The organism is Bradyrhizobium sp. ISRA442 (assembly GCF_038085055.1).
Taxonomy (GTDB): Bacteria; Pseudomonadota; Alphaproteobacteria; order Rhizobiales; family Xanthobacteraceae; genus Bradyrhizobium.
In genome coordinates this window covers 378,263-435,183 of sequence record NZ_JALGCN010000003.1, presented here as the reverse complement: position 1 = coordinate 435,183, position 56,921 = coordinate 378,263, and the positions used below count along the sequence as shown (strand labels likewise).

General features: G+C 64.3%; 51 protein-coding genes, 1 tRNA gene and 1 pseudogene (2 of these 53 running past the window's edge). 28 read left to right on the top strand and 25 right to left on the bottom strand.

The features are described from left to right. Positions 1-1,153: the 3' portion of an indolepyruvate ferredoxin oxidoreductase family protein gene (locus MTR72_RS08320; RefSeq protein WP_280968348.1), read on the top strand. 2,279 nt of this gene lie to the left of the window's left edge; only the last 1,153 of its 3,432 coding nucleotides appear in the window; the start codon falls outside the window, past its left edge; the stop codon is at positions 1,151-1,153. 180 nt (positions 1,154-1,333) lie between these two features. Continuing rightward, on the top strand, positions 1,334-2,761 hold the full coding sequence (iaaH, locus tag MTR72_RS08315) for an indoleacetamide hydrolase (protein ID WP_280970840.1): 1,428 nt from the start codon (positions 1,334-1,336) through the stop codon (positions 2,759-2,761). A 293-nt stretch (positions 2,762-3,054) separates the two neighbouring features. On the opposite strand, the gene MTR72_RS08310 is transcribed toward iaaH, so the two are convergent. Continuing rightward, positions 3,055-3,966, bottom strand: coding sequence for a LysR family transcriptional regulator (locus MTR72_RS08310; RefSeq protein ID WP_280968347.1), 912 nt, complete (start codon positions 3,964-3,966; stop codon positions 3,055-3,057). Positions 3,967-4,107: 141 nt separating this feature from the next. Here MTR72_RS08310 and MTR72_RS08305 point away from each other — a divergent pair, with 141 nt between their 5' ends. The 3 genes from MTR72_RS08305 (at position 4,108) to MTR72_RS08295 (ending at position 7,489) form a co-directional block, all read left to right on the top strand. Continuing rightward, the gene (locus MTR72_RS08305; protein ID WP_280968346.1) at positions 4,108-5,259 is read left to right on the top strand and encodes an HlyD family secretion protein; all 1,152 of its coding nucleotides are present in this window, start codon (positions 4,108-4,110) and stop codon (positions 5,257-5,259) included. Positions 5,260-5,381: 122 nt separating this feature from the next. Next, positions 5,382-6,998, top strand: a complete 1,617-nt coding sequence (locus MTR72_RS08300; RefSeq protein ID WP_280968345.1) for an MDR family MFS transporter — start codon at positions 5,382-5,384, stop codon at positions 6,996-6,998. A gap of 29 nt (positions 6,999-7,027) precedes the next feature. After that, on the top strand, positions 7,028-7,489 hold the full coding sequence (locus MTR72_RS08295) for a carboxymuconolactone decarboxylase family protein (protein ID WP_280968344.1): 462 nt from the start codon (positions 7,028-7,030) through the stop codon (positions 7,487-7,489). A gap of 175 nt (positions 7,490-7,664) precedes the next feature. On the opposite strand, the gene MTR72_RS08290 is transcribed toward MTR72_RS08295, so the two are convergent. The 6 genes from MTR72_RS08290 to MTR72_RS08265 all read right to left on the bottom strand — a co-directional run bounded on the left by MTR72_RS08290 (position 7,665) and on the right by MTR72_RS08265 (position 13,695). After that, positions 7,665-8,525: a D-amino-acid transaminase gene (locus MTR72_RS08290; RefSeq protein WP_280968343.1), complete on the bottom strand. Its 861-nt coding sequence runs from the start codon at positions 8,523-8,525 to the stop codon at positions 7,665-7,667. A gap of 246 nt (positions 8,526-8,771) precedes the next feature. Beyond that, positions 8,772-9,503: an amino acid ABC transporter ATP-binding protein gene (locus MTR72_RS08285; protein WP_280968342.1), complete on the bottom strand. Its 732-nt coding sequence runs from the start codon at positions 9,501-9,503 to the stop codon at positions 8,772-8,774. 8 nt (positions 9,504-9,511) lie between these two features. Then, a complete protein-coding gene (locus tag MTR72_RS08280) occupies positions 9,512-10,204 on the bottom strand; it encodes an amino acid ABC transporter permease (protein WP_280968341.1) in 693 nt (230 codons plus the stop codon). Positions 10,205-10,206: 2 nt separating this feature from the next. Further along, positions 10,207-10,938: an amino acid ABC transporter permease gene (locus tag MTR72_RS08275; protein WP_280968340.1), complete on the bottom strand. Its 732-nt coding sequence runs from the start codon at positions 10,936-10,938 to the stop codon at positions 10,207-10,209. 374 nt (positions 10,939-11,312) lie between these two features. After that, a complete protein-coding gene (locus MTR72_RS08270) occupies positions 11,313-12,224 on the bottom strand; it encodes an amino acid ABC transporter substrate-binding protein (protein WP_280968339.1) in 912 nt (303 codons plus the stop codon). An 85-nt stretch (positions 12,225-12,309) separates the two neighbouring features. Further along, a complete protein-coding gene (locus MTR72_RS08265; protein ID WP_280968338.1) occupies positions 12,310-13,695 on the bottom strand; it encodes a M20 family metallopeptidase in 1,386 nt (461 codons plus the stop codon). A 235-nt stretch (positions 13,696-13,930) separates the two neighbouring features. On the opposite strand from MTR72_RS08265, the gene MTR72_RS08260 reads away from it, so the two are divergent. Continuing rightward, positions 13,931-15,310, top strand: a complete 1,380-nt coding sequence (locus MTR72_RS08260) for an LLM class flavin-dependent oxidoreductase (RefSeq protein WP_280968337.1) — start codon at positions 13,931-13,933, stop codon at positions 15,308-15,310. A 252-nt stretch (positions 15,311-15,562) separates the two neighbouring features. Here the strand turns inward: MTR72_RS08260 and MTR72_RS08255 are convergent, their stop codons facing one another. The 4 genes from MTR72_RS08255 to MTR72_RS08240 all read right to left on the bottom strand — a co-directional run bounded on the left by MTR72_RS08255 (position 15,563) and on the right by MTR72_RS08240 (position 20,819). After that, positions 15,563-17,224: a thiamine pyrophosphate-binding protein gene (locus MTR72_RS08255; RefSeq protein ID WP_280968336.1), complete on the bottom strand. Its 1,662-nt coding sequence runs from the start codon at positions 17,222-17,224 to the stop codon at positions 15,563-15,565. A gap of 120 nt (positions 17,225-17,344) precedes the next feature. Beyond that, entirely contained in the window at positions 17,345-17,848 is a 504-nt protein-coding gene (locus tag MTR72_RS08250) for a GFA family protein (protein WP_280968335.1), read from the bottom strand. Between the two features lie 228 nt (positions 17,849-18,076). Further along, on the bottom strand, positions 18,077-19,204 hold the full coding sequence (locus tag MTR72_RS08245) for an alkene reductase (RefSeq protein WP_280968334.1): 1,128 nt from the start codon (positions 19,202-19,204) through the stop codon (positions 18,077-18,079). Positions 19,205-19,322: 118 nt separating this feature from the next. Then, entirely contained in the window at positions 19,323-20,819 is a 1,497-nt protein-coding gene (locus tag MTR72_RS08240) for an aldehyde dehydrogenase family protein (RefSeq protein WP_341510293.1), read from the bottom strand. 191 nt (positions 20,820-21,010) lie between these two features. Here MTR72_RS08240 and MTR72_RS08235 point away from each other — a divergent pair, with 191 nt between their 5' ends. Continuing rightward, complete coding sequence (locus tag MTR72_RS08235; protein ID WP_280968332.1) at positions 21,011-21,856, top strand: SDR family NAD(P)-dependent oxidoreductase; 846 nt, start codon at positions 21,011-21,013, stop codon at positions 21,854-21,856. Positions 21,857-22,030: 174 nt separating this feature from the next. Here MTR72_RS08235 and MTR72_RS08230 read toward each other — a convergent pair whose 3' ends face one another. Then, on the bottom strand, positions 22,031-22,237 hold the full coding sequence (locus tag MTR72_RS08230) for a hypothetical protein (RefSeq protein WP_027552016.1): 207 nt from the start codon (positions 22,235-22,237) through the stop codon (positions 22,031-22,033). Positions 22,238-22,531: 294 nt separating this feature from the next. Next, on the bottom strand, positions 22,532-23,830 hold the full coding sequence (locus MTR72_RS08225) for a glycoside hydrolase family 3 N-terminal domain-containing protein (RefSeq protein WP_341510292.1): 1,299 nt from the start codon (positions 23,828-23,830) through the stop codon (positions 22,532-22,534). 190 nt (positions 23,831-24,020) lie between these two features. Here MTR72_RS08225 and MTR72_RS08220 point away from each other — a divergent pair, with 190 nt between their 5' ends. The 3 genes from MTR72_RS08220 to MTR72_RS08210 are packed head-to-tail and all read left to right on the top strand — an operon-like array spanning position 24,021 to position 27,818. Continuing rightward, complete coding sequence (locus MTR72_RS08220) at positions 24,021-25,511, top strand: DUF4153 domain-containing protein (protein ID WP_341510291.1); 1,491 nt, start codon at positions 24,021-24,023, stop codon at positions 25,509-25,511. A gap of 19 nt (positions 25,512-25,530) precedes the next feature. Continuing rightward, complete coding sequence (locus MTR72_RS08215; RefSeq protein ID WP_280968330.1) at positions 25,531-26,235, top strand: response regulator transcription factor; 705 nt, start codon at positions 25,531-25,533, stop codon at positions 26,233-26,235. Continuing rightward, the gene (locus tag MTR72_RS08210; protein WP_341510290.1) at positions 26,232-27,818 is read left to right on the top strand and encodes an ATP-binding protein; all 1,587 of its coding nucleotides are present in this window, start codon (positions 26,232-26,234) and stop codon (positions 27,816-27,818) included. The genes MTR72_RS08215 and MTR72_RS08210 overlap by 4 nt, the downstream gene beginning before the upstream one ends. On the opposite strand, the gene MTR72_RS08205 is transcribed toward MTR72_RS08210, so the two are convergent. Further along, positions 27,815-27,961: a hypothetical protein gene (locus MTR72_RS08205; RefSeq protein WP_280968329.1), complete on the bottom strand. Its 147-nt coding sequence runs from the start codon at positions 27,959-27,961 to the stop codon at positions 27,815-27,817. The genes MTR72_RS08210 and MTR72_RS08205 overlap by 4 nt on opposite strands. A 471-nt stretch (positions 27,962-28,432) precedes the next feature. Here MTR72_RS08205 and MTR72_RS08200 point away from each other — a divergent pair, with 471 nt between their 5' ends. From MTR72_RS08200 to MTR72_RS08190, 3 genes are all read left to right on the top strand, one after another. Further along, positions 28,433-29,362, top strand: coding sequence for an alpha/beta hydrolase (locus MTR72_RS08200; RefSeq protein WP_341510289.1), 930 nt, complete (start codon positions 28,433-28,435; stop codon positions 29,360-29,362). Positions 29,363-29,809: 447 nt separating this feature from the next. Next, positions 29,810-31,033, top strand: coding sequence for an ABC transporter substrate-binding protein (locus MTR72_RS08195; RefSeq protein WP_280970839.1), 1,224 nt, complete (start codon positions 29,810-29,812; stop codon positions 31,031-31,033). 171 nt (positions 31,034-31,204) lie between these two features. Beyond that, entirely contained in the window at positions 31,205-32,296 is a 1,092-nt protein-coding gene (locus MTR72_RS08190) for an enolase C-terminal domain-like protein (RefSeq protein WP_280968327.1), read from the top strand. Positions 32,297-32,496: 200 nt separating this feature from the next. Here MTR72_RS08190 and MTR72_RS08185 read toward each other — a convergent pair whose 3' ends face one another. After that, positions 32,497-33,924: a sulfatase family protein gene (locus tag MTR72_RS08185; protein WP_341510288.1), complete on the bottom strand. Its 1,428-nt coding sequence runs from the start codon at positions 33,922-33,924 to the stop codon at positions 32,497-32,499. 158 nt (positions 33,925-34,082) lie between these two features. Here MTR72_RS08185 and MTR72_RS08180 point away from each other — a divergent pair, with 158 nt between their 5' ends. Genes MTR72_RS08180 through MTR72_RS08160 form a run of 5 tightly spaced genes read left to right on the top strand, consistent with a single transcriptional unit; the run spans position 34,083 to position 38,762 of the window. Continuing rightward, positions 34,083-34,847, top strand: a complete 765-nt coding sequence (locus MTR72_RS08180; RefSeq protein ID WP_280968325.1) for a FadR/GntR family transcriptional regulator — start codon at positions 34,083-34,085, stop codon at positions 34,845-34,847. Positions 34,848-34,875: 28 nt separating this feature from the next. Beyond that, positions 34,876-36,234 carry an ABC transporter substrate-binding protein gene (locus MTR72_RS08175; protein ID WP_341510287.1) on the top strand — a complete coding sequence of 453 codons (1,359 nt, stop codon included), beginning with the start codon at positions 34,876-34,878 and terminating at the stop codon, positions 36,232-36,234. Beyond that, positions 36,231-37,127, top strand: coding sequence for a carbohydrate ABC transporter permease (locus tag MTR72_RS08170; RefSeq protein ID WP_280968323.1), 897 nt, complete (start codon positions 36,231-36,233; stop codon positions 37,125-37,127). Before MTR72_RS08175 ends, MTR72_RS08170 begins: the two co-directional genes overlap by 4 nt. After that, complete coding sequence (locus tag MTR72_RS08165; RefSeq protein WP_280968322.1) at positions 37,124-37,951, top strand: carbohydrate ABC transporter permease; 828 nt, start codon at positions 37,124-37,126, stop codon at positions 37,949-37,951. The genes MTR72_RS08170 and MTR72_RS08165 overlap by 4 nt, the downstream gene beginning before the upstream one ends. Before the next feature lie 4 nt (positions 37,952-37,955). After that, complete coding sequence (locus tag MTR72_RS08160) at positions 37,956-38,762, top strand: shikimate dehydrogenase family protein (RefSeq protein ID WP_280968321.1); 807 nt, start codon at positions 37,956-37,958, stop codon at positions 38,760-38,762. A gap of 178 nt (positions 38,763-38,940) precedes the next feature. On the opposite strand, the gene MTR72_RS08155 is transcribed toward MTR72_RS08160, so the two are convergent. Beyond that, positions 38,941-40,473 (bottom strand): FAD-dependent monooxygenase, encoded by a 1,533-nt coding sequence (locus MTR72_RS08155; protein WP_280968320.1) that lies wholly within the window; start codon positions 40,471-40,473, stop codon positions 38,941-38,943. Between the two features lie 197 nt (positions 40,474-40,670). Next, positions 40,671-41,672 carry a formylglycine-generating enzyme family protein gene (locus tag MTR72_RS08150; RefSeq protein ID WP_280968319.1) on the bottom strand — a complete coding sequence of 334 codons (1,002 nt, stop codon included), beginning with the start codon at positions 41,670-41,672 and terminating at the stop codon, positions 40,671-40,673. A gap of 393 nt (positions 41,673-42,065) precedes the next feature. Here MTR72_RS08150 and MTR72_RS08145 point away from each other — a divergent pair, with 393 nt between their 5' ends. Beyond that, positions 42,066-43,052, top strand: coding sequence for a helix-turn-helix domain-containing protein (locus MTR72_RS08145; RefSeq protein ID WP_280968318.1), 987 nt, complete (start codon positions 42,066-42,068; stop codon positions 43,050-43,052). A gap of 57 nt (positions 43,053-43,109) precedes the next feature. Here MTR72_RS08145 and MTR72_RS08140 read toward each other — a convergent pair whose 3' ends face one another. The 5 genes from MTR72_RS08140 to MTR72_RS08120 form a co-directional block, all read right to left on the bottom strand. Next, positions 43,110-43,352, bottom strand: coding sequence for a hypothetical protein (locus tag MTR72_RS08140; RefSeq protein ID WP_280968317.1), 243 nt, complete (start codon positions 43,350-43,352; stop codon positions 43,110-43,112). A 14-nt stretch (positions 43,353-43,366) separates the two neighbouring features. Further along, positions 43,367-43,840 (bottom strand): L-2-amino-thiazoline-4-carboxylic acid hydrolase, encoded by a 474-nt coding sequence (locus MTR72_RS08135; RefSeq protein WP_341510286.1) that lies wholly within the window; start codon positions 43,838-43,840, stop codon positions 43,367-43,369. A gap of 49 nt (positions 43,841-43,889) precedes the next feature. Further along, complete coding sequence (locus MTR72_RS08130) at positions 43,890-44,435, bottom strand: DUF488 domain-containing protein (RefSeq protein ID WP_280968316.1); 546 nt, start codon at positions 44,433-44,435, stop codon at positions 43,890-43,892. A gap of 34 nt (positions 44,436-44,469) precedes the next feature. Then, positions 44,470-44,697, bottom strand: coding sequence for a hypervirulence associated TUDOR domain-containing protein (locus MTR72_RS08125; RefSeq protein WP_280968315.1), 228 nt, complete (start codon positions 44,695-44,697; stop codon positions 44,470-44,472). 66 nt (positions 44,698-44,763) lie between these two features. Then, entirely contained in the window at positions 44,764-45,450 is a 687-nt protein-coding gene (locus MTR72_RS08120) for a GntR family transcriptional regulator (RefSeq protein WP_280968314.1), read from the bottom strand. 122 nt (positions 45,451-45,572) lie between these two features. Here MTR72_RS08120 and dctP point away from each other — a divergent pair, with 122 nt between their 5' ends. From dctP to MTR72_RS08095, 5 genes are read left to right on the top strand one after another with little or no spacing between them, the layout of a single operon-like run. After that, the gene (dctP, locus tag MTR72_RS08115) at positions 45,573-46,592 is read left to right on the top strand and encodes a TRAP transporter substrate-binding protein DctP (RefSeq protein ID WP_280968313.1); all 1,020 of its coding nucleotides are present in this window, start codon (positions 45,573-45,575) and stop codon (positions 46,590-46,592) included. After that, positions 46,589-47,149: a TRAP transporter small permease gene (locus MTR72_RS08110; RefSeq protein WP_280968312.1), complete on the top strand. Its 561-nt coding sequence runs from the start codon at positions 46,589-46,591 to the stop codon at positions 47,147-47,149. Before dctP ends, MTR72_RS08110 begins: the two co-directional genes overlap by 4 nt. Beyond that, complete coding sequence (locus MTR72_RS08105) at positions 47,146-48,501, top strand: TRAP transporter large permease (protein ID WP_280968311.1); 1,356 nt, start codon at positions 47,146-47,148, stop codon at positions 48,499-48,501. The genes MTR72_RS08110 and MTR72_RS08105 overlap by 4 nt, the downstream gene beginning before the upstream one ends. A gap of 17 nt (positions 48,502-48,518) precedes the next feature. Continuing rightward, a complete protein-coding gene (locus MTR72_RS08100) occupies positions 48,519-49,928 on the top strand; it encodes a malonyl-CoA decarboxylase (RefSeq protein ID WP_341510285.1) in 1,410 nt (469 codons plus the stop codon). Beyond that, positions 49,925-51,442: a malonate--CoA ligase gene (locus MTR72_RS08095; RefSeq protein ID WP_280968309.1), complete on the top strand. Its 1,518-nt coding sequence runs from the start codon at positions 49,925-49,927 to the stop codon at positions 51,440-51,442. Before MTR72_RS08100 ends, MTR72_RS08095 begins: the two co-directional genes overlap by 4 nt. A gap of 184 nt (positions 51,443-51,626) precedes the next feature. On the opposite strand, the gene MTR72_RS08090 is transcribed toward MTR72_RS08095, so the two are convergent. Further along, positions 51,627-51,701: transfer RNA gene (locus tag MTR72_RS08090), tRNA-Val, on the bottom strand. A 74-nt stretch (positions 51,702-51,775) separates the two neighbouring features. Next, entirely contained in the window at positions 51,776-52,135 is a 360-nt protein-coding gene (gene cpdR / locus MTR72_RS08085) for a cell cycle two-component system response regulator CpdR (RefSeq protein ID WP_007597092.1), read from the bottom strand. 323 nt (positions 52,136-52,458) lie between these two features. On the opposite strand from cpdR, the gene MTR72_RS08080 reads away from it, so the two are divergent. The 3 genes and pseudogenes from MTR72_RS08080 to MTR72_RS08070 all read left to right on the top strand — a co-directional run bounded on the left by MTR72_RS08080 (position 52,459) and on the right by MTR72_RS08070 (position 55,642). Next, positions 52,459-53,349 (top strand): N-formylglutamate amidohydrolase, encoded by an 891-nt coding sequence (locus tag MTR72_RS08080; RefSeq protein ID WP_280968308.1) that lies wholly within the window; start codon positions 52,459-52,461, stop codon positions 53,347-53,349. A gap of 526 nt (positions 53,350-53,875) precedes the next feature. Further along, entirely contained in the window at positions 53,876-54,658 is a 783-nt protein-coding gene (hisN, locus tag MTR72_RS08075) for a histidinol-phosphatase (protein ID WP_341510284.1), read from the top strand. A 17-nt stretch (positions 54,659-54,675) separates the two neighbouring features. Beyond that, positions 54,676-55,642, top strand: a pseudogene (locus MTR72_RS08070) (Bug family tripartite tricarboxylate transporter substrate binding protein). Positions 55,643-55,738: 96 nt separating this feature from the next. Here MTR72_RS08070 and MTR72_RS08065 read toward each other — a convergent pair. Further along, positions 55,739-56,629 carry a LysR substrate-binding domain-containing protein gene (locus MTR72_RS08065; protein WP_280968306.1) on the bottom strand — a complete coding sequence of 297 codons (891 nt, stop codon included), beginning with the start codon at positions 56,627-56,629 and terminating at the stop codon, positions 55,739-55,741. A 96-nt stretch (positions 56,630-56,725) separates the two neighbouring features. Between MTR72_RS08065 and MTR72_RS08060 the strand changes: the two genes are divergently transcribed. Further along, positions 56,726-56,921, top strand: partial view of a sulfite exporter TauE/SafE family protein gene (locus MTR72_RS08060; protein WP_280968305.1) — the beginning only. The gene runs 557 nt beyond the window's last position; only the first 196 of its 753 coding nucleotides appear in the window; its start codon is at positions 56,726-56,728; its stop codon lies off the right edge, out of view.

Below are 56,921 nucleotides of genomic sequence, written 5' to 3'. Positions count from 1 at the left end.
CGGCCCCGTGCTGAGCTACATCCGCCTGGCCGCGTCCCCCCAGGCGTTGCATCAGGTCCGCATCGATCAGGGTGCAGCCGATGCGCTGATCGGCTGCGATCTCGTGGTGAGCTCCTCGCCCAAGGCGTCCGGCACCTATCGCCACGGCACGCGCGCAGCGATCAACACCGCGGAAATGCCGACCGGCGACGTCGTGCGCTTCCGCGACGCCGATCTCGCCTCGCCTGCCCGCCTGCGCGCCATCGGTCGGGTCATTGGCGAGGGCAATCTCGACACGATCAACGCCAACGCGCTGGCCGAAAGCCAGCTCGGCGATGCCGTCTATGCCAACATCATCATGCTTGGCTTTGCCTGGCAGCGCGGGCTGGTGCCGCTCTCGCTGCAAGCGCTGCTGCGCGCGATCGAGCTCAACGGCGTCGCGGTCGAGCGCAACAAGCAGGCCTTTGCCTGGGGCCGGATCGCCGCCGCCGATCCGGAGTTTCTCACCAAACCCGAAGATGATCCCGTGGCCGAGACACTCGATCAGGTGATCGATCGTCGCGCCGAATTCCTGACCGGCTATCAGCATGCGGCCTATGCCGCGCACTATCGTGGGGCGATCGCGAAGGTGCGCCGTGCCGAGTCCAGGCTCGGCAGCGAGGCGCTGACCGATGCGGTTGCGCGCTCCTTGTTCAAGCTGATGGCCTACAAGGACGAATACGAAGTGGCGCGCCTGCACATGCAGACGGGCTTCCTCGACACGCTGAACCGCGAGTTCGACGGCGATTTCAAGATCAAATACCATCTCGCGCCCCCCTTCCTCGCCTCAAAGCGCGACGCACGTGGTCGGCCGCGCAAGCGCGCCTTCGGCCAGTGGATCCAGACGCCGCTGGCAATCTTGGCTCGCCTCAAGCTGCTGCGCGGCACGCCGTTCGATCCGTTCGGCTACACGGCCGAGCGGCGCGCCGAGCGCGAGCTGATCGGCTGGTATGAAGGCTTGATCGAGACGATGCTCGCCCGGCTTGATGCGACCAGCCTATCCGACATGGTCGTGATCGCCAGGGCGCCGATGGAAATCCGCGGCTACGGCCCGGTGAAGGACGCCGCCATCGCGAAAGTGAAAGCCGAGGTCGCGTCCTTGCTGGACCGGCCCGCCGCCGCCAAGGCAGCCTGAGGAGCGTGCTTCCTCCTCAAAAATGGGACACGCGTCGCCATGGCGGCGAGGTAAGCTGCCCCGTCACTTTCATCGATGGGGAGCCTCATGCAACGCAGACCATTTCCGCTGAATTCAGCCATCGCAAGCTTCATCCTTGTCGCCGGCGCGCTACCTGCATCCGTCCTCGCCCAACCGGTGATCGATCTCGACCAGTTGACCATGACCCAGGCCGCGGCCGATCTCTGTGCCGGCAAGATCACCAGCAAGGCGCTGACCTCGGCAGTGCTGGCGCGCGCCAAGGCCAACCCCAACCTTAACGCCTTCATCACGCTGGACGAGGCCGGCGCTACAAAGGCCGCCGAGGCCTTCGACGCGCGGCGCAGGAAGGGCGCGTGCCGGCCGCTCGGCGGCGTACCGGTTGTGATCAAGGACAATATCGAGGTCGCGGGGCTGCCCTCCAGCGCCGGCACGCCGGCCCTCAAGAACTTCGTGCCGAAGAAGGATGCTCCTGTCGCGGCGAAGCTGCGCGCGGCCGGTGCGATCATCATCGGCAAGACCAACATGCACGAGCTCGCCTTCGGCATCTCCGGCTACAATGCCGGCTTCAAGACCGGTGGCGAGCCCGGCGTGCGCAACGTCTATGACACCAGCAAGATCGCCGGCGGCTCATCGTCCGGAACGGCCGCCGCGATCGGCGCGCGGATCGTCACCGCGGGCCTCGGCACGGACACCGGCGGGTCGGTCCGGATTCCCTGCGCACTCAATGGCTGCGCGTCGCTGCGGCCGACCGTCGGCCGCTACCCGCAAGCGGGCATCGCGCCGATCTCTCATACCCGCGATACCGCCGGCCCGATGGCCGCAACGATGACGGATGTGGCGGCGCTCGACCGTATCATCGTCGGCGGCGGCGCGATCGCACCGGCCGATCTGAAGCAGGTGCGCATCGGCGTGGTGAAGACCATGCTCACCAATCTCGACGACGATACCGATGCCGCTTTCAAAGGAGCGATCGACAAGCTGAGGGCGCAAGGCGCGAGCGTGGTCGATGTCGAGATGCCGGAGCTCGCCGAGCTCAACGGCAAGGTGAGCTTCCCCGTGGCGATCTTCGAGGCCAACGACGACATGGTCGCCTATCTCAGGCACACCGGTACCGGGCTCACCATCGCGGCACTCGCGAAGGAGATCGCGAGCCCTGACGTGAAGGGCACCTATGACGGCCTCGTCATCCCACGCAAATTGCCTGGTCCCGACAACACGGTCGTTGACGCCAAGCCGGCCTATGATGCGGCCATGAAGGCCGGGCGGCCGGCGCTCCGGGCGCTCTATCGGGACACATTCGCCAAGAACCGGCTCGATGCCATCGCCTTCCCGACCACACCGAAAGTCGCGATCGCCGCAAACCCCGATTCCAGCAGCCTGCCGAATTTCCTGCTCTTCATCCAGAACACCGACCCCGGCAGCAATGCCGGCATTCCCGGCATCCAGATTCCGGTTGCGCTGGGCGCGTCGAGCAAATTGCCGGTCGGACTCGAGCTCGATGGGCCCGCTGGAAGCGACAGGAGGCTGCTGGCGATCGGAATGGCAATGGAGAAGGTGTTCGGGCGGCTGCCGCCGCCGGCGCGCTAGAGCATGGTGAGATCAAGTCTGGTTGCGAACCGCGGCGGAGGGGGCGCTCCCTCCCCTGCATGCAGGAGGGGCAGGCGGCCTCCTCCTTGCGGCCCAGCCTTCGAGACGCCCGCCTGTCGCGGGCTCCTCAGGATGAGGTCTTGTTTCGCGGCGAAATCCCAGACCGTCATGGTGAGGAGCGCCGCCTTACGGCGCTTTTCGAACCATGAGGCCAGGCACGTTCGCACCACGAACGTGCGGGGAAGGCTGGCCCCACAATGGACACCTGCCGTGTTGGAAAAGGATCCGGCGCATCAAGAATAAGGATTGATCAGCTTCTGCTGCTCCGCACTGTGCTGCACCAGCATGTCGATGAAGGTCCTGACCTTCGCGGACAGATGATGCCGGTGCGGGTAGACCGCATTCATTGACATCTCGACCGGCCGGTATTCGGGCAACAGCCGAACCAGATGGCCGGCTTCGAGATCGTCGCGAACGAGGAAGCCGGCCATCAGGCAGACGGCGCCGCCTTCCAGCGCCACTTTCCGCAACGCCTCGCCGCTGTTGGTGACGAAGCTGCCGGAGATGCGCACCGATGTCGGCGTTCCCTTGCGATCGAAGAAGCGCCAGTCGTCGCCAAAGGGGTAATTCAGATGACGACCGCAATTATGCGCGGTGAGCTCATCGAGCTTCTGCACGCGACCATGCTTCTCGATATAGTCGTGCGAGCAGCACAGCACGTGACGCCAGGTGGCGAGGCTGCGGACGATCAGGCTCGAATCCGGCGGCGAGGTCATGCGCAGGGCAACGTCGTAGCCGTCCTCGATCAGATCGACCTCGGCCTCGCCCATGCGCAGATCGACCTTGATCTCCGGATAGGTGGACAGGAGCTTTGCCACCACCGGCGCGACGAACGGCACCATATGCGTGGCCGAGTGGATGCGCAGCGTGCCCCGTGGCACCGATTGCAACTCGCTCGCGATGTCGTCCGCCTGTTCAAGATCGGCGAGGATCTGCGTGGAGCGGTCGTAATAGGCCTTGCCGATTTCGGTCAGGCTCACCTTGCGCGTGGTGCGGTTGAGCAGCCTCACCCCGAGCCGATCCTCCAGTGCCTGCACATGGTTGCTCACCATGGTCGTCGACATGTTGAGCCGGCGGGCGGCGGCGGAAAAGCCGCCATTCTCGACCACCCGGACGAAGGCCGTGAGGCTGGTGAAGCGGTCCATCTCGTGAGGCTCCGATTATCCGCTATTGCTGGATAATGCTTCCAATCCTTCCGGGATTATCACAAGCACTAGGACAGCGCATCTTCACGCTCGACAGCAGCGCCCCTTCGGAACGGGACGTCTGGCGATCCGGAGGATGTCATGTCGAACGCTTCTTACGTTACTGAAACAAAAGACAAAATCAGCCTCCGCCCATCACGGCAAGCAATCAAGCGAGCAGCCCTCGCCTTGGCGCTGGTGCTTGGCGTCGCCGCGGCCGGCGACTTTGGCTACAGCTACCTGACCACCGGTCGCTACCTGGAATCCACCGATGACGCCTATGTGAAGGCCGATTCCACGATCATCGCGCCGAAAGTCTCGGGCTACATCGCCCAGGTCCTGGTCGGCGACAACGAGAAGGTCAGGGCGGGCCAGGTGCTGGCGAAGATCGACGACCGCGACTTCAAGGCCGCGCTCGAGCAGGCCCGCGCCGACGTCGCCGCCGCGGAAGCCTCCGTGCGCAACATCGATGCCCAGCTCGAATTGCAGCAGCCGATCATCGAGCAAAGCACGGCCGACGTTGGCGCCGCGGAAGCCAATCTGAAATTCGCGCAGGAGGAGCGCGCCCGCTATGACGACCTGATGAAGTCGGGCTCCGGCACGATCCAGCGCGCACAGCAGACCGATGCGGCGCTGCGCGCCAGCAACGCGCAATTGCAGCACGCGAAATCGGGCCTCTTGGCCGCACAGCGCAAGGTCGACGTGCTCACCACGCAGCGCGCCCAGGCCGCTGCCCAGCTCGACCGTGCCCGTGCAGTCGCCGAGCAGGCCTCGCTGAACCTGTCCTATACCGAGATCACCGCGCCGGTCGACGGCACGGTCGGCGCCCGATCGTTGCGCGTCGGCCAGTATGTGCAGGCCGGCACGCAGTTGATGGCGGTGGTGCCGCTCGATGCGGTCTACGTGGTCGCGAATTTCAAGGAGACGCAGCTCACCCATATGCGCCCGGGCCAGCCGGTCGAGCTGCACATCGACAGCTTCCGCAGCGAGGCTTTGCGCGGCCATGTCGACAGCCTGTCGCCGGCGAGCGGGCTCGAATTCGCGCTGCTGCCGCCCGACAATGCCACTGGCAATTTCACCAAGATCGTTCAGCGCGTGCCGGTGAAGATCGTACTCGATGACCACCGCCTGACAGGCCTGTTGCGGCCCGGCATGTCGGCGGTGCCGACGGTCAACACCAAGGCGACGGTGCTGGCCGAGCGCGACAGGGCCAAGCGCCTCGCTGACAACGCCGCACGCCCGAACGGAAGCTGAGGTCGTCCATAGCTTGCGGCAGGATTATCAAGTCCTGCCGGACGATCCTTCCAAGGCTTCCCCGATTATCGAAACGATCCGCCTAATGCATCCTGCCTCAGAGAAACCGAGACGAGGCTTCCATGAGCACGCTCCAACCCGCCCTCAACGCCGCATCGGCCGCCAGCATTCCCGCCTCGACCGCGCTCGCGACGCCCGCAGTCTCCGCAAAAACCTGGATCGCGGTGGTCGGCGCCACGCTCGGCGCCTTCATGGCGGTGCTGAACATCCAAATCGTCAACGCCTCGCTCGCCGACATCCAGGGCGCGATCGGCGCCGGCATCGACGATGGCGGCTGGATCTCGACCTCCTATTTGATCGCCGAGATCGTGGTGATCCCGCTCTCCGGCTGGCTCGCGCAAGTGTTCTCGATCCGCATCTATCTGCTGACCAACGCGGTCCTGTTCCTGACTCTGTCCGCGGCCTGCGCGCTGGCGCAGGACCTGCCGCAGATGATCGTGCTGCGCGCGGTGCAAGGTTTTACCGGCGGCGTGCTGATCCCGATGGCATTCACCCTGATCATCACGCTGTTGCCACGCGCCAAGCAGCCGGTCGGACTTGCGCTGTTCGCGCTCTCGGCGACATTCGCCCCCGCAATCGGCCCGACCATCGGCGGCTATCTCACCGAGAATTTCGGTTGGGAGTACATCTTCTACGTCAACCTCGTTCCCGGTGCGGTCATGGTCGGCATGCTCTGGTACGCCCTGGAAGCCAAGCCCATGAAGCTGTCACTCCTGCGCGACGGCGACTGGGCGGGCATCATCACCATGGCGATCGGGCTGTCCGCACTTCAGACCGTGCTCGAGGAAGGCAACAAGGACGACTGGTTCGGTTCGCCCTTCATCGTCAAGCTGTCCGTAATCGCGGCAGTCGCACTGACTGCTTTCCTGATCATCGAGCTCACGGTGAAGAAGCCGCTTTTGAACCTGCGCCTCCTGGTTCGCCGCAATTTCGGCTTCGGCATGCTCGCGAATTTCCTGCTCGGCATCGCGCTCTACGGCTCGGTCTTCATCCTGCCGCAATACCTGTCCCGCATTCAGGGCTACAATGCCGAGCAGATCGGCATGGTGCTGGCCTGGACCGGCCTGCCGCAGCTCGTGCTGATCCCGCTGGTGCCGCGTCTCATGCAGAGATTCGATGCGCGGATCATCATCGGCGTCGGCTTCGTGCTGTTCGCAGGCTCCAACTTCATGAACATCTACATGACCAGCGACTACGCGGCCGACCAGCTCCTGTGGCCCAACATCGTCCGTGCGATCGGTCAGGCGCTGGTGATGGCACCGCTGTCGGCGGTCGCGACCGCCGGCATCGAGCCGGAAAATGCCGGCTCAGCCTCCGGCCTGTTCAACATGATGCGCAATCTCGGCGGCGCCGTCGGCATCGCGCTGCTGCAGACCGTGCTGACCAAACGCGAACAGTATCACTCCAACGTGCTGATGCAGTCGGTCTCGGTGTTCGAGCAGGCGACCCGGACGCGGCTCGAGCAGCTCACGCAATATTTCGTCAATCACGGCGTCCTCGACCGCGCCGACGCGTCACATCGCGCCTTTGTCGCGATCGGTCATATCGTGCAGAAGCAGGCCTATATCCTCGCCTTCAGCGACACCTTCTATCTGCTCGGCATGGCATTGATCGTGGCCCTGGTCGCCGCCCTCTTCCTGAAGAAGCCCGGCCATATCTCGGCCGGGGAAGCCCACTAAGATCAACCCGAGAAGCAAGGAGAACGACTATGAAACCCCGCATGAATTTCTACCAGGCCGCACCCGATACGCTCAAGGCGCTGACGGCGCTGGAACAGCAGATCCAGTCGACCGGCCTCGAGAAATCGCTGATCGAGCTCGTCAAGATCCGAGCCTCGCAAATCAACGGCTGCGCGTTCTGCATCAACATGCACACCGAGGATGCGCGCAAGCGCGGCGAGACCGAGCAGCGCATTTATCTGCTCAACGCCTGGCGCGAATCCCCGCTCTATACCGATCGTGAGCGCGCCGCATTGGCCTGGACCGAGTCCGTGACGATGATCTCGGAAACGCACGCTCCCGACGACGTCTACGAGCAGGTACGCGCGCAATTCTCGGACGAGGAGACGGTCAACCTGACCATGCTGATCGCGACGATCAACGCCTGGAACAGGCTCGCGATCGCATTCCGCTCGGTGCATCCGGTGAAGGTGAAGGCGTCCGTGGCGTGACGATGCCACTGCCACACTCTCGACTGTCATACCCCGCGAAAGCGGGGCATCCAGTATTCCAGAGACGCCTGACGTCTCATGCACGGCCGCGGCGTACTGGATCGCCCGCCTTCGCGGGCGATGACAGCGGAGTGTGTGGCTGCGGCGACCGTCATCGCCGGTTAGCGACGCCCTCTTACACCGCCGTCGCCTTGGCGAACTCCACGTAGATCTCACGCAGTCGCGTCGCGATCGGGCCGGGCTTGCCGTCGCCGACCTTCTTGCCGTCGATCGCGACCACCGGCTGCACGAACAGCGAGGCCGAGGTGATGAAAGCCTCCTTGGCGGCGAGCGCTTCGGCGACCGTGAAGGCGCGCTCCTCGACGCGGAGCTGACGTTCTTCGGCGAGCGCGACCACGGCCTTGCGGGTGCAGCCCGGCAGGATCGCGTTGGAGTTCTGGCGGGTCACGATGACGTCGTCCTGGGTCAGGATGAACGCCGACGACGAGCCGCCCTCGGTGACGAAACCGTCTTCGAGCATCCAGGCTTCGCCGGCACCGGCTTCCGCCGCGGCCTGCTTCGCCAGCACCTGCGCGAGCAGCGCCACGCTCTTGATGTCGCGCCGCTCCCAGCGGATGTCGGGCACCGTGATCACGTTGATTCCAGTCTTGGCCGAGGACGCGCCGACGATGTCCTTCTCCGAGGTGAACATCACCAGGCTCGACTCCACGTCGCCCTTGGGGAACGCGAAGTCGCGGCCCTTGTCGGCGCCGCGCGTGACCTGGAGGTAGACGAGGCCGTTGGCAACCTTGTTGCGCGCCACGAGCTCTTTCTGGATCTCGGTGATGCGCTCGACCGTCACCGGCATCTTCAGCTTGATCTCGCCGACCGAACGCTCCAGCCGCGCCAGGTGCGAGGCATTGTCGACCAGCTTGCCGTCGAGCACGGCCGCGACCTCATAGATGCCGTCGGCAAAGAGGAAGCCGCGGTCGAGGATCGAGATCTTGGCGTCCGAAAGCGGGACGAATGAGCCGTTGACGTAGGCGATCGAGTCCAAGGCAGGTCTCCTGGCGGGAAATGGGGATTTCGCAGCTTCTATACGAGATTTGCTGATGCCACGAAACCCTCAACCCGTCATTCCACATTGCGCAATCGCGCAATGGGGCGACGCGAAGCGGCAAGCTCTGATGCGCAATTGCGCATCTGAGAATCCATAACCACCGCTCGGGGGTATGGATTCCGGGCCTGGCCCTTTCGGGCCATCCCCATTGCGCAAGCGCGCAATGTGGAATGACGATGGGAGTTAATGCGACAAAATCTTCGACAAGAACTTCTGCGCGCGGTCGCTGCGCGGCTTGCCGAAGAAGTCGTCCTTCGGCGCGTCCTCGACGATCTCGCCGCGGTCCATGAAGATCACGCGGTTGGCGACCTTGCGCGCAAAGCCCATCTCGTGGGTGACCACCATCATGGTCATGCCCTCGCGGGCGAGGTCGACCATGACGTCGAGCACCTCGCTGATCATCTCGGGATCGAGCGCCGAGGTCGGCTCGTCGAACAGCATGGCGATGGGATCCATCGCCAGCGCGCGTGCGATGGCGACGCGCTGCTGCTGGCCGCCGGAGAGCTGCGCCGGGAATTTCTGCGCATGCTCCTTCAAGCCGACGCGCTCCAGCAGCATCATGCCCTTGGTAACCGCCTTGTCATGCGCGCGGCCCAGCACCTTCTCCTGGGCGAGGCAGAGATTGTCGATGATCTTCAGGTGCGGGAACAGCTCGAAGTGCTGGAACACCATGCCGACGCGGGCGCGCAGCTTCGGCAGATCGGTCTTGGGGTCGTTGACCTTGGTGCCGTCAACGATGATGTCGCCCTTCTGGAACGGCTCTAGCGCGTTGACGCATTTGATCAGCGTGGACTTGCCCGAGCCCGAGGGGCCGCAGACCACCACCACCTCGCCCTTGGCGACGTGGGTTGTGCAATCCTTCAGCACCTGAAATGCGGCGCTGTACCATTTGTCGACGTGGCTGATCTGGATCATGACGGGCTCTAGCGGATGATGGCGATGCGCGATTGCAGGCGGCGGACGCCGAACGAGGCAACGCAGGAGATGGTGAAATAGACCAAGGCCGCGAACAGATACATCTCGACCAGACGGCCGTCACGCTGCGCGACCTTGCTGGCAGCACCGAGGAAATCCGGGATCGAGAGCACGTAGACCAGCGAGGTGTCCTGGAACAGCACGATGGTCTGGGTCAGGAGCACCGGCAGCATGTTGCGGAAGGCCTGCGGCAGCACGACGTAGCGCATGGTCTGAGCATAGGTCAGGCCGAGAGCGTTTGCCGCTGCCGGCTGGCCGCGCGAGATCGACTGGATGCCGGCACGCATGATCTCGGAGAAATACGCCGCCTCGAACATGATGAAGGTGATGAGAGAGGATGCGAACGCGCCTACGCTGATCGGGCGCGAGGCTCCGGTCAGCCACTGCCCGATATAAGGCACCAGGAAGTAGAACCAGAAGATGACCAGCACCAGCGGCAGCGAGCGCATGAAGTCGACATAGAGGCCGGCGATGCGTCCCAGGAGCTTGTAGCCGGACAGCCGCATCAGGGCGATCGCGGTACCAAAGATCAGGCCGCCGAGCGCGGAGAGCGCCGTCAGCGTCAGCGTGAACGTCATGCCCTCGTAGAACAGGTAGGGCAGTGAGCGGCGGATGACGTCGAAATCGAAACTGCCGAGCATCGCTATTTCCCCGTGATGTAGCCGGGGATCGCGACATAGCGCTCGAGGATGCGCATGGCGGTCACGACGACGGCGTTGACGAGGAGGTAGAGCATGGTCGCGGCGGTGAAGGCCTCGAATACCTGGAATGAGAACTCCTGCATCGAGCGCGCCTGTCCGGTCAGCTCGAGCAGGCCGATCGTGATCGCCACTGCGGTGTTCTTGATGGTGTTGAGGAACTCGGAGGTCAGCGGCGGCAGGATGATGCGGAACGCCATCGGCAGCAGCACATAGCGATAGCCCTGCACGGTGGTGAGACCCAAGGCGGTGGCCGCCTGCCGCTGCCCGCGCGGCAGCGAGCCGATGCCGGCCTGCAACTGCACGGCCACGCGCGCCGACATGAACAGGCCGACGCCGATCGAGGCGGTCCAGAACGGCGCGTTCGGCAATTGCTTCAGCCACAGACCGGCGGCCCTCGGCAGGATTTCCGGCAGCACGAAGAACCACAGGAAGAGCTGCACCAGCAGCGGCATGTTGCGGAAGAATTCGACGTAGGCAAAGCCGAACCAGTAGGCGCCCTTTGAGGGCAGCGTGCGCATCACGCCGACGATCGAGCCGGTGATCAGCGCGATGATCCAGGCCAGCACCGCGGTCTCGAGGGTCAGCACCAGTCCCGACAACAGCAAATCGAGATAAGTGCCGGTCCCCATCGGGTTCGGCTGGAAAAAGATTCCCCAGTTCCAGTTGTAGTTCACGTGTCCCCCGCGCGAGCGCGTCGATGATACGAACTGTTCAGGTCTTCGACCATTCTCCTCCAGAATGATCGAAGCTGATCCTCATCCTGAGGAGCGGCGTCGTCGCCGCGTCTCGAAGGATGAAGGCCACGGCTCGGGCCTCATGGTTCTCCAGGCGATGCGGAGCATCGTCCGCGAGACGCCGCTTCGCGGCTCCTCACCATGAGGGTTTCAGTCCCGTCGGGACATCTCCGCCGCCGAGCCGCTGCGGAGTCCCTCACCCGGATCGCATCTTACAACACGATCCGGCCTCTCCCCGCGAGCGGGGAGAGGCGAAAGTTGCGGCGCCGCTCATGCAATGATCGGGCCATTGCTCGGCGGCGGGCGAGCAATGCTTACTTATAGTCGTCCGGGTTCGGCGAGTCCGAGGGCTTTGCGAACTCGTGCTTCAGCTCGTCCGAAATCGGCGTGTTGAGGTTCAGGCCCTTCGGCGGGATCTTCTGCGTGAACCACTTGTCGTAGATCTTCTGGCCTTCGCCTGAGGTGTAGAGCGCCGCGGTCGCCGCATCGACCACCTTCTTGAAGGCCGTGTCGTCCTTGCGCAGCATGATGCCATAGGGCTCGGGCTTGGAGAACGCGTCCTTGGAGATCACGTAGTCGGATGGATTCTTCGAGCCGGCGACGAGGCTCGCGAGCAGGATGTCGTCCATCACGAAAGCGACGGCGCGGTCGGTCTCGACCATCAGGAAGGCTTCGGCGTGGTCCTTGGCCGGGATGATGTTGGCGCCGAGACTACGGGCGACATTGGCTTCGGTGAGCTGCTTGATGTTGGTGGTACCGGCGGTCGAGACCACCGTCTTGCCCTTGAGGTCGTCGATCGACTTCAGGCCGCTCGACTTCTTGAACACGTAGCGGCTGGCGGTGAGGAAATGGGTGTTGGTGAACCACACCTGCTTCTGGCGCTCGGCATTGTTGGTGGTGGAGCCGCATTCGAGGTCGATGGTGCCGTTGGCCATCAGCGGGATACGGGTCGCGGAGGTCACCGGGTTGAGCTTGACCTCGAGCTTGTCGAGCTTGAGCTCCTTCTTCACCGCGTCGACGATCTTGTAGCAGATGTCCATCGCAAACCCGATGGGCTTCTGGTTGTCGTCGAGATAGGAGAACGGGATCGAGGAGTCGCGGAAGCCGAGCGTGATGGCGCCGGTGTCCTTGATGTTCTTCAGCGTGCCGGTCAGCTCCTGGGCACTGGCCTGGCTGACGGCGAAGGTCGCGGCGAGGGCGAGGCCGATGCTACGGAAATGTCTCACTTTTCTTCCCCTTTCAGGATGATGCGGGCGGATGCAAGCACAAATCGGGCCGAAATAGAATGTAACTTTCGACTGGACCAGCGGCTCAGGTTAACGGCCGCGGCAATTCGCCGAGATCCCAGAACAGGCCGGCCATCACCGTCAAGGCCTCTTCGGTCAGCGGAAGCAGGATGTGCTCGTTGGGCGCATGCTGGGAGCAGCCGGGATAGGAGTGCGGCACCCAGATCGTCGGCAGGCCAAGTATCTCGGAAAACACGTCATTGGGCAACGACCCGCCAAAGTTCGGCAGTACGGCCGGCGCCTTGCCGGTGGTCTTCTCAACCGAGTCCGCCGCCCATTTGATCCAGGGGCTGTCGAAATCGGTGCGCGAGGCGGCAAAGCTCTGTGCCGCCCGCACCTCGACCATCGGAAAGCCCTTGGCGACCAGGTGGGCGCGGATGGCTTCGACCAGCCCATCGACCTTGGTGCCGACCACGAAACGCAGTTGCAGCACGGCGTTGGCATGGCCGGGGATGGCGTTCGCCGGCTTCTCGATATTGCCTGACGACATCGCCAGCACTTCGAGCGTATTCCAGGCATAGAGCCGTTCGGCGGGCGACAGCCCCTCCTCGCCCCAATTGTCCGCGAGCGCCGGCTCGTCCTCGGTCGGCACGACCTGCACGTCCGCAAGATAGCTGCGGATCTGGTTGGTCAGCCGCGGCGGCTTCAGGGCTTCGAGCTGGAGGCGGCCGTGACCATCGACCAGCGTGGAAATGGCGTTGACCAGAATGGTCGCGGGATTGGCGAGCACGCCGCCCCAATTGCCGGAATGGTGCCCGCCATCGCGCAAGTTGACGTCGAGATGGATGCGGATGCCGCCGCGGCAACCGAGGAACAACGTCGGCCGGTCGGCGGACAGGCGCGGCCCGTCGGAAGCCATGAAGAGGTCGGCCTTCAGGGCGTCGCGATTGGCATCGCAAACCTTGCCGAGGTCGGGTGAGCCGATCTCCTCGCCCATCTCGACGATGAACTTGGCGTTGAAGCCGAGCTTGCCACCACGGGCGTCGCGCACCGCGCGCAGCGCCGCCATGTTGATGCTGTGCTGGCCCTTGTTGTCGGCGGTGCCGCGGCCATAGACGCGCGCACCGGCCGTGGTGGTGCGCCAGGGATCGCGGTTGTCGCGCCACTCGCCTTCCATGCCGTCGACGACGTCGCCATGGCCATAGATCAGCACGGTCGGCACTGAGGCGCTCTCGTGATGCTCGGCAACGAGGAACGGCGCCTTGCCGCTCGGGGATTCCACCAGCCGGCTTTCGAAATCCAGCGCGGCGAACGCGGGCCGCATCTCCTGTTCCAGATAGGCGCACAGCTCGGCACCGCGCGCCGGATTCTGGCTCTCGGTCCGGTACGCGACACGGCGGTCGAGCTCGGTGAGGAACGCGCCGGACTGAATCTCGTTGCGGGCGCGGGCGATGGCGTCGGCTCTGGTCATGAACTTGCTTTTTTCGACGTTTGGAGGCGAAGGAGCCTAGCCGAGATCGGCAGGCGTTCGAAGTGGCGGGGCGTTGGGATCTGGTTGTGCGCTCTTGAGATTGGCTTGCCAAGGCAGGAGTGCTTTTCCGATTTTGGCCTTGCCAATGGCGGGACCATGCAAGAACTTCGCCAAATTCGCCCCGCATTGTTAGCATTCGAAGAGCGACAGGCAAAGGGCGCCGAGGGACAAAACGATGGCCAAGCAAATCCGGCTCAATGCATTCGCGATGAATTGCGTCGCACACCAATCGCCGGGCTTGTGGACCCATCCGCGCGACCGCACCGCCGAATATAATCGCCTGCCCTACTGGCTCGATCTCGCCCGGACATTGGAGCGCGGCCGGTTCGACGGGCTGTTCCTGGCCGACGTGCTCGGCGTCTACGACGTCTATGGCAACAGTCCGGACGCGGCTTTGCGCAATGCAGCACAGACGCCGTCGAACGAGCCGCTGCTGCTGCTGTCGGCGATGGCCGCGGTGACGAAAGATCTCGGCTTCGGCGTCACCAGCAACCTGTCCTTCGAGCCGCCCTACCCGTTCGCGCGGCGGATGTCGACGCTCGATCACCTCACCGAGGGACGGATCGGCTGGAACGTCGTCACCGGCTATCTCGACAGCGCCGCGCGCGGCGCCGGCAAGGACAAGCAGACCGGGCATGACGACCGCTACGACATCGCCGACGAATATATGGAGGTGGTCTATAAGCTCTGGGAAGGAAGCTGGGAGGACGACGCGGTGGTGCGCGACCGCACGCGCGGCATCTTCACCGATCCGGCTAAAGTTCATCGCGTCAACCACGAGGGCGCGAACTACCGCATCAACAACACCATCCATCTGAGCGAGCCGTCACCGCAGCGCACGCCGGTGTTGTACCAGGCCGGCACCTCGCCGCGCGGCCGGCAATTCGCAGCGCGCCACGCCGAATGCGTGTTCATGTCGGGACCCTCGGCAAAGGTGATAGGCCCTCGCGTCTCCGCGATCCGCCAGGAGGCTGCTGCGCTCGGCCGCAACCCGGCCGAGATCCTGATGTTCTCGATGATGACGATCATCCTCGGGCGGACGGAAGCCGAAGCAAAGGAGAAATACGCCGACTACCGCCGCCACATCAGCCCCGAAGGCGCGCTGGCGCTGATGTCGGGATGGACCGGCGTCGACTTCTCCGGCTACGACCTCGACCAGCAGGTGCGCCACGTCCAGAATGATGCCGGTCGCAGCGCGATGGACAACGTCACCCGCGCCGATCCCGACCGCGTCTGGACCGTACGCGACGTCATCGAGCATGTCGGCATCGGCGGCGCCGGTCCGGTCGTGGTCGGCACACCGGAGATGGTCGCGGACAAGATCGAGGAGTGGTTCGAGGCAACCGACGTCGACGGGCTCAACGTCGCCTTTGCGATTTCGCCCGGCGATTTCGAGGATATCGCCGACATGCTGGTTCCCGAGCTGACCAAGCGCGGAAGGTACAAGCCGGACTACGCCAAGGGCACGCTGCGGGAGAAGCTGTTCGGCGCCGGCCGAGCGCGGCTCGGCGCGCCACATCCGGCGGCGGGGTATCGGGTCGGAAAGAAGGGGTAGGACGCTTCTTTGCAAGGTGTTGTTTTGATTTTGCGGAGGTCGTCGGTTCGTTCGGTCAGCGCCGCAGATACAACTGCGTTCCCTCCCCCCTTGCGGGGGAGGGGGGCGCCACACGGCACACTCTCGCAGTGAGGCGGGCCTCATTCTCGTCGACGGCCACACTTTTTCCTGGGCTACTCCCCTCCCCCTCCCTGCCCTCCCCCGCAAGGGTCCGCAAGGGGGGAGGGAGCAGAGCGGAGTGCGCCGCGCCGCCTACACCTTCCCGTCCACCATCACCTCGATCAGTTTCGTCCCCGGCCGGTTGAACGCGGATGACAGCGTCGCCTTCAGCTCGCGGGGATCGCTCACCTTGATCGCCTCGCAGCCCAGCGACCTGGCGATCCCTGCGAAATCCACCGGCGGGTCGACGAAATCCATGCCGACGTAATTGTCGTCGCCATGGAAGGCGAGCAGGCGCTGCTTGATGATGCGGTAGCCGCCATTGTTGGCGATGACGACTGATAGCGGCAGCTCGTGGTGCGCGGCGGTCCACAGCGACTGGATCGAATACATCGCGCTGCCGTCGCCGGAAAAGCACACGACGGGGCGATCCGGATTGGCGAGGCTGACGCCGACGGAAGCCGGCAGGCCCCAGCCGATGCCGCCGGAGGCAAGACCGTGATAGCCGTAGCGGTCGCGATGCGGATGCAGGTTCGTGATCTGGCGTCCGGAGGTGAGCCCTTCGTCGACGAGGATCGCATGCTCAGGCATGGCCTCGACCATTTGCAGCACCATCCAGTCCGGATCGATCGGCGTGCGGCCGGCGCTCTTGCCGATCTGCTCGACCAGCGCGGGGCGCCGCGCGGTCCAGTTCTTCGGCACGAGTTCGGCGAGACGCTGCTTGGCGCGCTGCGCCAGCGCAGCACCGCCCATCTCTTTCAGCACGGGGATCAGCGCGTGCAGGGTCTCCTTCAAATCTGCCTTCAGAGCGATCTCCGCGCCGTAGTTCTTGGCGATCTCCCGGTCGACGAGGCCGATCTGCACGATGCCGAGGCCGTCCGGCAGCGCATCGACCTCGCTATAGACCGACATCCGCAGGGGATCGCCGCCGAGCGCGATCAGGAGATCGTAGGGCGCGAGCGTATCACGCGCGACCTTCTGCACGCGTGCCAGCGTGCCCATGAAGCTCGGGCTCTCCGAGAGGAAATGCGCGCCATAGGGCGTGGAGGACTGATAGGCGGCAGCTCCCAGCAGCTCGGCGAGTTCGGCGGCTTCCTTGAGCGCGTCGCTCTTGACCACCTCGTCCATGGTCACGACCACCGGGCGCTCGGCCTTGAGCAGCCGCGCGGCGAAGGCCCTGAGCGCCTCGTCGGACGGCTTGGTGCGGGCATCGATGCGGGTGGAGCGGCCGAGATCGATGCCGGCCTCGCTGTTCAGGATGTCGCCCGGCAACGAGATGAACACCGGCCCGGTCGGCGGCGTGGTCGCGATCTTGGCGGCGCGGCGCACGATGCGCGGCAGGTCCTCCAGCCGCGTCACTTCCACCGCCCATTTCACCAGCGGCTCGGCCATCCGCACCAGCGGGCCATACAGCACCGGTTCCATCAGGCCATGCCCTTGCTCCTGCTGGCCGGCGGTGAGGATCATCGGCGTGCCCGTGAACTGGGCGTTGTAGAGCGAGCCCATCGCATTGCCGAGACCGGGCGCGACATGGACATTGCAGGCCACGAGTTTTCCGGAGGCGCGGCTGTAGCCGTCGGCGATCGCGACCACCAGGCTCTCCTGCATCGCCATCACATAGGTGAGGTCAGGATGGTCCTTCAGCGCATGCATGATCGGCAGCTCGGTGGTGCCGGGATTGCCGAACAGATGGGTGATGCCCTCGTCCTTGAGCAGCGCGAGAAAGGCGGAACGGCCGGTGATCTTGTTCTTCATGTTTCCTCCAGGCCTCGCGGACGTTGCCGCAAGGACAGGCGGCATGATGGCCGAAGTGCGGGGATGCGCGCAATGGAGCGCGTTCATGGCTGCGTTGCGTACGAGCGGAGAGCGACATGGCTACATTTCCTCGCGCCCCAGTTCGAACGGATCCTCGCCGCGTGCGCGCTTCTTCTTTTTCGAGCGCTGCCACACCACGCCGGGAAATCCCTTCAAGGGCACCAGCGGTTCGCCGGTGTAGGCCCATTCCTGCAGCTCTTCGATGGCAATGTGATAGAGCGGCTGGCGGCCCGTGCGTTCCTTGAACAGCGCGCGCGGAATGTTGATCATGTGCGGTCCGCGCGGACGTTCATAGGTGATCGGCGTGCCGCAGTTGGAGCAGAAGCTGCGCGTGGTCTTGCTCGCTCTGTCCTCGTAGCGGGTCAGCGCCGTTTTTCCAGACGTGACGCGAAACCGCTTCTTCCAGCTCCCGACATAGGTGGCGTAAGCCGCCCCGTGGGCGCGGCGGCTGGCGGCGGAGTGATCGTGCCAGGCCCAGCGCGCGGGAACGTCGATCTCGAAGGTGACCTTGCCGCAGAGGCATTGCCCGGTGGCGATCCCTGCAGCGACTGCGGCTTTTGCCATGGTGTTTCCTCAATCGTCATTGCGAGCGCAGCGAAGCAATCCAGAATCTTTCCGCGGGCACATTTCTGGATTGCTTCGCTGCGCTCCCAATGACGGAATTCTTGTTGCGGTCGGAGCGACACAATAATCGCGCAGCCCGGATGAAGCGAAGCGCAATCCGGGAGCCGACACGCCTGAACAGGACCGGATTTCGCTGCGCTCCAGCCGGCTATGATGGCTGCAGCGACCTTACGCCGGGGTCAGTTCGTCATACACCGGATAGTCCGTGTAGCCCTTCTCCTCACCGCCGTAGAACGTCGCGCGATTGTAGGGCGTGATCGGATAATCATGCTGCAGGCGGCGCGGCAGGTCGGGGTTGGAGATGAAGATGCGGCCGAAGGCGATGGCATCCGCGTGGCCATCGGCGATCGCTGCATTCGCGGTCTCGCCCGTGAAGCCGCCGGCGGTGATCAGCACGCCGCTATAGAGCGGGCGGAACAGCACCATCGCCGACGGCACGTTCTGCCAGTTGACCTCGGCGCGGCCTGAGCCGCTCGAGCGCGGCTCGATGAAGTGCAGATAGGCAAGGCCAAGCTTGTCGAGCGCCTTCACCACATGCGTGTAGAGCGGCATCGGATCGGGCTCACCGGAATCGTTGGCGATGCCGTAAGGTGACAGCCGCACGCCGATGCGGTTCGCGCCCCAGACGTCGATCGCGGCCTGCGTGACCTCCAGCAGCAGCCGCGCACGGTTCTCGATCGAACCGCCATATTGGTCGGTGCGCTGGTTGCTGCGCGACTGCAAAAACTGCTCGAGCAGATAGCCGTTGGCGCCGTGGATCTCGACGCCGTCGAAGCCCGCGGCGAGCGCGTTCTTAGCGGCCTGGCGGAATGCCTTGACGATGTCATTGACCTCGTCCGTCTCCAGCGCGCGCGGCGTCTCGTACTCGGAGACCTTGCCGTCGGCCGTCATCGCCCTCATGCCCTCGGCGCGGATCGGGATCGCGGACGGCGCCACCGGCAGCGCACCGCCATGGAAGGAAGAGTGCGAAACGCGGCCGACATGCCAGAGCTGAAGGAAGATGACGCCGCCCTTGGCGTGCACGGCATCGACCACCTTACGCCAGCCGGATACTTGCGCCTCCGAATAGATGCCGGGCGTGGCAGGATTGCCGCGGCCGTTCGACTGCACCGGCGAAGCCTCGGCGATGATCAGGCCGCCTTGCGTCGCGCGCTGGCCGTAATACTCGGCATTGAGCGGACGCGGCGCGAAGCTCTCGCGCTCCGCCCGCATGCGCGTCAACGGCGCCATCGCGACGCGATGCGCAAGCTTGTACGGACCGACCTGCAACGGTTTGAACAACGCCGGAGATTTCATGTCTGCCCCAAATGGCTACGGAAGGATGCGGATCATATAAGAGGGGCGGCTACCGAAAAAGGCACCGCCCCTGCTAGGCAATATTCCTTCCCGCGAAACGCGGAAGGAAATGCGAGTATTACGCCGTCTTGATCCAGACGGCCTTCACGTTGAGATATTCCTCGACGTGCTGCTTGCCGGACTCGCGGCCGTAGCCGCTCATCTTGTAGCCGCCGAAGGGCACGGCCGGGTCCATCGCCTGGTAGCAGTTCACCCAGACCGAACCCGCGCGCAACGACTTCGCGACCGCATGCGCCTTGCTGACGTCGCGCGTCCACAGGCCCGAGCCGAGGCCGAACGTGGTGGCGTTGGCGCGCTTGACCAGTTCGTCCATGTCCTTGAAGGCGATCGCGGAGATGACGGGACCGAAGATCTCCTCCTGCGCGATGCGCATGTTGTCCTGGACGCCCGCGAACACCGTCGGCGAGACGAAGAAGCCCTTGGCCAGCGGGCCTTCGGTGACGCGGCCGCCGCCGGCGAGCGCGCGCGCACCTTCCTTTTGGCCGATGTCGAGATAGCCGGTGACGCGCTCGAGCTGCTGCTCGGAGACGAGCGGGCCGATCTGCACATTGGGATCGAGACCGTTGCCGACCTGCAGCTTCTTGCCGAACTCGGCGACGCGGCCGACGAACTCCTCGTAGATCGACTGCTCGACGAACAGACGCGTGCCGGCGCTGCAGATCTGCCCCGAATTGGCGAACACCGCCATCGCCGCGCCCGGCACGGCGGCATCGAGATCGGCATCGGCGAACACGATGTCCGGCGACTTGCCGCCGAGCTCGAGCGAGACGCGCTTGAGGTTGCCGGCCGAAGCGCGGATGATCGACTGGCCGGTGACGTGCGAGCCGGTGAAGGCGACCTTGTCGACATCGTGATGCGAGGCGAGTGCGGCGCCGGCGGTCTCGCCATAGCCGGGAACGACGTTGATGACGCCGGGCGGCACGCCCGCTTCCATCGCGAGCTCGGCGATGCGCAGCGAGGTCAGCGGCGCTTCTTCGGCGGGCTTGAGCACCACGGTGCAGCCGGTCGCGATCGCCGGGCCGATCTTCCAGATCGTCGCGGTCAGCGGGCCGTTCCAGGGAATGATGGCGCCGACGACGCCGACCGGCTCCTTCAGCGTGTAGGAGAAGATCTCGCCGGGCAGCGAGTTCTCGATGGTCTCGCCGTGGATCGCGGTGGTCTGGCCCGCATAGTAGCGCAGCATGCCGATGGCGCGCAGCCGGTAGGCGCGGGTGCGGCTGACGGGCGCGCCCATGTCGAGCGTGTCGAGCTGCGACAATTCGTCAAAATTCTTCTCGACGAGGTCGGCGAGTTTGAGCAGCAGGTTCTGCCGCTCGAACGGCTTGATCTTGCTCCAGGGACCTTCGAAGGCGCGGCGGGCAGCGGCGACCGCACGATCGATGTCTTCCTCATCGCCCTCGGCGACGGTTGCGAGCAGCTCGCCGGTGGCAGGGTTGCGCGTCTCGAAGCGCTTGCCGGAAGCAGCATCCACCCACTCCCCGTCGATCAGCATCTGCTTGTAGGACCCGTTGGCGAACGGATGGCGCGTGATCGGAATAGCCTGCGACACAGCCATGGCTGCACTCCCTGTGAGGTAATTGATTGGCTCGATCTGGGCGGGATCGTTAGGTCGGAAAGATTACAGCGGTGCGGATTGGGCGTAAAGTCGGCGTGGAACGAAGACCTCCCATGCCCAGTTGAGCAGGGTCGCGAGACCGCCATGTTATGGGTCGATCGTGTGCAACGCCCCTGCCCCGGAGACCATCCATGCCACATGCCGCCATTGCCAAAGACAACGTTGCCGTGATCACCGGCGGCGCGTCCGGCATCGGTCTTGCCGCCGCCATGGCCTTCGCGCAGGCCGGGATGAAACTCTGCATCGTCGATGTGGACCAGGCACGACTGACGGAGGCCGCGACAAAACTGTCATCGGTCGCGGGTGCCGCGAATGTGATGACGACCGTCACCGACGTCAGCAAGCCTGAGAGCGTGGCGGAACTGGAGCGTGCGGTGCGCGAGCGCTTCGGCGGCGCCGACATCCTCATGAACAATGCCGGCATCCAGCCGGGCAGCACGCTCTTCGGCGAGCCCGACAACTGGCAGCGCATCATCGGCGTGAACATGTGGGGCATCATCCACGGCTCGCGCATCTTCGCGCCCGGCATGATCGCGCGCGGCAAGGCCGGCATCATCATCAATACCGGCTCGAAACAGGGCATCACCACACCACCCGGCGATCCCGCCTACAACGTCTCGAAGGCCGGCGTGAAGGCATTCACCGAGGCACTCCAGCACGAGCTGCGCAACACCAGGGGCTGCCGGATCACCGCGCATCTGCTCATCCCCGGTTTCGTGTTCACCGGTCTCACCGCAAAGGGGCGCACCGAAAAGCCGGCTGGCGCCTGGACGCCGGAGCAGACAGTCGATTTCATGCTGACGCGGCTTGAGGCCGGCGATTTCTATATTCTGTGTCCGGACAACGACGTGCCGCGCGCACTCGACGAGAAGCGCATGCTCTGGGCCGCCGGCGATATCATCGAGAACCGCCCACCACTGTCGCGCTGGCACCCGGACCATGCGGAGGCGTTCAAGAGATTCGTGGAGGGCAACTAGACGCCTTCCCTTCTCCCCTTGTGGGAGAAGGTGGCGCGAAGCGCCGGATGAGGGGTTCCGTCCGCGGATACAACTGAGAGAGCAACTTGCGGAGAGAGACCCCTCACCCGGCTCGCCGCTCCGCGGCGCGCCACCCTCTCCCACAACAAGGGGAGAGGGTGCAGTCGAGAATGCCTACAGCGTCTCTTGCTGGTGCCCGCACTGCTTGCAGGCAAACTTGACGCGCGACTGACCCTTGGGCGCCTGCACCCGGTTCGGCGCGCCGCACTTGCCGCAGACCGCCTCGATGCGGGTCGTGCCCTGCTTGACGACGATGGTCTTCTTCTCCATCGACTCGCGGATCAGGCGCTCGGCCTCCTCTCGCAGGGATTGTTTCGACAAAGCTCGTCTCCGCCTCTGAAAGCGCGAGAGCCATATCGCACCTGCGTCGAAATCACAATCGGCAAGCTGAGGCAACAGCGCCATCAAGTGAGCCATTGCGGGACGATGCGCAGCGCAGACGCCGCAAAATCGCGGGCGGCAAAATGACTAAAATTTCGATCGCGGTCGGCTCGGATGCCGGTCCACGTTGCGAACTCCACCTGGAAGGAGCTGACCGCCCCGCGCGCCGAGAGCCGCGGAGCGGTGACGCCGTAACCTCCTAAGGCCAGCGAGGACTGAAATGGCAACCGACAATTAATCGGCCGGAAACGCCCGAACCAAGCGCGCTTCACTTCCACGCAAGGCATCTGCATCGAGCTTTCCCTTCCGCGCGCCATCGAGCGCGCACGAAAAAATCCGGTAGAATTGCGCGCCGTCATAAGCGACCAAGAGCAGATCGACGCCGGCGTTGATCGCCTCCACCACGGCCTTGCAGACGTCGTGCTGGTAGATCGCGCCCATGACGAGGTCGTCGGTCATCACGACGCCCTGATAATTCCACTTGTCGCGGATGATCCCCTCGACGACGCGTTTGGAATGCGAGGCAGCGCGACCGGCATCGATGGCGGTCAGCGTGACATGACCGATCATGAGCGCGCTGTGCGACTGCGCGAGCACCTCCCGGAACGGGCGCCAGTCGGATGCTTCAAGCTCTTCGACTGGCGTATCGAGATTGGCGCTGAAATGGTGCGTGTCGGTTCGCAACCGGCCGATGCCCGGAAAATGCTTGAGCGTGGCGCCGACGCCGAAAGACTCGAGACCGCGGACATAGGCGCTCGCGATCTCGCCGACCACTGCCGGATCGCTCGCGATCGCGCGCTGGCCGATCAGCGTGTGGAAGTCGAGGCGGTTGCGCTGAACCTTCGGCTTGAGATCGAGCACCGGCGCGAGATTGAGATTGACGCCGAGCCCTGCAAGCTCACGCCCGTGAATGCGGCCGAACTCCTCCGCCTTAGCCCGGCGGCCATCCGGCGCGAGTCCGACGAGCGTCGCCAGCGCCGGCACCTTTGTCAGCGGCGGAGAGAGATGGCCGACGATACCGCCTTCCTGATCGGCGGCGACGATGAGCGGCGGCAGGCCGGCGGCGCGCCGCCTGTCCTGCAGCGCCGCGATCTCGGCCCGCAGGGCATCGACGGTCCGGTCCCTGATGTTGTGCCGGGTTACGTAGATGCCGCCGATCAAGCCTTGCTCGGCAAGTCGCGCGACCTCGGGAAATGACGAATAGCCGACCATGAAGCGAGGCCCGAGCTGCCGCGCCTCTGCAGCGCTCGCGCTGAGGACATCGTGCTTGCGCAGCTCGAATCGCAGATGCGCCGCCGCCATCAGCAGCGGCGGCAGGCACCAGAGAAGGACGAGGAGCTTGCCGGCCACGCCGCGCCAGCGCCCCCGGCGCAAGAGGACGATGACAACGACGATGTTCACGGCGACAAGCGCGATGTTTCCCGCACCACGCAGCACGACCAGATAGGGATCGTTCTTGTTCGCGGCAGCGAAGGCGAGGACAGGCGCGGCCAGCCAGAGCAGGGTGAGACCGATACGACGAATGAGCTGCATGGGGTTGCGACAGGTGCGAGGCGACGAATGCCTCGCACCTATCAAGGCGGTTCACGTCGCGCGAGAGGCAAAAGCGCGCCTGCACGAAAACTGCACGAAACTCCTGAACTCGTGCAGACGATGATCCCGGCTTCTGCACAAGCAGCGTCCAGACTTCGTGGCGCCATCAACCACAAAAGGTCTTCTGGACATGACGAGCCTGGCTTCGACGTCGACGACGGACATCCAACCGATCAGGCCTTCCCCGATTCCGGTCAAGCTCGGGCTCGCGCTGGCGCTGGCTGCGCTCGCCGACTGGCTGTTCTATGGTGAGCGGATCGGGTTGTCGTTCTCACTCTTTGCCATCGCGATTGCTTGCGTCGCATCGATCGTCAATCGTGCCACGCTGGACCTGCGGCGCGGTCTGACTTGTGCAGCCATTCTCGCCGCCGGCCTCGTGCCAGCCATCGAAGAGCTCAACCCGCTCTCGTTCCTGATCCTCACTTTCGCGCTGGCGGTCGGCCTGCTGCTTGCGACCAATCCGGAGACGACCGAATTCGCGGACCGCGCCCGCGCCTTGCGCAACTTCGTCCTGTTCGGACCTTTCAGATTCTTTCCCGACGCACTCCAGGTCTTCAACATGTCGGCGTTCACCCGGGGTGTCGCGCTCTGGCTGGCGCCTGCGGTGCTGGGCACCGTCTTCGTCGCGCTGTTCGCCGCGGCTAATCCGGTAATCGAGCAATGGGTATCCCTGCTCAATCCGAAGATCATTCTCGAATATGTCAGCTTCTGGCGCGTGCTGTTCTGGACGGCGATCCTGGCGCTGGTCTGGCCGTTCATCCATGTGCGCTGGCGGCGCAAGATGAGCGTTACCACTGCCGCGGCCGATGTCGCGGAGCCGGAGCCCCTCGCGCCCTTCGTGCCGGCCGAGTTCCTGGGCCAAGCGACGATTTTGCGCTCGCTGGTCCTGTTCAATGTGCTGTTCGCCGCGCAGTCCATCCTCGATGGGATCTATCTCTGGGGCCATGTGGCGCTGCCCACGGGCCTCACCTATGCGGCCTACGCCCATCGTGGCGCCTACCCCTTGATCGCAACCGCACTGCTCGCCGCCGCTTTCGTGCTGATCGCGATGCGCCCGGGCGGGCCGGCGGAGAAATCCAAGGTGATCCGGCCGCTGGTCTATCTCTGGGTGGGTCAGAACGTCCTCCTGGTCGCCTCCTCCATCCTCCGCCTCGATCTCTACGTGGATATCTACATGCTGACCTACTGGCGCATCGCGGCCTTCATCTGGATGGGGCTGGTGGCGCTCGGGCTGATCCTGATCATGGCCCGCATCGTGCTCAGCCGTTCCAACCGATGGCTCGTCGGCGCCAATCTGATCGCGTTAACGAGCGTGCTATATGCCTGTTCGCTCGTGAACTTCGATGCGTTCATCGCCGACTACAATCTGACCCACAGCCGCGAGATGTCGGGCAAAGGCGTGCAGATCGACATCAACTACCTTCTCACGCTCGGACCGCAGGCGCTGCCTGCGATCGGCAAGGCGATCCAGCTTCGGGCGCTGGCGGGCGATAGCTGCCTTGTTTCACGCCGCGATCGGCTTGTAGAACAGCAGCGCCAGGACATGGCCTGGCGGGCCTGGAGCTTTCGAAGCTGGCGGCTGCAACGCAGGCTCGATGCGCAGGCGAAGGCTGCAGGCTGACGAGGACGCGGAGAGATCTTTGGCGCATCGCATTCTCATCGTCGACGACGAGGGCCACATCCGCGAGGTCATCCGGGTTGCACTCAAAAGGGCCGGCATGGACGTGATCGAGGCGCGCGACGGCAAGGAGGCGCTCAGCCGCTTTGCCACCGACAAACCCGACCTGATCGTACTCGACGTCGGCATGCCCGAGTTCGACGGCCTCGACGTCTGCCGCGAAGTGCGCAAACACTCCGACGTGCCGATCCTGTTCCTGTCGGCGCGCGACGAGGAGATCGACCGCGTGCTTGGCCTGGAGATCGGCGGCGACGATTACGTAACGAAGCCGTTCAGCCCGCGCGAGCTGGTGGCGCGGGTCAACGTCATCCTGCGCCGCCTCAGCCCGCGCAACGGCGAGACCAAGGCAGGTCCAGCGGCGCTCATCCAGGGCAGTCTCCTGATCGATCCCGAGCAGCACGTCGCATCCTTCGCCGGCACCGCGCTGAAACTGACCGCGATCGAGTTCGGCATCCTGCGCGCGTTCCTGACCCGACCGACTGCCGTATTCAACCGCGAGCAGTTGATGCGGGCGGCCTATCAGCTCAACATTCAGGTCTCCGACCGCACCATCGACAGCCATATCCGCAACATCCGCGCCAAGCTCGCGGCGCTGGCCTGCGACAACGTGATCGAGACCATTCACGGCGTCGGCTTCAAGCTCGGCCGCTGCGAGAAGCAGGCATGAGCACTGCGCCCGACAAGTGGCGGCCATCGCTCGGCCTCGTCATTTTTGCGGTGCTGACCACAGTCGGCGTGCTGCCGCTGGTCGGTCTGTTCTTTTTCCGCCTCTACGACAACCAGCTCATCCGCCAGACCCAGGCCGAGCTGATCGCGCAGAGCCGCGTGCTCGCGACGATCTATGCGCAGGAGGTCGAGGCGCGGCTGGGCAACGACCTGACGCTCGGCGCCGAGGTGCCGCCCGGCGTGCTGCCCGATCCCGGCGACCAGTTCACGCCGATCCGGCCTGCGCTCGACCTGACCGCCAACGACCTGTTGCGGCGGCGCCCCGATGCTCAGGCCGCGGCCCGGCCCGCGGAGCAGGCCTATGTCCAGATCGGCGCCAAACTGACGCCGATCATTCGCGAGACCCAGAAGGTGACGCTGGCAGGATTCAGGATCCTCGATCCGCAAGGGGTGGTGATCGCCGGCCGCCAGGAGGTCGGGCAGTCGCTCGCTCATATCGAGGAAGTCGCCGACGCGCTACACGGCCAATATCGCGCCACGCTGCGCAACCGCGTACCAGACAAGCCGCCGCCGCCGATCTATTCGTTCAGCCGCGGCCTCGGCGTGCACGTGTTTTCGGCGATGCCCGTCATCGTCAACAGCCGCGTCGCCGGCGTGATCTACACCACGCGGACGCCGAGCAACATTTTCGACCATCTCTACCAGGCGCGCGGCAAGTTCGTGCTGGCGGGGCTCGCCGTGATCCTCGGCACGATCGCGATCGGGCTGGTGTTCTCCCGCACCATCACGCTGCCGATGCGCGAGTTGATCGACCGCGCGGCGCGGATCGGCCGCGGCGACCGCGAGGCGTTCCAGCCGCTCAGGCATTACGGCACGCGGGAGTTCGCCCAGCTTTCGCACAGCTTCCTCGGCATGGCCGAGCAGCTCGCGCGGCGCTCGGACTACATTGCGACGTTCTCGGCGCACCTCACTCACGAGCTGAAATCGCCGCTGACCTCGATCAAGGGCGCGGCCGAGCTGTTGCAGGATTCGCTTCAGGGCAAATCCGATGCGTTGACGCCCGCCGAGCAGAAGACATTCGTGGCGAACATCCTGTCCGATACCGAGCGGCTGGAAGCGATGGCACAGCGGCTGCGCGAGCTGGCCCGCGCCGAAAGCCTGCCGCAGAACGAACGCACGGAGCTCGCGCCCGTCATTGCCGACCTCAAGACCCGGTTTCCGGCGGGCTCGATCTCGGCCTGCGGCAGCCTCGACCGGCCGATCGGCATGTCCGGCGAGAAAGCCCTGATCGTGTTGTCGCACCTCGCCGACAATGCGATGCGGCACAAGGCCAGGACGATCAGGCTCGAGGCGGTCGACGAACGCGCCACCCTGCGGCTGACGGTCAGCAATGACGGCGAGCCGATCTCAGTGCCCAATCGTGACAGGATATTTGACGCTTTCTTCACCACCCGCCGCGACCAGGGTGGGACCGGAATGGGCCTCGCAATCGCGCGGGCGGTAATGGCGAGCCATGGCGGCTCGATCAGGCTCAAGCCGACCGACGAGGGCGCGGCCTTCGAGCTCTGGTTTCCATTGGGCTAGATCGCGAATACCCAGGCAGCAATGATGGTGCCGATCGTGACCAGACCGGCGATGGTCCAACCCGCCGCATATTCCAGTTCAGGGTGACCGGTCGCCCGCATGATCTCGGCCGGATCGGCGGTGTGCTTCCAATGCTCTGCCATGACAGCCTCGCGCGTTTTTTCCCGCGTCTTATGTAAGTCGCATCAGCCGCCATAAGGTTCCATCACGGAAATGCGAGGACCGGCTGCCGGCCGGCAGTCGCGGGGGGCGATGCGGAGCGGTTCGCATGCCCCACAAAAAAACCGAAAAACAACCCCATGCAAAGTAGCCGGGTGTTGCCGGCACAAGGCATTGCGCGCTGCAAAGTCGTTGACACGTCGGGCAAAACAGCGGCACCGATATATCATCGCGCGGTTTGCAAGCTTGCCCTCCAATGGCCTGCTCGATTGCGTGTGCGCCTTCCACGGCATGGCCGACAACAGGGTCACAGGGCGCGCTGGCCTTGGACCAAGACTTGGACAAGACTTGGACAAGACTTGCAGGGCCGGCCGCGCCTGCCGTTAAATCGCCCCAAGGCACGCTCATCTCTGAACCCGTTTAATGCGATGTCCGCGCGAGGCGGCACCACAACAATGAAGAATTGTCTCGCTTTTTTCCTTCTTTTGATCATGACGACGGCCTCCGCCCATGGCCCCGTGCCGGTACGGCCGCAAGGTTCTTCCGATCTTGTGCGCGTGGGCCTCACCGATGCCGACACCAGCGCCGGCGGCACGGCCCGGCTGTGCGAGCAGGTCGCCTTCTCGCGCGGCCTGCGCTACGGCGAGAGCGAGCAGAACGTGCTCGATGTCGCCACCAGCCAGACCAAGGCGGATATGCCGCAGCCGGTGCTGGTGTTCGTGGCCGGCGATACCTTCACCGGCGATACCGCCGCCCCGGACCTGTCGCGCGAGGTCCAGGATCAGGCCATGTGCTTTGCCGCGCGCAACGGCATGATCGGCGTGCGCGTGAACTACCGCCTCGCACCCGCGGCGACCTGGCCGACCGGCGCGACCGACGTGGCGGCGGCGCTGTCCTGGCTGCACCAGAACATCGACCTGTTCAACGGCGATGCCCACGAGATCGTCGCGGTCGGCTATGGCGCCGGCGCCTTCCATGTCGCGAGCCTGCTGGCGCATCCCGAACTCCAGGCCGACCGGGCCGATGTCGCCGGCCTCGTACTGGTGTCCGGGATCTACCGCGCCGGCAAGGACGCGAGCGACAGCGAAAAGGCTTATTTCGGCACCGATGCCAGCCAATATGACAAGCGATCGATCTTTCCCGGCATCCTCACGGTTGATGAGCCGATCGTGCTGGCCTGGGCGGCAGGCGATCCCGCACATCTCGTCGCGCAAGGCGAATCCCTGAAACATGCGCTCTGCGCCGCCGGCCACTGCCCGCGCACCACGATCCTACACAGCCGCGACGGCATCGCCGCGGCGTTCGGGCTCGACGGCTCCGGCGACAGCCTCGCCGGGCCGACGCTTTTGCTCGTGCGACAGCTCGAGGCGCGAGGGCTGCCATAGCGGCGCGTTGCCCGCAGCATGACGACTGAATCGCACCTTTTGCTGGGCTAACCCCCTCGCCTGCTCCCTCCCCGCAAGGGGGAAGGGAGCAGAGCGTAGCGCGAGGCTGCGCTGTGCCTCAATGCCATGGCGCCAAAGAATGGAGTCATTCGTCAAAATGAAGGTGCGTTCCCTCCCCCCTTGCGGGGGAGGGTTAGGGAGGGGGTGCCACACGGCACACTCTCTCAATCAAAAGTCCGCGCATCCCTAAGCCGGCTTGAGCGAGGTCACCGCGCTTCGAGCAGCGAACGTACTGCGGCGCGTCAACACGCCTGCCGTTTCGCCTCGACGGCACGGATCTCGAAACGACACGTCGAGCCACAGGATTGACAAACGCTTGACCTAGATCAAGCGGCCTTGGTGCAGGGTGAGCCGACCTCGGGAGGGGCCAACATCAAGGTATCGAACATGCGCGTCACCGGCAGAATGCTGTTCGTTGTGTTGGTCGCCTTAGCCTCGCTCGGGGCGATGTCGCAGCAACATGCGGAGCAATCCGTCACCGACAGTGAAATCCGCATCGGCAACGTCATGCCGTATTCGGGGCCGCTCTCGGAATTCGGCGCGATCGGCAAGGCAGAGGCCGCCTATTTCGACATGATCAACGATCGCGGCGGGATCAACGGCCGCAAGATCCGCTTCATCACGCGCGACGACAACTCCGATCCATCGACCGCGCTGGAGCTGACCCGCAATCTGGTCGAGCAGGACGACGTGCTGTTGATGTTCGGCGCGTTCGGCACACCCGGCAATCTCGCCACGCGCTTGTATCTCAACGAGCGGAAGATTCCGCAGCTTTTCGTTGCGTCCGGTGACGAGGAGCTGAGCCGGCCCAACCGGTTTCCCTGGACCATGGGCTGGCAGCCCTCGTTCAGGGCCGAGGGTCGCATCTACGCCAACTACATTCAGGCCTATTATCCGCATCGCAAGATCGTGGTGCTCTGGCAGAACGACCAGTTCGGGCGCATGGTCTTCAAGGGCATCGAGGAAGGTCTTGGCGATCTGAACCGTCTTGTCCTCGTCGACATCGCCTTCGACATTACCGATGAGCATCTCGAAGGGCACGTCTCGATCCTCAAGCGCGCGGGCGCCGACATTTTCGTCTTTCTCGGCGTGCCATCGACGGCATCCAAAGCGATCAAGCTGGCGGCGTCGCTCAATTGGCACCCGGTCGTCATTGTGAACGATGCCTCCGCCTCGATCGCCAATGCGATGGCGCCCGCAGGATTGGAGAATTCGGCCGGTGTGATCTCGGCGGCCTTTCTGAAGGATCCAAGCGATCCTGCGTGGAAAAACGATCCTGGCATGAAGGACTGGTTCGCCTTCATGGACAAGTACCATCACGTCGAAAGCACGAACAACAACGCTGCACTGTATGGCTACGCTGCGGCCGAGGCGCTGACGCAGGTGCTGAAGCAATGCGGCGACGACCTGTCGCGCGAGAACATCATGCGTCACGCGGCTTCGCTCAGGGACTATCAGCCCTCTGTGGCGTTGCCCAACATCAGGATGAATACCTCGCCCGACAGCTATCTGCCGATCAAGCAGATGCGGCTTGTCCAGTTCGACGGCCGCACCTGGCAACCATTCGGCGCGGTGATCGAGACCGCATTCACGGAAGGCGCGGCGCGATGAGCCGCCTCGGGCAGGCTTGAGCGAGGCCAGCGCGCTTTCGAGCAGCGAACGCACCCGATTTCACCAACGGCGCAACCGCATCTTATGGTGGCCGTGGCAAACGCCTTTTCGTTTCATGGCGAATGTTTAAGATCGGCACCGACCTGCATTCGCTCCGCCGGGAGACACCCCATGACCGAGACCATCCGCATCAAGCGCTTCACTGTGCGCCCCGTGATCGTGCCTATGAACCTGCCGCTCCAGACCTCGACCGGTGCGGTCGCCAAGGCGCCGCTGGTGCTGGTCGATTGCGAGACGGACCAGGGTGCGCGGGGGCATGCCTATCTGTTCTCGATCACGCCGGCGGCCTTGAAGCCGCTGACCGCGATGGTCGCGGAGATGTCAGAGATGATCGCCGGCGACGACCTGTTGCCGTTCGAGATCGAGCGCAAGCTGACCCAGCGCTTCACGTTGCTGGGACTTGCCGGCCTGCAGCGGCTGGCACAATCCGGCATCGACATGGCGGCGTGGGACGCGCTGGCGCGTACACGCGGCTTGCCGCTGGCACGCCTGCTCGGCGGCGCGCCAAAGCCGGTGCGGGCCTACAATTCGAAGGGGCTCGGCATCATGCCGGCCGCCGCCGCGGTGGACGAGGCGCACAAGCTGCTCGCCGAAGGTTTTCACGCCGCCAAGATCCGCGTCGGCCGGCCCGATGCGCGTGAAGACCTGAATGTGGTGCGCGCGGTGCGCAAGGCCGTCGGCGACGACGTGACGCTGATGTGTGACTACAATCAGGCCTTGACGGTCACTGAAGCGATCCGCCGCGGCGAGATGCTCGACGACGAGGGGCTGACCTGGATCGAGGAGCCGATCCGCCACGACGACTATGCCGGCTGCGCCCGCATAGCGGACGCGCTCCGCACGCCGGTCCAGATCGGCGAGAATTTCGACAGCGCCTTTTCCATGCAGGCCGCACTCGCCGCGGAGGCGTGCGACTTCGTCATGCCGGACGTCCAGCGTATCGGCGGCGTCACCGGCTGGCTGCGCGCCGCCTCGCTCGCCCATGCCGCCGGCATCGAGATGTCGACGCATCTGTTCTCGGAGGTGAGCGCGCATCTGCTGTGCGTGACGCCGACCGCGCATTGGCTGGAATATGTCGACTGGGCTGACGCCGTGCTGGCAACACGCCTCGCGATCAAGGACGGCTTCGCACTGCCGAACGAGACACCCGGCAACGGCATCGAATGGGACGAAGCGGCGGTGAGGAAGTACTTGGTGGCGTGATCGCTCAGTGGGATGACATTACACTGCATCCGCGGCGAAGATGCGCTCCCTCTCCCCGCTTGCGGGGAGAGGGTTGGGGTGAGGGGGAGCCTCCGCAGGGACGCTAGCAGTTAGACTCGCGGAGCCCCCTCACCCGAATTTGCGCTCCGCGCAAATTCGACCTCTCCCCGCAAGCGGGGCGAGGTGAAGAATCAGCTCAATCAGCGCACCGCCGCATTCAGATCCATCGTCTCCAGCAAGCTGTTCTGGCGCCAGTCGATGAAGGCATCCTTGAAGCGGCTGATGACGTCGGCGTGTTCGGGCGCATCCCACAAATTGCGCTGTTCGAGCGGATCATTCTCGAGATCGAAGAGCTGGCCATCCTCTGCGCCGTGAATGAAGACGGCCTTCCACCTATCGTCGCGCACCATCGTGATCAGCCTTGCGCCGGTCATGGCGACGTCGCCGGCCTGCTCGCTGAAGACGAAATCGCGACCTGTCCAGTCTTCGCCCTCGAGCGGGGAAAGCAGGCTGCGGGCCTGGCACGGCTTTGGATGCTGCGCGCCGGCGAGATCCAGGATGGTCGGGCCGAGATCGAATAGCTGGCACTTCCCGGCAATCCGCCGCCCGCCCGTGAACCGCCCCGGCGACCAGAACAGCAACGGTACGCGGGTGACAGGTTCGTACATCGACCATTTCTGGCTGAGGCCGTGTTCGCCGAGATTGTCGCCGTGGTCCGACATGAAGATGAGGACGCAGTTGTCGAGATAACCCTTTTCCTCCAGCGTTTGAAGCAGGCGGCCGATCTGCTCGTCGATCATGGTGACGTTCGCATAATAATGGGCGCGCAGACGCCGCATTTCCTCATGCGTCGGCTGAAGCTTCCATGACACGGCGTCGTGGTCGACCTCGGTGTCGTGACGCCGCTTCTCCTTCAGATAGGCCGGCAGCCCGTCGATCTCGGCCTCTGTCGGCTGCGGCACCGGCAGGTCGTTGCGGCCAAGGTAGTGCTCCAGATATTCGGGCAACGGGTCATAGGGCGGATGCGGTCCGGGCAGGCCGATCTGCATGAACAGCGCATCGGGCTTGGGGCGTGTCTGCAACCACCACATTGCGGTCTCGGCGACAAAAATGTCCGGGTGCAGCGACTTCGGCATCTGCCAGGTGAATGCGCCCATCCTGTCGCCGTAATCCGGCAGGCTGCGGTAGCCGGCGCGCGACGGCTTTGTGAGCTTGTGCGCAGCGAACGCCTTATCGAGCTCATCGGCGAACCATCGTCCCTCGAAAAAGCGATCCTTGTTCTCGACCACGAAGCGCTCGTGGAAGCCTGCCTTGGCGTCATAGGGGATGGTGTGCATCTTGCCGACATTGACACAGTGATAGCCGGCCTCCGCCAGCTTGCTGACCCAGGTCTTCTGCCAAGCCTGTCCGTTGCGCAGCACGCCGGATGCGTGCGGATAGAGGCCGGAAAACAGCGCCGCGCGCGAGGGAACGCAACTCGGCGCATTGATGAAGCAATTGTCGAAATAGACGCCCTCGTGCGCCAGGCGGTCGAGATTCGGCGTCTTCATATAGGGGTGGCCCGTCGCCGCGATCGTGTCGAAGCGCTGCTGATCGGTCATGACCAGGACGATATGGGGCTTTGTCACGGTTGTTTTGTCCTACGCGGCGTTGAGTTAGCAGAGGATATGTCTGACATAATAATTCTTGTCAAACCTCGCCTGTTCGGATTATCTTGCGTCGAGAGCCAACTTTTCCCATTCATCTGAAATAAATCAGACATTTGAACTCGCAGGGCCCAACCAACGTGGCAAAACCCGACAGCAACGACAGCCCGCAGTCGAGCGCCCTGGTCGCCCGTGAGGTGGCAAGGCTGATTCTGACCGGCGTGTGGCGCGAGGGCACGACCTTGCCGCGCGAGATCGAGCTTGCCTCTCGCTTCGACGTCAGCCGCGCGTCCATTCGCGAAGCGCTCTCGCTGCTCAAGGCGAAGGGCCTGATCGCCTCGAAGCAGAAGGCCGGCACGCATGTGCGGGCGCGCATCGACTGGAACATGCTCGACGAGGAGCTGCTCAATTGGACCTTGTCCGAATTGCCGACACGGGAGTTCGCCAAGCAGCTTTTGGAGATCCGCAGGATCGTCGAGCCCGAGGCCTGCGCGATCTGCGCCGTGCGCGGCACTGACGAGGACTTCGCCCGGATCGAACGCGCCTATCGCGGCATGGACGCAGCCGGAATGGACCGCCTCGCCTATGCCGAACCGGACCTGCAGTTTCACCGCGGCATTCTCATCGCGACGGGAAACGATTTCCTGATCGCCTTCGGCGCTACCGTCGCCGCGGCGTTGCGCATGTCGTTCAACATGTCGACCCAAAACCCGGGCGCGCCGCGCAAGAGTCTGCCCTATCACCGCGCGGTCCTCGACGCGATATGGGCGCGCAATCCCGACGCCGCGCGCCAGGCCATGCACAAGCTCATGGATCTCACCGAACAGAACATCATCTCGGCCTTGTCGCGCCAACGGAAGAAGGACGCCGAGGATGATAGCGCCCGCTCCAAGCGGACGCGTTGAAAACCAAGCCGTATTGAGGGAGGACATCATGAAGAACAGGGCGGACCAACCCGCGCGTGCAATCACCCGCCGCAAATTGCTGAAAGCGAGCGCCGCGGGCGCGGCGCTCGCGGCATTTCCGGCGCCGCTGATCGCGCAGACCAAGCCGTTTGCCGGCGTCACGTTGCATGGCGCCTCGTTCCAGCATCGCTTCTTCACGCTGCTGCAGAAATACATTCCGGAATTCGAAGAGCAGACCGGCATGAAGGTCGATCTCCAGCTCTCCGCCTTTCCGGTCTACAACCAGCAGGCCAATCTCGAACTGTCCTCAGGCGGCTCGGCCTATGATTTCGTCAACGTCACCTTCATCCTGGCGGCGCGCTGGGTCGCGGCGGGGCTGCTTTCCAATCTCGACGAGTTCACCGGCGATCCCAACCTGACGCCGGCCGAGTGGAATCCGAAGGACTTCGTCGAGGGCGCGCAGGTGCCCTATCGCGACGCCAAGGGCGGCACCTACGGCTATTCCTGGGAAGGCGGCGCGATGGTGATGGGGCTGTCGCGGATGGACCTGATGGAGAAGAAGGGGCTGAAGATCCCCAAAACCTTTGCCGAGCTGCAGCAGGTCTGCGCCGAGATCAACGGCACCGACGGCGCGAGCGGCATCGTCGCGTTCCAGCTCCACCACTGGAACCTGCCGCCCTACATCCAGGGCTTCGGCGGCAACATCTTCCGCAATCCGCCCGGCGACATCATGCCTGCGCTGAACAAGCCCGAGACCATCGAGGGTATCGAGTTCTACGCGAAGCTGCTGAAGAGCGCGCCGAAGGGCGTCCTCACCTATACCGAAGACCAGGCACGGCAGTCGCTGCTCACCGGCCGTTCCAACATCTTCATCCATTCCAGCGCCTGGGTGACGCCGATCCTGCTCTCCGAGGAGAGCAAGGTGAAGGACACCTCGCGCGTGGTGCGGATGCCGGCCGGCCCCGTGCACGACCATCCGGCGTCGAACAGCCAAGGGCTCGGCATTCCCAAGAACGCCAAGAACAAGAAGGCGGCGTGGGAATTCATCAAATGGGCGCTCTCCCCCGACATCTCGATGCGGCTCGTCAAGGAGCATGGTCATTCCTCGGTCTGCCGACGCTCGATCATCACCAGCGATGCCTATCGCAAGCTGAATACGGTGAACGGCCAGGACCTCGGCGCGCTCTATCTCGAAGTGCTGGAATTGCCGGCCAAGGGCGAGAACTACATGGCCTATCGCACCGTGAAGGAGTTTCCGATCGTCGGCGACGTCCTCAACAAGGCGTTCGAGCAGGTGGCGACCGGCCAGCTCCCCGCCAAGGACGCGATGAACGCCGCCCAGGACCAGGCGATCGCAGCACTTCGCAGAGCCGGGACCCAGCTTTGAAGCAGGGTGGAATTGACGAAGAGCGCCGCAGGTTCATCGCCTTCGCGCTCACGCCGAGCCTGATCGTGCTGTTCGCGGTCGCCGTGCTGCCGGCGATCTACCTCGTCGTGACGAGCCTGACGCCGTTCCAGTTGACGGCGCCGGGCTCGGCCACCGATTTCAGCGCACCGTTGCGCAACTATGGCCTGTTGCCCGGCGATCCCCGTTTCGTCAATTCGCTCGTCGTGCAAGCCAAGCTGTCGTTCTGGGGCGTGCTGTTCCAGGTGCTGCTAGGCATGCTGCTCGCGCTGCTCTTGAACGTGCAGTCGCGCTTCGTCGAATTCGCGCGCACCTTCTTCCTGATTCCGATGGTGCTGCCGCCGATCGTGGTCGCGGTGATCTGGAAGCTGATCTACACGCCCGACATCAGCCCGCTCTACTACGCCGCGCAGGCCTTGCATTTCACCATGCCGGCGCTGACCTCGAGCGTCGACTTCGCGCTGACCGCGATCATCATCGCTGACACCTGGGAGTGGCTGCCCTTCACCTTCCTGATGGTGCTGGCGGCGCTCCAGACCATTCCGGACGAATATTCGGAGGCCGCCCTCGTCGACGGCGCCAACCGCCTGCAGATCTTCTGGTACGTGACGCTCCCCTTCATCACCCCGATCCTGGTGATCTCAGGCATGTTCCGCCTAATCGACAGCGTGAAGGCGTTTCCGCTGATCTTCCTCCTGACCAGCGGCGGTCCCGGCACGGTCACCGAGGTCACGAATTACTATGCGTATCTGCTCGCCTTCGACACCAACGAGATTGGCTATTCCAGCGCGGTGACGGTCGTGATGCTGCTGCTGGTCGCCGGCATCAGCCTTGGCCTGGTCTGGATGGGCCGCCGCCGGGAGGCGATGGCATGAGCGAACATTCCGGACGCCATGCGACGCCGGGGCGGCTGGTCGCGATCACCATCACGCTGCTCATCCTGCTCTCGCCCTTCCTGTGGCTGCTGCAGATGAGCTTCAAGTCGAACGACCAGATCCTGCAATTCCCGCCGCCGCTGATCTTCACGCCGACGCTGGAGAATTACATCTCGCTCTGGCACAGCGCGTTCTCGGCCTCCTTCGTCAACAGCCTGCTCAGCGCCTCGCTCTCGACAGCGCTCGCGCTGCTGTTCGGGATCCCTGCGGCCTACGCGCTGTCGCGCTGGGCCGGGCGCGGCAAACATGGCCTCAGCTTTGCGATCCTGGTCACGCGGATGGCGCCGCCGATCGCGTTCACGATCCCATTCTTCCTGTTCTATCGGTGGATCGGCCTGCTCGACACCATCACAGGTCTCGTGCTGGTCTACACCAGCTTCAACCTGCCGCTGGTGATCTGGATGATGCAGCCGTTCTTCGACACGGTGCCGATCTCGCTGGAGGAGGCTGCCCTCGTCGACGGGGCGCGGACGCGCACGGTGTTCACGAAGATCGTGCTGCCGATGGTGACGCCCGGCATCGCCGCGACCGCGATCCTCTGCTTCCTCTACGCCTGGAACGATTTCTTCTTCGCGCTGATCCTGACCCGCACCAATGCGCGCACCGCGCCGGTCGCCGTCGTCAACTTCATGAACTACGAGGGCTGGGAATGGGGCAAGATCGCCGCCGGCGGCTCGCTGGTGATGGCGCCGGTGCTGATCTTTTCGCTCGCAGTGCGCCGCTATCTCGTCTCCGGTCTCACGGCCGGTGCGGTCAAAGGGTGACATCATGAAGCTTCCGACCGGCGCCTCGCGCGTCGTCTTCATCTTCGCCCACCCCGCCGGCCATGTCGGCGCACCGCGTTACTACACGCCTTATTTTGGGGAGCAGGGGCTCGACTGGCACATGGTGCCGATGGATGTGACGCCAAAAGATCTCGCCGAGACGATCCGGGCGCTGGCGAAGTCGCCGAGCACTGCGGGCTTCAACCTGACCATGCCGCACAAGCCGGCCGCGTTCGAGCTCTGCGACGAGGTCGGCCCCGCCGCCAAGTTCGAGGGCGTGGTCAACACCATCCGCATCGAGGCGAATGGCAGGCTGGTCGGCGAGTCCTTCGACGGCGGCGGCTTTCTGAATGCGGCGCGCCAGGCCGGGATCTTCGATCCAAACCGTCGCTGTGTCGTGATCGGCGCGGGCGGCGCCGGCCGCGCGATCTGCCACGCGCTTGCGACGGCCGGCCTGAAACGGCTGCGCATCCTCAACGAGGCGCCCGGCCCGGTCGAAGCGCTCGCGACACGGCTGCGCGGACAATTTCCCGATCTCGCTATCGACCTCGAGGAGCGCTTCGACGACGCCGGCCTCTGCGTGAATGCGACCTCGCTCGGCCTGCATGCGACCGACGCACTGCCGATGGATCCTATGAGGTTACCGCGCGATTGCGCGGTGTTCGACATCATCGCCGCACGCCGCACCGAGTTCATGGAGGCGAGCGCCGCGCGCGGCCTCAAGGTCATCGACGGTGTTGCCATGATCCGGCATCAGCTCCCACTGCAAACGGCGTTCTGGCGGGGTGAAACTTCATTGCGTGATCGCTGACGCGATCGATGTTGGAGCAGTTGCGCGAAATGCTGCCATATCGTCATTGCGAGCGCAGCGAAGCAATCCAGAGTCTTTCCGCGGCCGCAGTCTGGATTGCTTCGCTGCGCTCGCAATGACGGAGTAAGGTGTGGCGTCACAGTTCGCCCAACTCACACTCTCGATCGCAAGCACACCTTCATATTTCCGCAACAGGCGGGCCGAACCAGGTGGTGAGCGCCTCGGTGAGTCCGCTCCGGCCTGTGTCTCCTACCCACGCGACATAGCCATCAGGCCGCACCAGCACGGCACGCGGCGCAGCGACCGCGCCCAGCGCGGGAAGCTCCCACGAGCCGGCATAGTCGGCATCCATCAACTGCACCCGATCCGCCCAAGGCGCGATCTCGAAGCTGCCGGGCGCGCCGAGATTGAGCAGCACGGCGCGCCCGCCATGCAGCAGGCTGAACATTCTGAGCGGACCAAAGCGGGTCACGAGATCAAGATCGGGCATGCGGCGCCCAAGCAGCGGATGTCCCTCGCCGAGGTCATAGCGGATGTCGAGGCCCGACATCATCGCACCGAAGCGTCGGCGCGGCTCGTCCATGCGCAAGAGTCCGGACACGGTGTCGCGCAAGGCGTCGATGCGATCGTCGTGGCGAAGCAGCGCGGTTTGTGCCATGGTGTTGCGCAGGACGCACGCGGCGACCGGATGGCGCTCGGCGTGGTAGCTATCCAGCAGGCTTTCCGACGACGTCCCCTTCACGACCTGCGCCAGCTTCCATCCGAGATTCACCGCATCCTGCATGCCGGTGTTGAGGCCCTGCCCACCGACCGGCGAATGCACATGCGCGGCGTCGCCGGCCAGCAGCACCCGCCTGTCCCGATAGGTGGCCGCCTGCCGGGTCATATCGGTGAATCGCGAGATCGAGGTCGGCGTGTGGATCCCGTAGTCGGTGCCGTGGACGGCGATGAGGGCGTCGCTGAGATCGCGCAAGGACGGCTCGCTCCGTCCGGTCGCTCCGTCGAGCGGTTCGGTCACCATGATCCGCACCGGCCCATCCTCAAGGCGCGCGAAGGAGTGGATGCCCTTGTCGTCGCGGCGAAGGCCCCATTCCGGCTCCTCGGTGATCTCAGCCTCGGCGATCAGGCAACTTATGGTCGGATCCCAGCCGGGGAAGTCGATGCCCGCAGCCTTGCGGACCAGGCTTCGTCCGCCGTCGCACCCGACGAGATAGTCCGCCCGGAGCGGCGGGCCACCGGCCGCGTCGATATCGACGCCAGCCTCGTCCTGCGAGATGGCCCTCACCTCGCGCCCGCGATAGATCGGTACGCCGAGTTCGCTGGCCCAGTCGGCCAAAATGCGCTCGATGCGGCTCTGCCGCAGCGCGAGTACATACGGGTGCCGGGTGGGGAGATCGCTGATATCGAGATGATTCCAGGCGAAGCCCGCGACCTGGGCCACCTGCCCCTCGCCAAGGAAGCGGTCCGCGAGCCCGCGCTGATCGAGAATCTCGATGCTGCGCGCATGCAATCCGCCGGCACGCATGCCGACGAGGTCCTGGCTGACGCGCCGCTCGACGATGGCGACGTCGACGCCCGCAAGCCGCAGCTCGCCTGCGAGCATCAGTCCTGTCGGCCCTGCCCCGACGATCACCACCGCATGGCCAATGATCGCCGTTCCCGCGATCCGCCCGGCCGCCTGCGTCCGCTCCGTCGACATCAATACGCTCATCTCGTGACCCCCCAAGGTTGTGGCTGAGGCCGGGGGTTCTACGGGATGACCGGGGTCTTGAAGCAAGCCCGTTGCGAGCCACATATAGAGCTGGGAGGATAGGCGTTTTTTCCTCCAGCCGATCCGCGGCGATGCGGAGTCCTGACGATTTTATCTGGATGGTTCGTGGCGGCGCGACACGCGTCGGACCATGCTGATCACGCTGCGCCAGCTCTGGACATATCAGTTGTCCGGCCCGGCAGCCGCACCACACACCTGAATCCGATATGGCTGGTTGAGGTGTCGATCGGCTCGGCATGTCGCGCGGCGGGACGATAGCGCCGGCAATAGTTCGGTGCGCAGAGATGCGAGCCGCCCTTGAGAACCTTGCGCGGAATTCTGATGTTGGGCTCGCTTGGGTCGAAGCTCGCCTCCTCGCGCCCGCCACGCGGGTTGTGCGGGATGCATCTGGCGTCCGCCTCGTGCCGCGCCGACCACCAGTCGGAGGTCCACTCCCAGACGTTGCCGATCATGTCGTAGAGGCCGTAGCCGTTCGGCGGAAAGGCCATGACCGGCGAGGTACGCTCGAACCCATCCTCGCAGAGATTCTGGACAGGGAAGTTTCCCTGCCAGATGTTGGCCATGTGCTTGCCACCCGGCATCAGCGCATCGCCCCAGGCGAACTCTTCGCCGTCGAGGCCGCCGCGCGCGGCGAACTCCCACTCCGCTTCGGTCGGCAGATCCTTGCCGGCCCAGCGCGCATAGGCGATCGCGTCGCTCTGGGACACGTGGACGACGGGGTGATCGTCGAGCCCCTTGATGTTGCTGCCGGGGCCATAGGGATGGCGCCAATCGGCACCGCGCATGAAGCTCCACCACTGGCTCCAATCGCAGAGATCGGTGATGCGCGGCAGCGGCGAGAACACCAGCGAGCCGGCGTAGAGCATCTCCTTGAGCGCGCCGGGATAGTCCTTGGGATCAGGGACGATCTGCGCCTCGGTGACGTGGCCGGTCGCATTGACGAATTTCTTGAACTGCCGGTTGGTCACCGGCGTGCGGTCGATCCAGAAACCGTCGACGGATACGCGATGGCTCGGAGATTCTTCCGGATAATGATGGTCGGAGCCCATCCGGAAGGTGCCGCCGGGAATGAAGACCATCTCGCCGGTCTTCACGTCATCCGGCAACCATTCGCAACGATCCAGACCCGCCCGCAGCATGGTGGAAACCCCGATACGCGCATTCCACCTGATGCTACGGAGCGGAATTCAGGGAGCGTCGACGGTGACGGTCCGCCCTGTACGCTGGACACATTGGCTGGTCCCCCTTCCTGGCGTCGAAGTCCCACGCAAATATCGCCTAGGTTGCAAACGGTATCCGAAGATTGGTTAGCTGTGATGTGCAGATTGTGCCAGCACCTCGCGACGGCCGGCGAGCCTTGACGACGCACGCGCAAACCCCTTCAACCGACAGTGGTTACGGGGGGATATCGCGTCAAATTCGGCGATGACTTACCTCAAAATGCGAAGCCACGTTGTCGCACCCGCCTCCCGTTGCGGTAGTATTCTGCAGTTTGCCGCACAATTGTCGCGCTTCGGTATGACCGTCCAACCATGGGGCGATTCCTTCTGGTTGATTCGCAGAAGCTTGATGGCTTCGAGGGCCTTCACCAGGCCGTTCACGGTTCGCACGTCGACGTCATGCAGCTCGGACGCGGTCGGCTGCGCGGGACATTGTCCCATATCGGGATCGGCGATTTTTCCCTCAGCATCGGCGCCTTCAACGTCGGCATGCGCACGCAGCGTATCTCCAGCGACGACAAGCTGATCATCGGCATGCTGCTGGGGGCGGAGCAGCGCGTGGCGCATTGGTCGTTCGACATGCAGCTCAACGATGTGCTCGTGATTCCACCCCTGCTCGAGCATGACGGCGTCTTTCACGGTGCATCGGCCTACGCGGCCATGCGGCTCGACCTCAACGAGGTGACGTCGCTGTTCGGCGGCGAGACGCGGCTGGGCGATCCTGAGATGTGGCGCAGCCGGGGCCATTTCCGGGCGGACACCGCGACCGGCGCGCTCGCTTCGCGCCGTCTGGTGCAGATCATGTCTCACCTGCGCACCCACAGATATGCGCTGATGCCGTCGAACGCGAATTTCTGGAAGCGGTCGATCGCCGAATGCATGGCCGCCAACGTCATGTCGTCTCTTCCGCCCGATGACAGCGGTTGGCTGCCGTCGGCAAGGCGGCTCATCCGCAGGGTCGAAGACTATCTGGACGAGGCCGGCCCACGCCCGGTGCACGTTTCGGCGATCTGCGCGGAGCTGGGGGTCTCGCGACGCACCTTGCATCGCGCCTTTCAGGAGGTGTTCGGCCTCGGGCCCGTCACCTTTCTGCGGCACAAGCGCCTCTGCACCATCTATTCCATTCTGCGCGAAAGCGCGCCCGGCTCAACCACCGTGGCGGCGGTCGCGATGCAGCAGGGCTTTTACGAGCTCGGGCGTTTCGCACACTATTATTTCATGATGTTCGGCGAGCACCCATCACAGACATTGGGCATCGCACCGCCCGCTCTTGCGAAGGCCCAAGGCATCAGCGCCTAACGTGGTCGCACCCACACCCGATGCGGGGTCGCCACCGCAAAAGCGCGACGGCCGCCTCTATCGCGCCTCCACACCGGAGATCTTCTTGCGGGCCGCCCTGCGCTCGATCCAGGCGCAGCGGCGCGCCGTGGCGCCGGAGCGTGCGACGGCGGAGATGCCCTCGCCGGCCTGGAGCAGCGGCGCGACATTCTCGCGCAATGCGCGGCAACGATCGAGCTCGGCCTGCCAATCGATGATGCGCGCGTGGGCGCTCGAGGCGATCAGCGCCAGCATCGCGGTTGCAAGACAGGTCACCTTCATGGCCGGAGCATCCTCTATTTCGGCCCGGCCGGGTCGCGCCGGTAGCGGAAGTTACAATGGGTCGCGCCCTGCATGATCGTCTGCGTGCGCGTCAGCTTGATGTCGGAACCGAATCCCGCCGCCGTCGCAAAGTCGGCGGTGCAGATCAGGAGAAAGCCGAGCTCCGGCTCGCCAAGCGCCTTGTAGAACTCGGCGTAAGCGCACCGCTTCACATCGAAGGCGAATGAGTCCTCACTCTGCTCGATCACGTCGTAGGCGAGCGCATCATCATGGGCGTAGGTCTTGAAGGCCGACGCGACGGCCTTGCCGACATTGGTCTCGTTCTTGGCTTTCCAAAACTCCTCGCCATAGCGGCGATAGAGATCGCCGAGCGCCTTGCGCACCAGCGCGTTGGCCCGCGCTTCGCCAAGCTCGGCCTGCAAGGCCTTGACCAGCGGGATCAGCACCTCTGCCTGGATCTTCGCCTGTTCGATCACGGAAACGCTCATCCACGCCTCCTCGTTTTCGCTGCGGCAAGCATATCCCGACCCGAGACGATTAGCTAACCGAGGATTCCGCAGGGTAGGTCAGATGGCCGTCAGGCTCGATGCGCGCGGCCGGATTGATCTCGGCCTGCTCAATTTTGCCGGGTCCCAGGATGTGAAACACGGTCTCGCCGGCGGCGATGAGATAATCGGTGATGATCCGCCGGTGGCATCGCCACCACACCGTCTCCGCACAAACGATGGCGCAACGCTGCGCGTGCCCCAGTTCGCGCAGATGCGCGAGGCCCATCCGAAAGGCGTCGCTGATGGCATAGTCGGCGTAATTGTGAAAGCTGTCGTTCTGCCAGAAGGCGTTGGTCGCGCGCGGCACCTCGCGCTTGCGGCCGCGCAGGCCACCGAGGGCGGCGATATGCTCATAGCCGATCGCATGCGCAGCGAGCGATTGCGGCAAGATCTCGGAGTTGTACTGCGGATTGGTGCGCGAACGCGGCACCGTGCGAACGTCGACAACGCGCGTGACGGAGGCGCTCTGCAACAACGCGACGAAATCGTCGATCGGGCGGGTGGCGTGGCCAAGCGTATAGAACGGATGAGCCATGGGATACCCTGCCTGTCAGCTCGGCCGCGGTCGTTCAGCTCCGCAGCAGCCGCAGCGCTCGGCCCTTATGCAGGGCGACGTGGTCGGTCTTGTCGCTCCTGATCTCGTATTGCGGATCATCCGGGCTCGCGTGGTGGACGTAACCCTTGTAGTCCACATCCTTCTTGTGCACACGCAGGATATGGCCGCGCACACGGCCGGCCTCGGAATTCCAGCTCACGTGGTCGCCGACCTTAAATGTCTTTTCAGGCGTCTTGGACATGGAACATCAATGCCGGCCGGGGCCGGGCCGTTCCAGCGGTCGCGCCCAATTGCGATAGGTCCGCTTCTATTTCGCCGTCCCGCTCCTGCTCCCGGCCGTGCTTGATCGTCGATCCCCTGCGAGTCCGAGCACCATGTCCGAGAACCGCTCGCCCTGCACCAGCACGTGGTCATGAAGCCGCGTTGCCGCGAGTTGCTCATCGCCGGCGCGGATCGCTTCGAGGATTCCGGCGTGCTCCTGGAGCGATTGCAGCAGACGATTGCGCGCTCGCAGTTGGATGCGGCGATAGGCGCTCAAGCGCTTATGCAGCGCGAAGGCCTGATCGGCGAGAAAGCCGTTGCGGCTCGCGCGGTAGATCGCTTCGTGAAAATTGCGATTGTCGGCATAGTACTGCTCGCTGTCGCCTTCCCGCGCAGCCACTTCGCACGCGCGATGCGCAGCTTCCATCGCCGCATCGTTCTCCGGCGTAAGGCGACGCGCCGCCAGCCTGCCGCAGGCGCTTTCGATCTCGGCCATGGTCTCGAACATCTCGAACAGCCGGGTCGGTGACGGGACACTGACAATCGCGCCGCGGCGTGGGCGGACATCGATGAAGCCTTCGGCGCCGAGCTGAAGCAGCGCCTCCCGGATGGGGGTCCGGGACACCCCGAATCGCTCGGCCAGCGACGCCTCGTCAAGGCGATCGCCCGGCAGAAATTCCCCAGCAATTACAGCGTCTTCGATCGACTGTTTCAGTCTGAAGGCCTGGCTCATTGTATACACTCGTCGGCCCAATTTCATACCATGGCCTTGACAAAACATACAGCATGCAGTTGACCTACAGATTGTATGCAATATTGTTATTAAAAAATGCAATCTAGAACGGGAGGTATGGAATGAGGTTCTCAAGACGCCAAGCCCTGGCCCTCGGAATAGCCGCACCGGCGCTGCTCCGGTTCGGGGCGGCGCGTGCTGCCACGGCACTGAAGATCTCGCACCAGTTTCCGGGTGGCACCGCGACCGAGGGCGATTTCCGCGACCGGCTCTGCCGACGCTTTGCCGCCCTGATCCAGGAGCGCAGCAAGGGAGCGATGATCGCCGAGATCTATCCCGGCTCATCGCTGATGAAGACCAACGCCCAGTTCTCGGCGATGCGCAAAGGCGCGCTCGACATGAGCCTCATTCCGATCTCCTACGCCGGCGGCGATCTTCCCGAACTCAACATCGGTCTGATGCCGGGCCTCGTGACCGGCTACGACGAAGGTCTCGGCTGGAAGAACAAGGCGATCGGCCGGGAGTTCAGCAAGTACCTTGCAGCCAAAGGCGTCATCATCGTCACCTGGATCTGGCAGGCCGGCGGTGCCGCCAGCCGCGTGCGTCCACTGGTCGAAGTCGGCGATGCCAAGGGCATGAAGATCCGCGGCGGCTCGCGCGAGATGGATCTCGTGCTTCAGGCCGCCGGTGCCTCGGTCCTGTCGCTCCCTTCCAACGAACTCTATGCGGCGATGCAGACCGGCGCCTGCGATGCCGCCCTCACCTCGTCCACCAGCCTGACCTCGTTCCGCCTGGAGGAGCTCGCCAAGCATCTGACGACCGGGCGGGCCAAGAGCTATTGGTTCATGCTCGAGCCGCTGGTCATGTCGAAGGCGGTGTTCGACCGGCTTTCGAACGAGGAACGCGACGTCATCGTTTCGGTCGGCGCCGAGCTCGAAGAGTTCGGTCGCGCTGCGGCGGTAGAGGACGATGTTCGCGTGGCGAAGGTCTACGGAGCCGCCGGCGCGACCGTCCACGATCTCGACGCCAAGGCGGTCCAGGCGTGGCGAGACCTCGCGCGCGACACGGCCTGGAAGGATTACGCCAGCAAGAACGAGAACTGCGCCCGCTTGATCAAGCTTGCCATGGAGGCCGGCTCATGAGCGCGCACGGCGTCGATCTCGGCCATTCCGTCGTCGTGACGGCGGCAGCGCGGCCCGGCTCTCCGGTCGGGCGGATCAACCGCGCCATGACCCTGCTCAACAGGACGATCGTCGTCCTCTGCTCGATCGCGCTCATCATCGCGAGCGCGATCCTGAGCTACAGCGTGGCAGCGCGCTACTTCTTCAACGCCGCAACCTATTGGCAGGACGAGGCCGCAGTTTTCCTGCTGGTCGGCGCTACGTTCCTGTCCACCGCGTTCGTGCAGGCCGGCCGCGGCCACATCGGCATCGAAGCCCTCACGGGCTATCTCACGAAGCGCGGCAACGCGATCCGCATCCTCGCGGTCGACGCGGCAAGCTTGTTGTTCTGCTGCTTCTTCGCCTGGAAATCATGGACGCTGTTCCACGAGGCATGGGTCGACGGACAGGTGTCCGGCTCGACCTGGGCACCGCCACTGTGGATTCCCTACAGCATGATGGCGCTCGGCATGACGCTGCTGACGCTGCAGATCGCGCTTCAGCTCGCCTCAGGCATCGACGGATGGAGGAGCAAATGAGCACGTTTGCCGTCGGACTGATGTATGGCGGAGCCACGCTTGCCGTGATGGCCTCGGGGATGCCGATTGCGCTGGCGCTCGGCGCCGTCGCGGTGATCTTCATGTATTTCTTCATGCCTGCCGCGTCGCTCGATACAGTGACGCAGAACGTCTATGAGGAGATGGCCTCGATCACGCTGCTGGCCATCCCGCTCTTCATCCTCAAGGGCGCTGCGATCGGCAAGTCGAAGGCGGGACAGGACCTCTACAGCGCGCTGCACGTCTGGATGGGCCGCATCCCTGGTGGACTCGGCATCGCCAATGTATTTGCCTGCGCGCTGTTCGCGGCGATGGCCGGATCGTCTCCGGCGACCTGCTCGGCGATCGGTTCGGCTGGCATTCCCGAAATGCGCAAGCGGGGATATTCCGGCGGCTTTGCTGCGGGCGTCATCGCGGCCGGCGGCACGCTGGGCATCCTGCTGCCGCCCTCGATCACCATGATCCTGTATGCGGTTGCGGCGGAGCAGTCGCTCGGGCGTCTGTTCCTCGCGGGCATCGGACCGGGTCTTCTCCTGGTGGTCCTGTTTGCGACCTACGCGGTGCTGAGGTTCAAGGCTGAATACGCAGCAGCGCAACGGGCCTATGCCGCGGACCCTGTGCAGCATCCGATCCTTATGAACGAGCGCTTCACCATGGCGATGCGGTTTGGCGCGCTGCCGCGCGTCCTGCCCTTCGTCGTGCTGCTCAGCGGCGTGATGATTGCGCTCTATGGCGGCTATGCCACGCCGTCGGAAACCGCAGGCCTTGGCGGCATCCTGGCGCTCGTTCTGATCGCCTCGATCTATGGTGTGTGGCGCCCCAAGGATCTCAGCCCGATCCTGGAATCGACGCTGAAGGAATCGACCATGCTGATGCTGATCATCGGCATGTCGCTGCTCTACTCCTACGTGATGAGCTATCTCCACATCAGCCAGGCGGCGGCGCAGGCGATCGTGGCGATGGAGCTCTCGCGATGGGTGCTGCTGGGAGCGATCCTGGTGCTGGTGGTCGTGCTCGGCTTCTTCCTGCCGCCGGTCTCGATCATCCTGATGACCGCGCCGATCATCCTGCCGCCGCTCAAGGACGCAGGCTTCGACCTGATCTGGTTCGGCGTGGTGATGACGATCGTGATGGAGATGGGCCTGATCCATCCACCGGTCGGCCTCAACATCTTCGTCATCAGAAACATCGCGCCCGACATCCCGTTGCGGGACGTGATCTGGGGAACGCTGCCCTTCGTGCTGCTGATGGCGTTCGCGGTCGTCCTGCTTTGCCTGGTGCCCTCGATCTCCACTTTTCTGCCCAATCTGGTGATGGGCGCCCCGTCGCGTTAACCGAGGAGGCATGAACCATGCTGAACGACACGAGGTCCGGACGGATCACGGCGCCCGAATTCCTGCAAGGGCTCATCGATACGTTGACGCAACGTGGCCGCGCGGTTCTGGGCATCAAGCCGGAACACGATGCAGGCGAGGGTCGCGATCTCGAGCTTCTGGGCGAGGCGCTGCTGTCCCGGCGCGGCGAAGCCTCCGGCGTTGCGATCGCGCAATCGCTGCTCGCAGCCTTCGAGCGGGCGGGCGAGCCCCAGCGGCTGAAATTCCTCTCCTCGCTCGCCGACCGGTTCGGACCCGACCGTCGCGCGATCGAGCTTGCGATTGCTGCCTACCAGCGCAAGGAGGGCGGCGACGGCAGCAAGCTCGAGGCGCTCCATGCCGCGGCGGAGCCGCGCCGGCAGGAGCTGATCCGACGTCTCAATCTGGCACCCGGCGGGACAGCCTCCCTGGTGCGCATGCGGGAGGTGCTGCTCTCGCTCCTACGTGAGCATCCCGAGCTCCAGTCGGTCGACGACGATTTCGTCCATCTGTTCTCGTCCTGGTTCAACAGGGGCTTCCTCGTGCTGCGACCGATCGATTGGACCACGTCGGCCAACGTCCTCGAGAAGATCATCAGGTATGAAGCCGTCCACGCCATCCAAGACTGGGACGATCTGCGCAATCGGCTCGAGCCGTCGGACCGCCGCTGCTACGCGTTCTTTCATCCCCAGCTCGTCGACGAGCCCTTGATCTTCGTCGAGGTCGCACTCGCGAAGGAGATTCCCGGCGCGATCGGTCCGCTGCTCGACAGATCCCGCCAGGCGATCGCCGCACGTGAAGCCACGACCGCCGTGTTCTACTCGATCTCGAACACGCAAAAGGGCCTTGCCGGCGTCTCGTTCGGCAGTTTCCTGATCAAGCAGGTGGTGCAGGACCTCGCCCGCGAGCTCCCGAACCTGAAGACCTTCGTCACCCTGTCGCCGGTCCCCGGCTTTGCCGGCTGGGTGCGGCGCGAACTCAAGGCCGAGGCCTCCGGTGCGGTCGATGAGGACACGCGGCGCGCGATGACCGCGCTCGATGGCGGCGGCGACATCGCGCAGGCGAAAGAGGCCATCACCGCTCTTGCCGCCTATTACTTCCTGAAGGCGAAGCTGCCGTCAGGCAAGCCGGTCGATCCGGTCGCCCGCTTCCATCTCGGCAACGGCGCGCGCCTGGAACGGCTGAATTTCCTCGGCGACGCTTCCGCCAAGGGCATCAAGCAATCCTACGGCCTGATGGTCAACTATCTCTACGCACTCGATCACATCGAGGCGAACCACGAAGCTTTTGCGGAGCACGGCACCGTGGTGACGTCCGACAAGGTGAAGAAGGCGCTCCGCGCAAGGCTGTCGTCGCGCGAACTTGTTCCCAGCCCCCAAACCAACTCCCAACGGAAGATCTCGTCATGACCTGGAACCTGTACGGCCGCCTGCTTGCTTCTGCGGATTCCGACCAGTCGATCTGCATCGAGAAGGAGAACGGCGCGACATTGAGCTACGCCGAACTCGCGGCGCTGAGCGGCAGGTTTGCAAACTTCCTTGCCAGGAGCGGCATCGGCCCGAACCACCGCGTCGCTGCAAAGGTCGAGAAGTCCGTCGAGGCGATCGCGCTGTATTTGGCAACACTCCGCTCCGGTGCGGTCTATCTGCCGCTCAACACCGCTTATACGCCGGCTGAAACCGAGTATTTCATCCGCGATGCCCGGCCGACATTGATCGTGTGCGATCCGAGGGAGGAAGCTGACCTGCGCGCCATCACCGCAAAAGCCGGCGGACGCGTCGAGACGCTCGACGAGCAAGGCAAGGGCTCGCTCGTCGACGCCGCGGCGGGCTTTCCCGCAGAATTCGACACCGTGCCCCGAGCGAAGGATGACCTCGCGGCCATTCTCTACACGTCAGGCACGACCGGCCGTTCGAAAGGCGCCATGCTGACGCACGGCAATCTGGTCTCGAACGCCCTGACGCTCGTCGAGCAATGGCGCTACTCGCAGCGGGATGTCCTGATCCATGCCCTGCCGATCTATCACATCCACGGGCTGTTCGTGGCCGGCAACGTGACCTTCGCCGCGCGTTCGCGCATTCTCTTCATGCAGAAGTTCGACGCCGAACGGATCCTGGTCGCAATGGCGCGGGCGAGCGTGCTGATGGGCGTGCCGACCTTCTACGTTCGCCTGCTCCAGAGCACGAATTTGAGCGAGCGCACCACCGCCAACATGAGGCTGTTCGTCGCCGGCTCGGCGCCGCTCCTGGCCGAGACCCACCGCGCCTGGAAGGAGCGGACGGGACACGAGATCCTCGAGCGCTACGGCATGACCGAGACCGGCATGATCGCCTCCAATCCCTATGACGGTCCGCGCATCCCGGGCTCGGTGGGCCGTCCCCTGCCCGCCGTCGAGGTTCGCATCACCGATCCCGAGAGCGGTGCCGGGCTGCCCGCGGACGAAGTCGGCATGATCGAAGTGAAGGGACCGAACGTATTCGCAGGCTACTGGAACATGCCTGACAAGACCGCCGCCGAATTCCGCGCCGACAGCTTCTTCATCACCGGCGATCTCGGCAAGCTCGATGCCAACGGCTATCTGCACATCGTCGGCCGCGGCAAGGATCTCATCATCACCGGCGGCTTCAACGTCTATCCGAAGGAGATCGAGACGGAAATCGACGCAATCCCGGGAGTCTTCGAAAGCGCCGTCGTCGGCGTGCCGCATGCCGACTTCGGCGAGGGCGTTACGGCTGCGGTCGTGCGGTCATCCGGCGCAACGGTGGATGAACGCGCCATTCTCGCCGCGCTGTCGGGACGATTGGCAAAATTCAAGCAACCCAAGCGCGTCGTCTTTGTCGAGACGCTTCCGCGCAACACCATGGGTAAGGTTCAAAAGAACCTCTTGCGGGAACGCTTTGCCGATCTCTATGCCTCGACCTGATCGAGGCGTGATAGGTCCGTCTCGCTTTCGCTACGCTCGAGCTACGCCAGACACGCTTCGCATTGATGGGATTGGCGGCCGCTACGTAAGATCGTGGCTTGCCGAGCCGTAGCTCGCGGCGAAAAGCCCCCTGCGCCGGTTGGGCTTCGGCGCGGCATCCTTCTCTCGCTGTGCGAGCGAAGGATGGTGGGCACGACAGGGATCGAACCTGTGACCCCTACCATGTCAAGGTAGTGCTCTCCCGCTGAGCTACGTGCCCTAGAGGTCGTCTAGATCGGGTGGGGTCCCTATAACGGCTCAGGGGAGCCTGCGCAAGGACGGAACGGCGCCGATTCAGGCCGCCAGCATCTTGTTTACTTCGCTGACCAATTCGCGCAGGTGCACGGGCTTGGACAGCACCTTGGCGTTCTTGGGGGCGTCCGAATCCGAGTTCAGGGCCACCGCGGCGAAGCCGGTGATGAACATGATCTTGATGTCGGGGTCGAGTTCCGAGGCACGGCGGGCGAGTTCGATGCCGTCCATCTCCGGCATCACTATGTCGGTGAGCAGCATCTCGAACGGCTCTTCGCGCAACCGCTGATAGGCGGCCATGCCATTGTCGTGCGAAGAGACCTGAAAACCGGCGTTTTCCAGCGCCTTGACCAGGAAACGGCGCATGTCGTTGTCGTCTTCGGCGAGCAGGATCTTTGGCATGGCAGGAAACGTCGAATCCTCAGGAGGACATCAGCAGAGGTCACTAAGCCCGATAGAGGGTAAATTTGAGGTGAAAAAGTTTACCCTGGGCCCGCGTGCCACCGGCTATTTGTGAACCGGAATAGGTCGTGAATCAATTGAGCCGTAGGGCGAGGTAACCTCGCACGGTTAAGACACGTTCCAGGGGCGCTTTCATACTTTTTCGCTTGGCAGAATGGTTGCGATTCCAGACAATGAACGCACATAAGAGCCGCTCACCGGCCGAATCGAATCGATCCGAGCCTCGCCGGATCCTGCGGCTGCAAAGGGACGAAGCCCCTCCGATGACCCGGTTTGACGGCGACGTGTCGCCAGCGTTCGAGATCCTGGAGCCCACCGAGTGGCGGGCGCCGATCATCTTCAACTCGCCCCATTCCGGCTCTACCTACCCGGACGAATTTCTGCTGGCCTCCCGGATCGACCTGCCGACGCTGCGGCGTTCGGAAGACTCGTTCATGGACGAGCTGATCGGCCATCTCAGCGGTCGCGGCTTTCCGACCGTGCGTGTCAACTTCCCGCGCTCCTATGTCGACGTCAATCGCGAGCCCTACGAGCTCGACCCTCGGATGTTCTCAGGAAGGCTGCCGAGCTTCGCCAACACCCGCTCGATGCGCGTTGCCGGCGGCCTCGGCACCATCCCGCGCGTAGTCGGCGACGGCCAGGAGATCTATCGCGAACGCATCCTGGTCGATGATGCGCTGGCGCGAATCGAGGCGCTCTACAAGCCGTACCACCGCGCGCTGCGCCGGCTGATCAACAAGGTGCACCAGATGTTCGGCACGGTGGTGCTGGTCGATTGTCACTCGATGCCGTCGGTCGGCGTTTCCCGCGACGAGCCGCGGCGGCCCGACGTGGTGATCGGCGACCGTTACGGCACGAGCTGCACGCCGCTCCTGCCCGACCGGGTCGAGGAAACCATGAGCGGGCTCGGCTATTCTGTCGGCCGCAACAAGCCCTATGCCGGCGGCTTCATCACCGAGCACTACGGCAACCCGGCCAGCGGCCTGCATGCGGTGCAGCTCGAGCTCAACCGCGCGATCTACATGGACGAGCGGCGGCGCGAGCGCGGGCCGCGCTTTTCGCAGGTCGCTGCCGACTTCGCGGTTCTCGCCGATGTGCTGGCGACGACGATTTCCTTCGCTGATCTCGGCCCGTTCCAGGCGGCCGCGGAATAGCGATTCGCATTCTCCGTCACGCCATCGCAACGGACGCGTCGCGCGTCCGGGTTTTCGCTTAGCCTTCGTACGCGCGTCGAAATGAAAACAGGCGCCTCAAGAAAAAAGGGCCGCTTGTGATGAACAAGCGGCCCAAGTCTAGGGAGGAAACGCCCAAGGAGGGCAGCGGTAACGCAGAGCGCTACCGCACCGCAACAATATGCGACTGCGCCGCACAAAGTGCAAGGGCTTTTGAGCCATTTCCCATGCAAAAAACACAGGGCTCATTTGCTTCCAGCGAAATCCAGATTCAGTTTCTTTGATAAGGGATTTCAATGGGTTGGTTGTCATTTGCATACAAACAAGGCATCCGGGGAACTAAGCTCTCAACGTTGTGATCGATATTTGGCCAGCATATGGCTCGGATAGGGCAGCCCGGCGTGGCATCCAAAATACCAGGGTGCAAATCAAGACAACGCTGCACGCCGAGGTCGATTTGAGTTAGGCAGATGCGAGCTTCACCCGACTTTCGTTTCGAGGATTCGCCGTGACGGTGATCGACTTCTCAGCCTTCATCGGGCGGCTCGCTACCGTCTCCGGCGAGACCATCCTGCCGTTCTTCCGCACCTCGCTGTCCATCGACGACAAGAGCAAGACCAAGGATTTCGATCCCGTCACCGAAGCCGATCGCGCGGCGGAGGCGGTGATGCGGCGGCTGATCAAGGCCAACTTCCCCCAGCACGGCATCGTCGGCGAGGAGTTCGGCAACGAGCACGAGGACGCCGACTATGTCTGGGTGCTCGATCCCATCGACGGCACCAAATCCTTCATTGGGGGCTTTCCGATCTGGGGCACGCTGATCGCGTTGTTGCACAAGGGCACGCCGGTGTTCGGCATGATGCACCAGCCGTTCATCGGCGAACGCTTTTCCGGCGACAACGGCTCGGCCAATTATAAAGGCCCCTCCGGCGAGCGCCGGCTCCAGGTCCGCCGCTGTGCATCGCTCAGCGAGGCGACGACCTACACGACGAGCCCGCTCTTGATGAACGAGAGCGACCGCGCCGTTTTCGGCCGCATCGAGCAGGGCGCGCGGCTGTCGCGCTACGGCGGCGACTGCTATTCCTATTGCATGCTGGCCGCAGGCCATGTCGACCTCGTGGTCGAGACCGAGCTGAAGCTTTACGACATTGCGGCACTGATCCCGATCATCACCGGTGCCGGCGGGATCGTCACCACCTGGGAAGGCAAGCCGGCGCAAGCCGGCGGCCGCATCATTGCCGCCGGCGATCCGCGCGTGCATGAAGAAGCCTTGAGGCTGCTCAACGGATAAGCGGGCGAGGAGCTTGCATGAAAAACTGGCGCGAGCTCATCCTTGCAATTCTCCTGCTGCTGCCGACGCTGGCGTCCGCCCAGAATTTTCCGGCCAAGCCGATCAAGCTGGTGGGTGCCGTTCCCCGCCGGCGGCCCCAATGACATCATTGCCCGCGTGATCGGCCAGCGCATGTCCGAATTGAGCGGCCAGCCGGTGCTGATCGACAATCGCGGCGGACAGGGCGGCGTGCTCGGCACCGATGCGGTCGCAAAGAGCCAGCCCGACGGCTACACCATCGCCATCTCCAGCGCCGGCGCGCTTGCGATCAGCCCGAGCATGGAGAAGGTCGCCTACGACGCGCTGACCGATTTGACGCCGGTGACGCTGGTCGCGACCGTGCCGGAAATGCTGGTGGTGGCCACCAACGTGCCGGCCAAGGACCTCGGCGAACTGATTGCGCTGGCGAAGGCGCAGCCCGGAAAGCTCAACTTCGCCTCCTCCGGTCCGGGCAGCCTGCCGCATCTGGCCGGCGAATTGTTCAAGCTGACCGCCAAGATCGACATCGTGCACGTGCCCTATCGCGGCGCGGCCCCGGCGGTGAACGATCTCCTCGGCCAGCAGGTGCAGATGACCTTCCTCGACTTGCCGGTGCTGTTGCCGCAGATCAAGGCCGGCGCCTTGCGCGCCATCGCGGTCGGCTCGCCCGAACGCGCCCCGACCGCGCCTGAGGTGCCGACCATGGCGGAGGCGGGCTTGCCTAGCCTACGCATCGAGAACTGGTACGGCATGGTGGCGCCGAAGGGCACGCCGAAGGAGATCGTGGCGGCGCTTCACCGCCTCGCGACGCAGGCGATGGCCGATCCCGCCGTGAAGGAAAAACTCGCCGCGCAAGGCGCAACGCTTGTCGGCGACACGCCCGAGCATTTTCGAAGCTTCATCGCGGATGAGACCGCGAAATGGGCGAAGGTGATCAAGGACGCCGGGGTGGAGACCGCGAAGTAGCGGACGACTGAAGGACAGACCTCACCACAAACCCATCTGCGTTCCCTCCCTCCTTGCGGGGGAGGGGCAGAGCAGAGCGTACGGCCACACTGGCCCTCACATCGCCTCCGCTCTGAGATGCTCGACCAGCATCTTGGCCGGCCGCGGCAGCGCGCGGAAACTTCGCGCGCAGATCACGAGTCTGCGGTTGGCCCAGGTGTCGCGCAGGCGGACCATGGCGAGCGGCATCAGCTTGGCACAGCGGCGGGCAGCGGATTCCGGCACGAGAGCGACGCCGACATCGGCAGAAACCATCTGGCAGATCGCATCGAAATCGCGCAGGCGCGCGCGATAATGCGGGCGCATGCCGAGCCGGGCGGCGTGCTTCGAGATGTGGAGCTGGAGCGCGGTGGCACTGGTCAGCCCGACGAAATCGCAACTAGCCGCTTCCTGAAAATCGATCTGGCGGCGGCCGGCAAACGGCCCGCGCCGCGACGTCACCAGCGTCAAGCGGTCCTCGCTGAAGACGAAACGCTCGATGTGGTCGGGCAGCGCGTGTTCGGCGGCGAAGCCGAGATCGGCGGCACCTGCGGTGATCGCGGCCGCAATGTCGGTGCTCTCGCGCTCCTCGATGTCGACGGCGACATCGCGGTGCTCGTGCAGGAAGCCGGCCAGCGCCTTGGGGAGATGCTCCGACAGCCCGGAGGTATTGGCGAGCAAATGCACGCTCGCCCGCACGCCGCTGGCAAAGCCCGCGAGATCGCCGCGCATGGCGTCGATCTGGTGGATGACGAGTCGGGCGTGATCGAGCAGGCTCTCGCCGGCCGGCGTCAGCTCGACGCCACGGCGCCCGCGCTTGAGCAGCGCAACGCCGAGCGCGTCCTCCAGCCCCTTGATCCTGGCGCTGGCCGAGGCCAGCGCCAGATGCGACCGCTCGGCGCCGCGGGTGATGCTGCGCTGGTCGGCAACCGCGATGAAAAGCTGGAGATCGACAAGATCGAAACGCACGGCGTTGTCTCCTCCACTCAGCCTTCGCCCCAAGCGAAGGCTGTCTCCGTAACCTCCAGATTGTGCCGGAGCGCGGCTTCGGTCAATGTGCACGGCATGATCGACCCGTTCCTCATCCTCATCGCCGCCGTCTTCCTGATCGCCGGATTCGTCAAGGGCGTGATTGGGCTCGGCTTGCCGACCGTCTCGATGGGCCTGCTCGCCGTGAGCATGGCGCCCGGCCGCGCCATCGCCATCGTCATCGTGCCCGCCATCATCACCAACCTCTGGCAGACCTTCGTCGGTCCTTATC

Bases quoted from the DNA above. Each gene is read 5' to 3' on its own strand.
- MTR72_RS08235 (WP_280968332.1), top strand. From the start codon at position 21,011: ATGCCACATGCCGCCATTGCCAAAGACAACGTTGCCGTGATCACCGGC.
- MTR72_RS08120 (WP_280968314.1), bottom strand. From the start codon at position 45,450: ATGAGCCAGGCCTTCAGACTGAAACAGTCGATCGAAGACGCTGTAATT.
- MTR72_RS08080 (WP_280968308.1), top strand. From the start codon at position 52,459: ATGACCCGGTTTGACGGCGACGTGTCGCCAGCGTTCGAGATCCTGGAG.
- MTR72_RS08125 (WP_280968315.1), bottom strand. From the start codon at position 44,697: ATGTCCAAGACGCCTGAAAAGACATTTAAGGTCGGCGACCACGTGAGC.
- MTR72_RS08190 (WP_280968327.1), top strand. From the start codon at position 31,205: ATGACCGAGACCATCCGCATCAAGCGCTTCACTGTGCGCCCCGTGATC.
- MTR72_RS08205 (WP_280968329.1), bottom strand. From the start codon at position 27,961: ATGGCAGAGCATTGGAAGCACACCGCCGATCCGGCCGAGATCATGCGG.
- MTR72_RS08295 (WP_280968344.1), top strand. From the start codon at position 7,028: ATGAAACCCCGCATGAATTTCTACCAGGCCGCACCCGATACGCTCAAG.
- MTR72_RS08150 (WP_280968319.1), bottom strand. From the start codon at position 41,672: ATGCTGCGGGCGGGTCTGGATCGTTGCGAATGGTTGCCGGATGACGTG.
- MTR72_RS08250 (WP_280968335.1), bottom strand. From the start codon at position 17,848: ATGGCAAAAGCCGCAGTCGCTGCAGGGATCGCCACCGGGCAATGCCTC.
- MTR72_RS08265 (WP_280968338.1), bottom strand. From the start codon at position 13,695: ATGACCAGAGCCGACGCCATCGCCCGCGCCCGCAACGAGATTCAGTCC.
- MTR72_RS08140 (WP_280968317.1), bottom strand. From the start codon at position 43,352: ATGAAGGTGACCTGTCTTGCAACCGCGATGCTGGCGCTGATCGCCTCG.
- MTR72_RS08240 (WP_341510293.1), bottom strand. From the start codon at position 20,819: ATGGCTGTGTCGCAGGCTATTCCGATCACGCGCCATCCGTTCGCCAAC.
- MTR72_RS08200 (WP_341510289.1), top strand. From the start codon at position 28,433: ATGAAGAATTGTCTCGCTTTTTTCCTTCTTTTGATCATGACGACGGCC.
- MTR72_RS08245 (WP_280968334.1), bottom strand. From the start codon at position 19,204: ATGAAATCTCCGGCGTTGTTCAAACCGTTGCAGGTCGGTCCGTACAAG.
- MTR72_RS08195 (WP_280970839.1), top strand. From the start codon at position 29,810: ATGCGCGTCACCGGCAGAATGCTGTTCGTTGTGTTGGTCGCCTTAGCC.
- MTR72_RS08225 (WP_341510292.1), bottom strand. From the start codon at position 23,830: ATGCAGCTCATTCGTCGTATCGGTCTCACCCTGCTCTGGCTGGCCGCG.
- MTR72_RS08220 (WP_341510291.1), top strand. From the start codon at position 24,021: ATGACGAGCCTGGCTTCGACGTCGACGACGGACATCCAACCGATCAGG.
- MTR72_RS08210 (WP_341510290.1), top strand. From the start codon at position 26,232: ATGAGCACTGCGCCCGACAAGTGGCGGCCATCGCTCGGCCTCGTCATT.
- MTR72_RS08310 (WP_280968347.1), bottom strand. From the start codon at position 3,966: ATGGACCGCTTCACCAGCCTCACGGCCTTCGTCCGGGTGGTCGAGAAT.
- MTR72_RS08130 (WP_280968316.1), bottom strand. From the start codon at position 44,435: ATGGCTCATCCGTTCTATACGCTTGGCCACGCCACCCGCCCGATCGAC.
- MTR72_RS08095 (WP_280968309.1), top strand. From the start codon at position 49,925: ATGACCTGGAACCTGTACGGCCGCCTGCTTGCTTCTGCGGATTCCGAC.
- dctP (WP_280968313.1), top strand. From the start codon at position 45,573: ATGAGGTTCTCAAGACGCCAAGCCCTGGCCCTCGGAATAGCCGCACCG.
- MTR72_RS08145 (WP_280968318.1), top strand. From the start codon at position 42,066: ATGGGGCGATTCCTTCTGGTTGATTCGCAGAAGCTTGATGGCTTCGAG.
- MTR72_RS08100 (WP_341510285.1), top strand. From the start codon at position 48,519: ATGCTGAACGACACGAGGTCCGGACGGATCACGGCGCCCGAATTCCTG.
- cpdR (WP_007597092.1), bottom strand. From the start codon at position 52,135: ATGCCAAAGATCCTGCTCGCCGAAGACGACAACGACATGCGCCGTTTC.
- MTR72_RS08285 (WP_280968342.1), bottom strand. From the start codon at position 9,503: ATGATCCAGATCAGCCACGTCGACAAATGGTACAGCGCCGCATTTCAG.
- MTR72_RS08305 (WP_280968346.1), top strand. From the start codon at position 4,108: ATGTCGAACGCTTCTTACGTTACTGAAACAAAAGACAAAATCAGCCTC.
- MTR72_RS08155 (WP_280968320.1), bottom strand. From the start codon at position 40,473: ATGAGCGTATTGATGTCGACGGAGCGGACGCAGGCGGCCGGGCGGATC.
- MTR72_RS08105 (WP_280968311.1), top strand. From the start codon at position 47,146: ATGAGCACGTTTGCCGTCGGACTGATGTATGGCGGAGCCACGCTTGCC.
- MTR72_RS08280 (WP_280968341.1), bottom strand. From the start codon at position 10,204: ATGCTCGGCAGTTTCGATTTCGACGTCATCCGCCGCTCACTGCCCTAC.
- MTR72_RS08160 (WP_280968321.1), top strand. From the start codon at position 37,956: ATGAAGCTTCCGACCGGCGCCTCGCGCGTCGTCTTCATCTTCGCCCAC.
- MTR72_RS08135 (WP_341510286.1), bottom strand. From the start codon at position 43,840: ATGAGCGTTTCCGTGATCGAACAGGCGAAGATCCAGGCAGAGGTGCTG.
- MTR72_RS08260 (WP_280968337.1), top strand. From the start codon at position 13,931: ATGGCCAAGCAAATCCGGCTCAATGCATTCGCGATGAATTGCGTCGCA.
- MTR72_RS08165 (WP_280968322.1), top strand. From the start codon at position 37,124: ATGAGCGAACATTCCGGACGCCATGCGACGCCGGGGCGGCTGGTCGCG.
- MTR72_RS08110 (WP_280968312.1), top strand. From the start codon at position 46,589: ATGAGCGCGCACGGCGTCGATCTCGGCCATTCCGTCGTCGTGACGGCG.
- MTR72_RS08300 (WP_280968345.1), top strand. From the start codon at position 5,382: ATGAGCACGCTCCAACCCGCCCTCAACGCCGCATCGGCCGCCAGCATT.
- MTR72_RS08255 (WP_280968336.1), bottom strand. From the start codon at position 17,224: ATGAAGAACAAGATCACCGGCCGTTCCGCCTTTCTCGCGCTGCTCAAG.
- MTR72_RS08175 (WP_341510287.1), top strand. From the start codon at position 34,876: ATGAAGAACAGGGCGGACCAACCCGCGCGTGCAATCACCCGCCGCAAA.